This window comes from Ramlibacter alkalitolerans (assembly GCF_016722765.1).
In the GTDB taxonomy this organism is placed as follows: Bacteria; Pseudomonadota; Gammaproteobacteria; order Burkholderiales; family Burkholderiaceae_C; genus Ramlibacter; species Ramlibacter alkalitolerans.
On the sequence record NZ_JAEQND010000017.1, the window covers coordinates 55,310 to 110,518 of the forward strand.

Consider the following 55,209-nt stretch of genomic DNA (forward strand, 5'->3'; position numbering starts at 1 on the left):
ACCTGGGCAAGGAGTACGACTGGTTCTCCTCGCCGACCATCGTGGCGCTGGCCGTGATCACGGTGGTGGGCTTCGCCTTCTTCCTGGCCTGGGAGCTCACCGACGAACACCCGGTGGTGGACCTGCGCCTGTTCGCGCGCCGCAACTTCTGGGCCGGCACGCTGGCGGTGTCGGTCGGCTACGGGCTGTTCTTCGGCAACGTGGTGCTGCTGCCCCTGTGGCTGCAGCAGTTCATGGGCTACACGGCGACCGACGCCGGGATGATCATGGCGCCGGTGGGCCTGCTGGCGCTGGTGCTCTCGCCCGTGGTCGGCAAGACGATCGGCAAGGTCGATCCGCGCCGCTACGCCAGCATCGCCTTCGCGGTGTTCGCGCTGGTGCTGTGGATGCGCTCGCGCTTCAACACGCAGGCGGATTTCGGCACGATCATGGTGCCGACCATCATCCAGGGCGTGGCGATGGCCTTCTTCTTCATCCCGCTGATCACGATCACGCTCTCGGGCCTGACGCCGGACCGGATCCCGGCCGCCTCGGGCCTGACCAACTTCGTGCGGATCACGGCCGGCGCGATCGGCACCTCGGTCTCGACCACGCTGTGGGAAAGCCGCGCGGCCCTGCACCACGCGCACCTGACCGAGCTGGTCGGGCCCGGCAGCAACGTGGCGCAGACGGCGCTGTCGGGGCTGGCGTCGGCGGGTCTCACGCAGGAGCAGGCGCTGGCGCAGGTGAACCGGCTGGTCGACCAGCAGGCCTTCATGCTGGCGGCCAACGACATCTTCTGGGGTTCGGCCGTGCTGTTCCTGATCATGGTGCCGCTGGTCTGGCTGACGCACCCGCAGCCGGCGCCGGGCGGCGGCGACGCGGCGGCCGGCGCGCATTGACCAGCTTCGCCCAGGCCCCCTTTCGGGCCTGCGGCGAGGCATCGGCTGACACGGCCTTGCCGCCGCTTCGACGACCAAGGCTGTGCTGGCGCTGACGCGGTGGTTCCGTGCGCGCCGGCCCCAAGACATCCGCGCGGCCCACAGTCCGGCCTGCGTGCATCGGTCATTCTGGAGTCCTAGCCCAGGGAGATTCCTCGAATGAAATACATGCACAAGGCCATCTGGCAATCCGACGGCAACCTCGTGATCCGCGGCAACACCCGCGCGCTGCTGTTCCGTGCGCTGGAAGACGTTCGTGCGGACCTGACCCGGCGCGGCGAGGATGCCGACCAGCTCAAGCGGACCCTGCAGGCGCTGCAGGACGTGCTGGGTGCCTACGACGGCAAGCTCCCGAGCGCGAACGATCTGCTGGGCGACCCGGCGAAGGAACGCGTTTCGCGGAATCTGCTCAAGGGTTGAGCGCTACGCCAGCAAGGCGACGTTGCCTCCCGCGGCCGTCGTGTTGACGGTCACCGTCTGCTCCGCGCAGAACCGCGGCAGGTAATTCGGGCCGCCGGCCTTGGGGCCGGTGCCCGACATCCCTTCGCCGCCGAAGGGCTGCACGCCCACCACGGCGCCGATCATGTTCCGGTTCACGTACACGTTGCCGATCCGCGCTTCGCGCGCCAGCGCTTCCGCGCGGCTGTCGATGCGGGTCTGGATGCCCAGCGTGAGGCCGTAGCCGATCCGGTTGATCGCGTGGATCACCTCCTGCGGGTCGCCGCGCCAGCGTGCGATGTGCAGAACCGGACCGAAGATCTCGTGCTTCACCTGCCCGATGTTCGCGACCTCGAAGGCCTGCGGCGCGATCAGCCGCGTGGCTGGGTCGAAGGGTGAAGGCGGCAGCAGCGGCTTTGCCTCGCGGTGCAGCCGCTCCACGTGCTGCTGCAGGTTGGCGAAGGCGTCGCCGTCGATCACCGGGCCGACATCGGTGCGCCACTCGGCCGGGTCGCCGGTGACCAGTTCGCGGGCGGCACCCTGGATCATGGCGATCACGCCGTCGGCGATCGCCTCGTGCACGCACAGCAGGCGCAGCGCCGAACAGCGCTGGCCGGCGGAGCGGAAGGCGCTCTGCATCACCGCGTCGGCCACCTGTTCCGGCAGCGCGGTCGAGTCCACCAGCATGGCGTTGATGCCGCCGGTCTCGGCGATCAGCGGCACGATGGGGCCGTCCTTGGCCGCCAGCGCGCGCTGGATGATCTTTGCAACCTGCGTCGAGCCGGTGAAGACGACGCCGGCGATGCGCGGCTCGGCGACCAGCGCCGCTCCCACGGTTTCGCCGAGGCCGTGCAGCAACTGCACGGCGTCGCGCGGCACGCCGGCGCCATGCAGCAGCCGGATCGCCTCGGCGGCGATGGCAGGCGTCTGTTCCGCCGGCTTGGCCAGCACCGTGTTGCCGGTGACCAGCGCCGCGGCCACCTGGCCGGTGAAGATCGCCAGCGGGAAGTTCCACGGGCTGATGCAGACCCAGGCACCGCGCGCGGTCAGGCGCAGCTCGTTGCTCTCGCCGGTGGGCCCGGGCAGCGTCACCGGCTGCAGGATGCGCTCGGCTTCCAGCGCGTAGTAGCGCAGGAAGTCCACCGCCTCGCGGACCTCTGCGATGCTGTCGCCCCAGCACTGGAAACCTTCCTTGACCAGCAGGGCGCACAGGCGCGGCAGGTCGGCCTCCATTGCGTCCGCCGCGCGACGCAGGATGGCGGCGCGCTGTGCCACCGGCGTGCGGGACCAGCCTTCGCCGGCCGCGAGCGAGCGCTCGACCGCCGCCGACACCTGGGCCGGATCGGCCATCGCGAGCGCCGGAACGGGCGTGGCGGCGAGCGCCTCCTGCAGTGGCGCGCGCATCGTGGGCACCGCCAGGTCGAGGCCGGCGCTGTTGCGGCGCTGCGGCCCATACAGCTCGGGCGGCAGCGGCAGCGAGGGCTCGGGCGTGAGGTGCAGCGGCGACTCCAGCAATTCGTCCATGCCCACCGACTCGTCGGCGAGCTGGTGCACGAAGGAGGAGTTGGCGCCGTTCTCCAGCAGCCGGCGCACCAGGTAGGCGAGCAGGTCGCGGTGCTGGCCGACCGGCGCGTAGACGCGGCAGGCGAGCTGCGGATCCTGCAGCACCTCGCGATAGATTCCCTCCCCCATGCCATGGAGGCGCTGCAGCTCGAAGGGCGCGCCGTTGCGCCGCGCCATCTGCAGGATCGCGGCGATGGTGCCGGCGTTGTGGGTCGCGAACTGCGGATAGATGACGTCCTTCGCATCGAGCATGGCCTTGGCGCAGGCGAGATACGAGACGTCCGTGTGGTGCTTGTGCGTGAACACGGGGTAGTGCGGCAGCCCGAGTTCCTGCGCGCGCTTGATCTCGGCGTCCCAGTACGCGCCCTTGACCAGGCGGCACATGAGGCGGATGCCGTGCCGGCGCGCGATGTCGGCCACGCTCGCGATCAGTTCCAGCGCGCGCGTCTGGTACGACTGCAACGCCAGGCCGAAGCCTTGCCATTGCGGGGTCTCCCGCGCCACGCGCCCGGCCAGCGCCTCGAAGACATCGAGCGACAGCTCCAGCCGGTCGACCTCCTCGGCGTCGATGGTGAGGTTGATGTTCGCCTCCGCGGCCATCTTGCACAGGCCCCACACGCGCGGCACCAGTTCCTCCATCACCCGTTCGCGCTGCAGCGCCTCGTAGCGCGGATGCAGGGCGCTCAGCTTGATCGAGATGCCGTCGTTGGCCTGCACCGGCTGCGTGCGGTCCACGCCGGCACCGATCGCGGCGATGCCCTGCTGGTAGTGCTCCAGGTAGCGCTCGGCGTCGGGCGCCGTGCGCGCGCCTTCGCCGAGCATGTCGTAGGAAAAACGCAGGTTGGGCTGGCGCCGGCGCGCCGCCGCGGCCTCGTTCATCGCCTCGCGGATGCTCTGCCCCAGCACGAACTGGCGCCCGAGCAACTGCACGGCGCGCAGGGTCGCCGCCACCACCGTGCGCGCGCCCAGCCGCGAGAAGACGTTGCCTTCGCCCTGCGCGCCGTCGCCGGGCAGGAAGCGCTTGGACAGGGAGATCGCGCTGGACGACAGGCGCGCCAGGGCGCTGTCGGCGCTGCCTTCGAAATCGGCGCGCGAGAGCTGGTCGGCCGTCAGGGCGATCGCGGTCTCGGCGTCGGGGACGCGCAGAAGCGCTTCGGCCAGGCGCATCAGCGCCAGCCCTTCGGCACTGGAGATCGGGTACTCCTTGAGCAGGCTCTCCATGGCCCAGAACGGCGGCGGATGGCGGCGCACGGCGCGCACCCAGGGGGCGGCCTGCTGCGCGGCGGCGGCCCAGTCGAGGGCGCCCTGCAAGGCTTGCAGGCGCCGGGTGAGGACCTCGGCTTCGGGCCGGTACGGGGAGGGCAGGCGTTGGGCGGTGGCGGGCGACATGGTGGCTGCAATGGTGAACGAAGCCGATGGTCGCTGGTTGTCAGGCGAATGTTTCGCTAAAATTGGTGCATCAAGTAGGCAGAAATTCGGCCCATGAGCGACGTCTTTCCCGATCTGGATCGCATCGACCTGAAGATCCTGCAGGTTCTGCAGGCGGACGGCCGCATCTCGAACCTCAAGCTGGCGGAGGCGGTGGCGCTGTCGCCGACGGCGGTGCTGGCGCGGGTGCAGCGGCTCACGCGCGAGGGCTACATCCTCGGCTACGAAGCGCGGCTCGATCCGGTCAAGCTCGGGGCGGGGATGCTGGTCTTCGTCGAGGTGCTGCTGGACCGGACCACGCCGAACGTGTTCGAGGCCTTCAAGGCGGCGGTGCAGGTGCAGCCGCAGATCCTGGAGTGCCACATGGTCGCGGGCGGCTTCGATTACCTGCTGAAGACGCGGGCCGCGGACATGCACGCCTACCGCGATTTCGCGGGCACGGTGCTGTGGCAGTTGCCGGGCGTGCGGGAGACGAGGACGTATGCGGTGATGGAGGAGGTGAAGAGCACGACGCGGCTGGCGCTGTAGCGTCCGTCGCCGCCCCGCGAACGTCATTCCCGCGAAGGCGGGAATCCAGGGCGTCCGCATTTCACGCGCTGCGCGCGTGCGCTGGGCCCCCGCCTGCGCGGGGGTGACGGCTTCGCCCGCCCAAGCCAGGGTGCGGCTTCGCCCAGCTACGCGGAGGTGACGGGCTTCGCCCGGCTGCCGAAGATCGCCGTCCCCACCCGGACCATCGTGCTGCCGGCATGGATCGCCGCTTCCAGATCGTCGGTCATCCCCATCGACAAGGTGTCCAGCGGCAGCCCTGCGGCGCGCAGGTCCTCGTACAGCTCCCGCGCGCGCTGGTGCAGCGTTCGCTGCGCCGCGAAGTCCTCCGTCGGCTCGGGGATCGACATCAGCCCGCGCAGTCGCAACTGCGGCAACGCGAGGATCGCCCGCCCCAGCGCAAGCGCCTCGCCCGGGGCTACGCCGGACTTGTTGGCGCCGCCGTCGATGTTGACCTGCAGGCATACGTTCAGCGGCGGCAGCTGCGGCGGGCGCTGCTCGGACAGGCGCTGCGCGATCTTCAGCCGGTCCACCGTCTGCGCCCAGGCGAAGTGCGTCGCCACCAGGCGGGTCTTGTTGCTCTGGATCGGGCCGATGCAATGCCATTCGAGCGGCAGGCCGGCCAGCAGCGCCTGCTTTTCCACCGCTTCCTGGATGTAGTTCTCGCCGAAGGAAAGCGCGCCCGCGGCATGGGCCTCGCGCACGGCGTCGGGTCCGAACGTCTTGGAGACGGCGAGCAGCGTGACTTCGTTCACGTCGCGTCCGGCGTCCGTACAGGCGTGCGCGATCCGCTCACGGACGGTCTTCAGGCGGGCTGCAATCGTGGTCATAATGGGTCGGCCCAACCGTGCGCAAGCCGCGCCGCGCCTGGGCCGTTCCAGAAGAGGAAGTTCGAGGGATCCGTGGATATTACCCAGCTGCTCGCGTTCAGCGTGAAGAACAAGGCATCGGACCTGCACCTGTCCGCCGGCCTGCCCCCCATGATCCGCGTGCACGGCGACGTGCGCCGCATCAACGTCGACCCGATGGACCACAAGCAGGTCCACGCCATGGTCTACGACATCATGAACGACTCGCAGCGCAAGCAGTACGAAGAGTTCCTGGAGTGCGACTTCTCGTTCGAGATCGAGGGCCTGGCGCGCTTCCGCGTCAACGCCTTCAACCAGAACCGCGGCGCCGGCGCCGTGTTCCGGACGATTCCCTCGAAGATCCTCACGCTGGAGCAGCTGAACGCGCCCAAGATCTTCCAGGATCTCTCGCTCAAGCCGCGCGGCATGGTGCTGGTGACGGGCCCCACGGGCTCGGGCAAGTCGACCACGCTGGCGGCCATGATCAACCACCTGAACGAAACCGAGTACGGCCACATCCTCACGGTGGAAGACCCGATCGAATTCGTCCACGAGTCCAAGAAGTGCCTGGTGAACCAGCGCGAAGTGGGCCCGATGACGCTGTCGTTCGCCAATGCGCTGCGCTCCGCCCTGCGGGAGGACCCGGACTGCATCCTGGTGGGCGAGATGCGCGACCTGGAAACGATCCGCCTGGCCATGACGGCCGCGGAAACCGGCCACCTGGTGTTCGGCACGCTGCACACCTCGAGCGCCGCCAAGACCATCGACCGGATCATCGACGTGTTCCCGGCGGAGGAAAAGGAGATGGTGCGCGCGATGCTGTCGGAATCGCTGCAGGCGGTGATCTCGCAGACCCTGTGCAAGACCAAGGACGGCTCGGGCCGCGTGGCCGCGCACGAGATCATGCTGGGCACCTCCGCCATCCGCAACCTGATCCGCGAGGCCAAGGTGGCGCAGATGTATTCCGCCATCCAGACCGGCAACAGCATGGGCATGCAGACGCTGGACCAGAACCTCACCGACCTGGTGAGGCGCAACATGATCACCCCGGCCGAGGCGCGCAGCAAGGCCAAGATCCCCGAGAACTTCCCGGGCTGATCGCCAGGGTCACCCGGCTTCCAGAGAACCAGGACTCGCCATGGAACGCGATCAGGCAAGCAAATTCATCAACGACCTGCTCAAGCTGATGGTGGGCCGCAATGGCAGCGACCTGTTCATCACCGCGGACTTCCCGCCCGCCATCAAGGTCGACGGCAAGGTCACCAAGGTCTCGCCGCAGCCGCTGTCCGCCGCGCACACGCTGGCGCTGGCGCGCTCGATCATGAACGACAAGCAGGCCGCGGAATTCGAGCGCACCAAGGAGTGCAACTTCGCGATCTCGCCGCCCAACGTCGGGCGCTTCCGCGTCAACGCCTTCGTGCAGCAAAGCAAGGTGGGCATGGTGCTGCGGGTGATCCCGCAGATCCTGCCGACCATCGACAAGCTGGGCGTGCCGCAGGTGCTCAAGGACGTGGTGATGTCCAAGCGCGGACTGTGCGTGCTGGTGGGCGCCACCGGCTCGGGCAAGTCGACCACGCTGGCGGCGATGATCGACTGGCGCAACGAGCAGAGCTACGGCCACATCATCACCATCGAGGATCCGGTCGAATTCGTGCACCCGCACAAGAACTGCGTGGTGACGCAGCGCGAAGTGGGCCTCGATACCGACAGCTGGGAAGCCGCGCTGAAGAACACGCTGCGGCAGGCACCGGACGTGATCCTGATGGGCGAGATCCGCGACCGCGAGACCATGGAGCACGCGATCGCCTTTGCCGAGACCGGCCACCTGTGCATGGCCACGCTGCACGCCAACAGCGCCAACCAGGCGCTGGACCGCGTGATCAACTTCTTCCCCGAGGAGCGCCGGCCGCAGCTGCTGATGGACCTGTCGCTGAACCTCAAGGCCTTCATCTCGCAGCGCCTGGTGCCCAAGCAGGACGGCAAGGGGCGGGCGGCGGCGGTGGAGATCCTGCTGAACTCGCCGCTGATTTCCGACCTGATCTTCAAGGGCGAGGTCTCCGAGATCAAGGAGATCATGAAGAAGAGCCGCAACCTGGGCATGCAGACCTTCGACCAGGCCCTCTTCGACATGTACGAGAACAACCTGATCACGTACGAGGATGCGCTGCGCAACGCCGACTCGGTGAACGACCTGCGGCTGCAGATCAAGCTCAATTCGCAGCGCGCGAAGTCGCAGGACCTGTCCGCCGGGACGGAGCACCTCGCCATCGTATGATGCTCACCGTGTGATGGCGGGGCAAAAGCCCGCCAGGCATGCAGGCCAGCCGGGATTCGTCCCGGCTCTTTTTTTTGGCGCAAGGATCCTCAACGCGGAAGCCGCAAAAGGAAAGCAGCCAAAGCCGCGGAAAACATCTCTTCAGATGTCCTTTTGCGGCTTTTGCGCAGCTTCTGCGGCTTCTGCGTTCGATTGCACGATGTGGCACCGCGCCGTCCTGCCCGCGGGCTCTCCTAGAATCGTCCTTCGATTTTCAAAAGAAGGAGACCCGGATGGCCAGCACCAATCCCAAGACGTATGAATCCGTGCCTGAGCGCAAGGTGGCCTTTCTCGGCCTCGGCGTGATGGGCTTTCCGATGGCGGGGCACCTGGCGCTGGCCGGCCACCGCGTCACCGTCTACAACCGCAGCGCCGAGAAGCGCCTGGCCTGGTGCAAGGAATTCACCGGCGCGGCTGCGCCGACGCCGCGCGAGGCCGTGGCGGACTGCGACCTGGTGTTCTGCTGCGTCGGCAACGACGACGACCTGCGGGCCGTCGCGCTCGGCGAGCAGGGCGCCTTCAGCGGCATGAAGAGCGGGGCCGTCTTCATCGACCACACGACGGCCTCGGCCGACGTCGCGCGTGAACTGTCCGCCGAGGCCGGCAAGCGCGGCCTGCAGTTCGTCGACGCCCCGGTGTCCGGCGGCCAGGCGGGCGCGCAGAACGGCATGCTCACGGTGATGTGCGGCGGCGAGCAGGCGGCCTTCGACGCAGCCAGGCCGGTGGCCATGGCCTATTCGCGCGCCTGCACCCTGCTGGGCGCGAGCGGCGCGGGGCAGCTCGCGAAGATGGTCAACCAGATTGCCATTGCCGGCCTGGTGCAGGGCCTCTCGGAGGCCATTTCCTTCGGCATGAGGGCCGGCCTGGACATGGAGCAGGTGCTCGAGGTGATCGGCAAGGGCGCCGCCCAGAGCTGGCAGATGGACAATCGCGGCAAGACCATGATCGCCGACAAGTTCGAGTTCGGCTTCGCGGTCGACTGGATGCGCAAGGACCTGGGCCTGTGCCTCGACGAGGCGAAACGCAACGGCGCGCGTTTGCCGGTGACGGCGCTGGTGGACCAGTTCTATGCCGACATTCAGGCGCTGGGCGGCAACCGCTGGGACACGTCGAGCCTGATCCGCCGGATCCGCTGAGAAGGCGGACAGCCGGAAGGAAAAAACCGGAAGCGAACGCAGAAGCCGCGAAAGTTACGCAAAAGCCGCAAAAGGAAAATCAGAAAGTTTTCCTGTCTCCCTTTTGCGGCTTTTGCGTGGTTTTTGCGGCTTCTGCGTTCCGGATGTTTGGTTGTTTGGCTGTTTGGCTGTTCGACCCCTTACCGCACCGGCGTCGACACGGCGGCGGGCGGGGCCGAGGGGGGCGGGCCCGCTTCGGCCGAAGGCGGGGTGGATGCGGGGGCCACCGTGGTCACCGGCGCCACCGTGGCCCGGGGTGCGGGCGCCGCCGGCAGCTCGATGCCGCTGGCGCGCAGTTCTTCCGGCGTGGCGACTTCGAAGATGCGCACGACGCGCTGCACGCCGCCGATCTGGCGCGCGATGCTGGTGGCGCGGTCGGCTTCGTGCTGGGTCACGCGGCCCATCAGGTAGACGTTGCCGCGTTCGGTGATCACCTTGAACGCGGTTGCCTGCAGGTCCGAGGCATCGACCAGCGAAGCGCGGATCTTGCCGGTGATCAGCACGTCGCCGGAACGCTGCGGCAGCGTGGTCGGCGCCATCACCGAGATCTCGTTGATGATGCCGCGCACGTTGTCGACCCGCGAGACGATCTGCTCGGCGCGCTGCTTCATGGCATCGGTGGGCGTCTCGCCGGTGAGCAGCACCTGGCGGTTGTAGCTGGTGACGTTGATGTGCACCTGGTCGCCGAGCTGCTCGCGCAGGCGCAGCGCCCCGCGCAGCTCGATCGCCTCGTCGTCGATCTGCGCGCCGGAGCTGCGGCGGTCCGTCACCATGAGGCCGGTGCCGACGGCGGCGGCCCCCACGATCAGGGGGGCGCAGCCGGCCAGCGAGCTCGCGAACAGGGCGGCTGCCAGCGCGTAGAGGGGAAGGGAGGGGAACTTGCGGATCATGCGGGGGTGTCCTGGTCGCCGAGAAGCTGCGCATCCACGCCGTCGCAGATGCAATGCAGCACGAGGATGTGCACTTCCTGGATGCGCGCGGTGCGCTCGTGCGGCACGCAGATGTGCACGTCGGTCTCGCGCAGCACGCTGCCCATCTTGCCGCCGCCGCGCCCGGTGAGCGCGATCACGCTCATCTCGCGCTCGTGCGCCGCCTCGATCGCGGCCAGCACGTTGGCGGAGTTGCCGCTGGTGGAGATCGCCAGCAGCACGTCGCCGGATTGGCCCAGCGCGCGCACCTGCTTGGCGAAGATGCGGTTGTAGTCGTAGTCGTTGGCGATCGCCGTCAGGATGGAGCTGTCGGTCGTGAGCGAGATCGCGGCCAGCTCGGGACGTTCGCGTTCGAAGCGGCCCACGAATTCGGCCGAGAAGTGCTGCGCATCGGCCGCCGAGCCGCCATTGCCGCAGGCGAGCACCTTGCCGCCGCTGGTCACGCATGCGAGCACCGCCTGCACGGCCTGCGCCACCGGTTTGCTGAGGCTTTCGGCGGACTGGTATTTCAGGTCCGCGCTGTCGATGAAATTCTGCTGAATGCGTTGCTCGAGCATCTGTCGATGATACCGCCGGGGTTGCGGTGCCCCGGTTGCGCCCGTGTATCGCGCGCATGAACCCTTTGTCCGGGTGTTCGCGGGGCGCGGCGCAGGTCGCCTCGCGCCAGCAAGCCAATCATCGAAGGCGTGGCCCGCTGATGCGGGCGCTGCGCGCTCACCCGGGCATGCCCGTACGGCCCCACCCCCGTACGCGCCACGGCCGCCGCGGGGACAATGCCCTCGTGGCGAGTGCAATGAGGGTTTCCAGCGGCGTGCCGCCGCTGGCTCTTTTTCCTCCGTCGCCGGCGCGCCACCCGGGCGGCACCGATCGCACCCACGCGACGCATCCACTTCTCCCCCGCAGAGCTTCGTAGCCGCCCATTCGGCCCTTGCTGTGCCACGTCCGCGCCACCGCGCGTGACAAAAGTCTCCCTTGGCAGCCCTCCATGCACGCAACGTTACGCTGGGCGAGGAATGTTTCCGTGCGGAGCTTCGCCTGTAGGTGCGGTCGGACGATGGCGGGACGGAATGGACGACGCACCGGCGGACATGACCCGACACGAGGTGCCGCGCAGAACTGACTTCGTGCGAGTTCCCGCTCACTACTCTAGGCACCTGCAGGCCAAACGAGCCCGCAGGTTCAACAAATCAAGCTCTAGGAGAAGTTGCAATGGCTGTTCTGAAAAAAATTGCCGGTCTCGTTGCCGGTGTTTCCGCTGTCGCCGTCGTCGGTCTCGCCGTCGCCCAAGGCATCCCCCCGAATCCGTTCGTGTCGAATCCCGCCCTGGGCGCCGGCCAGCAGAGCTCGCACCTGACCTCCATGGGCGAAACCGGCGTGCCGGGCCTGATCGACCAGGTCCAGACCGCCGAGGTCACCACCGTGCGCGAAGTCGCGCGTGTCGAAGAGCCCGCCCCGATCGTGGCGCAGGCTCCGGCCCCGGCTCCCGTGATCGTGCAGGAGCAGCAGCAGATGGGCGCCGCGCCGGCCCCGGTGGAAGAGCCCGCTCCCGCCCCGGTGATCCGCCGCAAGGCCGACCGCGGCTAAGCAGCACGCCTCATGCTGGGACGCGCCGTGCAGCGGCGGTCCTAGCCGGCATCGAAAGCGGCGCGCATCCACTGGAGCGCGCCGTTTTCCATGCTGATCACGTCGAAGCGGCACGGCGGCGGCTGCTGCAGCCGCAGCAGGTAGTGGCGCGCCGCGAACACCACACGCCGCTGCTTTTCCCAACCGATGCTCGCAGCCGCGCCGCCGAAGCCGCGGCCGGCGCGCTTGCGCACCTCCACGAACACCAGGGTGCCGTCGCGCTCGCGCATGATCAGGTCGATCTCGCCGCCGCCACGGCCGGGCGTCCGATAATTGCGCGCGACGAGCTTCAGGCCCTGCCGCAGCAGATGCGCCAGTGCGCGGTCTTCCGCCGCATCGCCCTCGTCCTTGGTGCTCACGCCGTGGGTGCCTTTCGAAGGAGTCTCATTGAGCGCATCGTTTGCCTCCGCGCTGGCCGCGGCCCGTGACGCGGCGGCGGCACAGCATTACCCGCAGGGTACGCTGTACGTGGTGGCCACGCCCATCGGCAATCTGGCGGACATCGGCCTGCGCGCCCTGCACGTCCTGCAACTGGTGGACGCGGTCGCCTGCGAGGACACGCGCCACACGCAGGCGCTGCTGCGCGCGTACGGCATCGAGGCCCGCGCGCTGCTGAGCGTGCACCGCCACAACGAGGCGGAGGGCGCGCAGGAGATCGTGCGCCGCCTGCAGCTGGGCCAGCGCGTCGCCTATGCGAGCGATGCCGGCACGCCCGGGGTGAGCGATCCGGGCGCGCGGGTCGTTGCCGCGGTGCAGGCGGCAGGCTTGCGCGTGATGCCGCTGCCGGGCGCGAGCAGTGTCACGACGGTGCTCAGCGCCACCGGCGTGGAAGGCGATGCGCCGGGTTTCGTGTTCTTCGGCTTCCTGCCGGCCAAGGCCGGGGAGCGCCAGCAGGCGATCGAATCGCTCGGGCAGGAGTCGCGGGCCGTGGTGCTGCTGGAGGCGCCGCACCGCATCGGCGTGCTGGCGGACAGCCTGGCGGCTTTGGGCGCGAGGCCGCTCACGATCGGGCGCGAGCTCACCAAGCAGTTCGAGCAGATCGCCACGGTGACCTGCGAGGCCTTCCCGGCCTGGCTGCAGGCCGACCCGTCGCGTTCACGCGGCGAGTTCGCGCTGGTGCTGCATCCGGTGCGGGTGCAGGGCGACGGCGGCGAGGCGCTGCGGGTGCTGCGGCTGCTGGTCGCGGAGCTGCCGGTGAAGACGGCCGTGCGGCTGGCCGCGGAGATCACGGGGGCGTCGCGCAATACGCTGTATCCGGCGGCGCTGGCGATGAAGGGCGAGGGGGATTCGTAGGCTGGCGGTGACGCGCGAAGCGCCGGAACCCCAGCGCTGGGGTTTCGCTTCGCTCCACCGCCAGCCTACGAAAACCGCAAGCCAGATCAGATCACCAGCGGATCCACATCGATCGCCCACCGGATCAAGCCCCTGACCCGCAAGCCCTGCAGCACCGGCTGCCACGCCGCCAGGAAGGCCTGCAGCGCCGGCCGCGAACCGCTTTCCAGCAGCAGCTGCGCGCGTTCCACGTTGGCCACCCGCTGCACCGTCATCGGCACCGGCGCATAGATCACCACGTGACCGCTGCCGTCCAGCCCGGGGCCGGCGTCGGCCGCGGACTGCAGGAAGGCCTGCGCGATCTCCTGCGTGCGGGCCTCGGCGCGCAACAGGGCCTGGAAGGCGAAGGGCGGCATCGCGGCCTGCCGCCGCTCCTGCAACTGCTGCTCCGCGAAGGCCGGGTAATCGTGCTTCTTCAGCGCCGCGAACATCGGATGTTCGGGGCTGAAGGTCTGCACCCACATCTCGCTGGCGGCCGAGCGCGCCGCATCCCGGCCGGCGCGGCCGGCGGCCTGCATCAGCAGGCTGAACAGGCGCTCCGGCGCGCGGAAGTCGCTGGAATACAGGGCGCCGTCCGGATTCACCGCCGCCACCAGCGTGATGCGCCGGAAGTCGTGCCCCTTGGTCACCATCTGCGTGCCGACCAGCACGTCCACCTCGCCGGCATGCACCTGCGCGAGCTGCTCCTCCAGCGCGCCCTTCAGCCGGGTGCTGTCGGCATCCATGCGGGCGACGCGGGCCGGCTCCCCGTCCGGACGGCGCGCTTGCGCCAGCAGCTCGACCAGCTGCTCCTCCAGCCGCTCGGTGCCGCGTCCGAGCGGCGCGACGTCGACGTTGCCGCACTGCGGGCAGGCCCGCGGCACCCGTTCGGTGAAGCCGCAGTGGTGGCAGCGCAGCGTGCGGTCGATCTTGTGGAAGACGCGGAAGGCGCTGCAGTGGCTGCATTCGCTCTTCCAGTCGCAGGCGTTGCAGGCCAGCACGGGGGCGTAGCCGCGCCGGTTGAGGAACACCAGCGACTGTTCGCCGCGGGCGATGCGCTGGCCGATCGCGGCCAGCAGCGGCGGCGAGAACAGCGTGCCGCGCGGCTGGTGGTTCATGTTCACCAGCCGCACGGTGGGCAGCGCACCGGCGCCGATGCGGGCCGGCATCTCCAGGCAGCGGTAGCGGCCGCGATCGCAGGCCTGCCAGCTCTCCAACGAAGGCGTGGCCGACCCGAGGACCACCTTCACGCCCTCCGCGTGGCCGCGGTAGACGGCCAGGTCGCGGGCCGAATAGCGGGCGCCTTCCTGCTGCTTGTAGCTGGGGTCGTGCTCCTCGTCGACCACGATCAGGCCCAGCGTCGGCAGCGAAGCGAACACGGCCATCCGGGTGCCCAGCACGATCCGGGCGCGGCCCAGGTGGGCGGCGATCCAGCCCTTGAGGCGCTGCGGGTTGGTCATGCCGCTGTGCAGCGCCACCACCGTGTCGGCGCCGAAGCGCTCCTCGAAGCGCGCCTGCAGCTGCGGCGTGAGGTTGATCTCCGGCACCAGCACGAGCGCCTGCGCCTGCGGATCGCGCGCGAGCAGCGCCTGGACGGCGCGCAGGTAGACCTCGGTCTTGCCGCTGCCGGTGGCGCCGAACAGCAGGAAGGGGCCCGGTTCGGCGGCAATGGCGGCGAGGGCCTGGGCCTGCTCGTCGCTCGGCGCCGGCGGGACGTGCCGGGGCGCTGCCGCAGCCGGCGCCGCCTTGCGCTGCAGGCGCCGGGCGAGCTGCACCGCGTCCAGCCCCCGCAACTGCGGCGGCAGCGCGGCCAGCGCGACTTCGCCCAGGCTGCGCTGGTAGTAGCCGGCCGCGAAGGCGACCAGCTGGCGCCAGCCTGCGGACAGGGGCGGCAGCCCGCCGAGCACGGCGCCGACGGGGCGCAACTGCGCGGCGTCGACCGGCGTCCCGTTGCCGGGCGGCGGATCCCAGACCACGCCGCAGACTTCCCGCCGGCCCAAGGGAACGCGCACCAGGGAGCCCGGCGCGAGGGGCGCCTCGCCCAGGTAGCTGAGGGGCTCGCCGACCGTGCTGTGGGCGGGCGTCGGCACCACCACGTGCAGCAATTCGCCCATGGACTAGGGCCGGTTACGGCGGCCACTCAGGCACGGCTGTGGGAAACCGGCATAAGTACTTGATTCCGCTGCGCTTTGCGAATGGGAGCCGTTTTTGTGGATAACTTTGTTGATACTGCACCGCCGCACGGCCCGCAGGCCCATGAAATCAAGGGCTTGCCTCGTCCGCACCGGAAAAGTGCATAAAGTGAAATGCAGCAAAATCAATGACTTAGCGGCGCTACTGTTTTTGCAGCGCATGAGGCAGGCGGCCAGGCTGGCATTCGTCCCGCAATACACGTTTTGTGCATAAGTCAAGCGCGCGCGCCAAGGAATTCAGCCGGCGGCGCGCAGGGAAGCCCCGAGGGGGGCGTTCAGGCGCTGCCGGCGCGCATTTTCGCAGAGTGGCCGTGGACGGCTTCGACCAGGGCGTGCACGTGCTCCGGCGGCGTGTGCTGGCTGATCCCGTGGCCCAGGTTGAAGACCTGGGTGGCGCCGGTGCCGCTGCCGGCATGCGGCGTGCCGAAGTCCTCGAGGATGCGGCGGGCCTCGGCGGCCACCGCTTCCGGCGGCGCGAACAGCGCGGCCGGATCCATGTTGCCTTGCAGAGCCTTGCTGGCGCCGACCTGCGCGCGGGCGCGGCCCAGGTTGACCGTCCAGTCCACCCCCAGCACGTCGCAGTCCAGGCGGCCCATTTCCTCCAGCCACTGGCCGCCGCCCTTGGTGAAGACGATGCGCGGGATGGTGGCGCCCTCGGCGTCGGTGCGCTTCAGCCTGGCCAGCACCTGCGCCGTGTACTGCAGGCTGAATTGCTGGAAGGCGCTGTCGGCCAGCGCGCCGCCCCAGCTGTCGAACACCATCACGGCCTGCGCACCGGCGTCGATCTGCGCATTGAGGTAGGCCGCGACGGCCTCGGCGTTGACCTGCAGGATGCGGTGCATCAGGTCCGGGCGGCTATAGAGCATGCTCTTGACGCCGCGCCAGTCGTCCCCCGAACCGCCGCCCTCCACCATGTAGCAGGCGAGCGTCCAGGGGCTGCCGGAAAAGCCGATCAGCGGCACGCGCCCGTTCAGCGCCTTGCGGATCGAGGTGACCGCATCGAACACGTAGCGAAGCTTGTCCAGGTCCGGTACCTGCAGGGCGCCGACGGTGGCTTCGTCGCGCAGCGGGCGCGCCAGCTTGGGGCCTTCGCCCTCGGCGAAGCTGAGGCCCAGGCCCATCGCGTCGGGCACCGTCAGGATGTCCGAGAAGAGGATGGCCGCGTCGAGCGCGAAGCGGTCCAGCGGCTGCAGCGTCACCTCGGTGGCGTACTGCACGTTGGTGGCCAGCCCCATGAAGCTGCCCGCGCGCGCGCGCGTCGCCTTGTATTCGGGCAGGTAGCGGCCGGCCTGTCGCATCAGCCACAGCGGCGTGTACGGTGTGGCCTGGCGCAGGCAAGCGCGCAGGAACGTGTCGTTGGCGAGGGGCTGGAAGCGCATCCCGCCATTGTCGCAGGGCCTATGATCCCGGTTCCGGATGGGCAGCATGGCAGTTGATTTCGAGCAGGCGCGGGCGTTTTTTCTGCGGGGCGTCGCCGCCTGCGAGGCCGGCCGCCTGCCCGAGGCGGAGCGCGATTTCGCCGCTGCCCTGTCGATGGCGCCCGGGCGGCCGTCGGTCCTGAGCAACCTCGGGGCGGTGCGGCTGAAGCTCGGTCGCGCGCAAGAGGCGCTGGAACTGCTGCGGGAGGCGCTGCAGCACGAACCGGAGAATCCCGAGACGCTGGGGCACTGCGGCACCGCGCTGGCCGAACTCGGTCGCACCGGCGAGGCCCTGGCCCATTTCGATCGCGCGCTGGCCGTGGATCCGCGCCCGCCAGCGCTGTGGACGCTGCGCGGGAATGCGCTGCGGGAACTGGGGCGCGGGCCGGAAGCGGCGCAGTCCTTCCGCGAGGCGCTGGCCCGCGGCGGCGACACCGAACTGCTTGGCTACTACCTGGCCGGCCTGGAGGCCGGCGCCCCACCGCCGCGGGCGCCCGCGCACTACGTGGAAGCGCTGTTCGACGGCTATGCGGCGCAGTTCGACGCGCATTTGGTGCAGACGCTGCACTACGACGCGCCGCAAGTGCTCATCGCGCGGCTGGCCGCGGCGGGCCGGCGCTGGCGCAACGCGCTGGACCTGGGCTGCGGCACCGGCCTGTGCGGGCCCTTGCTGCGCGCGCTGGCCGACCGCGTGACGGGCGTGGACCTGTCGGCGAACATGCTGGAGAAGGCCCGGGGCACCGGCGCGTACGACGCGCTGGTGCAGGCCGACGTGGTGGCCTTCCTCGCGCAGGCGAGCGAGTCCTTCGACCTGGTGGTCGCGGCCGACGTGTTCATCTACGTCGGTGCGCTCGACGAGGTGTTCGCGCTGCTCGCGCAGCGCATGCCGGCAGGCGCCGGCTTCTGCTTCACGGTGGAGGCGTCCTCCGGGCCCGAACTGGAGCTGCGCAGCAGCCTGCGCTATGCGCATTCCGAAGCGGGCCTGCGCCGGCTGGCGCAGCAGCACGGCTTTCGCATCGCCGCCCTCGAGCAGCGGCCCGTGCGCCAGGAGCAGCGCGTGCCGATCGCCGGCCTGTTCGCCTGGCTGGAGAAAAGCTGAGCCTGCCGTTCGGCGGGAAGATCGGCATTCGGGGGGAGGCGCGTGCAGACTCGCCGACGCACAGTGCCTGCACCGCGCAGCACGCGCAGACATCCCCCGGAGGAGCCCCATGATCCCCATCGACGGACAGACGATGCGCGAGGTGGCCCCGCGCTTCAGCGGCGAACTCGGCGAGCGGCAGGAAGCCATCATCAACGCGGTGGGCGCCGTGCTCGCCGCCACGCTCGACCGCTACGAGATCAACACCCGGCTGCGCATCGCGCACTTCCTGGGCCAGACCTGCCATGAGTCGGCGGGCTTCCGCACCACCGAGGAGTTCGCGAGCGGCCAAGCGTACGAAGGCCGCAAGGACCTCGGCAACACGCAGCCCGGCGACGGCGTGCGCTTCAAGGGCCGCGGCCTGCTGCAGCTGACGGGGCGTGCCAACTACCAGGAATACGGGCGCGCACTCGGGGTGGACCTGGTGGGCCAGCCGGAACTCGCGGCCGAGCCCGCGCTGTCGCTGCAGATCGCCTGCGAATTCTGGAAGCGCAAGCAGATCAACCGGGTGTGCGACGACGACGACGTGGTGGGGGTCACGCGCAAGGTGAACGGCGGCAAGAACGGCCTGGCCGAACGCAGCACCTTCACCGCCAAGGCCAAGGCGGCCATCGCGCGCATCGAGGCCTTCATGCTCGAAGGCTGTGCGGAGCCCGGCGACGACAACCGCCCGGTGCTGCGGCGTGGCTCCAAGGGCGAGCTGGTGGGCGAGCTGCAGCAGTTGCTGCGGCAGCAGGGTTTCGCACTGGCGCACGACGAGGACTTCGGCGCCGCCACCGAGCTGGCGGTCGTCGCGTTCCAGAGTGGGCGCAAGCTGGAGGCCGACGGCATCGTCGGCCCGCAGACGTGGGCGGCGCTCGCCGCGCAGCCGCGCGCCGTGCCGGCAGCCGCCAAGGCCGCTGCGCGCCCGGCGGCGCGCAAGCGCGCGTAGTTCCTAGCGCACCGCTTTCCGCAGCGCCTGGTCGATGTCCCAGAGGATGTCGTCGACATCCTCGATGCCCACCGAGAGGCGGATCATGTCCGGCCGCACGCCGGCGCGCGCCAGTTCTTCCTCGCTCAACTGGCGGTGCGTGGTGGAGGCGGGGTGGATCACCAGCGTCTTGGCATCACCGATGTTGGCCAGGTGCGAGAGGAACTCGCAGGCATCGATGAAGCGCTCGCCGGCTCGCGCCGCGTCATCCGCGCGGATGCCGAAGGTGAGGATGCCCGATGCGCCCGGCTGGCCGTCGATGGCGCGGAACTGCTTCTTCGCCAGCGCGTGGTGCGGCGAGCCCTCCAGCCCGGGATAGTTGACCCAGCCCACCAGCGGGTGGTCGCTGAGGAACTCGGCGACGCGGCGGGCGTTGCGGCAGTGCGCCTGCATGCGCAGGTGCAGCGTCTCGACGCCCTGCAGGATCAGCCAGGCGTTGAGCGGCGACAGCGCGCCGCCGAAGGTGCGGTTCACCTCCATGCGCGCCTTCATCGTGTAGCCGAAGTCGCCGAAGGTCTCGTAGAACTTGACGCCGTGGTAGGCGCGGCTCGGCTCTAGCATCTCGGGAAACTTCTCGCGCGCCAGGCCGCTGCCCCAGTCGAACTTGCCCGACTCCACCAGCACACCCGCCATGGTCGTGCCGTGGCCGCCCAGGTACTTGGTGGCGCTGTGCACGATGATGTCGGCGCCGAAGGCGAAGGGGTTGCACAGGTAGGGGCTGGCCACCGTGTTGTCGACGATCAGCGGCAGGCCGTGCTCGTGCGCGATGCGTGCCACGGCCTCGATGTCGAACACGTTGACGAGCGGGTTGCCCAGCGTCTCGCCGTAGACGGCGCGCGTGTTCGGCCGGATCGCGCGGCGGAAGTTGTCCGGATCCTCCGGGTCGACGAAGGTCGTTTCGATGCCGAGGCGGCCGAAGCCGATCCCCAGTTGGCCGACGGTGCCGCCATACAGCGTGGAGGCAGCGACGATGTGGTCGCCGGCCTTGAGGATGGCGAGGATCGCCGTCATCTGCGCCGCCATGCCGGTGGCGCAGGCCAGCGCCGCGCGCCCGCCTTCCAATGAGGCGACGCGTTCCTCCAGCACCGCGACGGTCGGATTGCTGATGCGGCTGTAGACGTTGCCGAAGGTCTGCAGGTTGAACAGGCTGGCGGCGTGCTCCGCCGAATCGAACACGAAGCTGGTGGTCTGGTGGATCGGCGTGGCGCGCGCGCCGGTCACCGGGTCGGGGATGGCGCCGGCGTGGATGGCGCGGGTGCCGAATCCGTAGTCGTGGTCCTGTTGGCTCATGTTGGTGGTCGTAGGCTGGTGGTGGAGCGGAGCGAAACCCCAGCGCTTCAGTAGAACAGCTGCTGCGGCCGCCGCGCCGAGATCACCTTGGTATCCACGCCGGCCCAGTTGAGCCCGCCGAACAGGCGCGCATGCTCGATCTTCACGCAGCGGTCCATCACCACGTCCAGGCCGGCGGCGCGCGCCTTGGCGGCCGAAGCCTCGTCGACCACGCCGATCTGCAGCCACAGGCACCTGGCGCCGATGGCCATGGCTTCCTCGGCGATCGGCGGGATGTCGGCGCTCTTGCGGAAGCAGTCGACCATGTCGATCTTCTCGCCGGCTTGCGCCGCCGCCGTCACGCTGGGGTAGCTGCGCTGTCCCAGGATCTCGGGCGCCGAAGGATTGATCGGCACGATGCGGTAGCCGTGCTCCTGCATGTACTTGGCCGCGAAGTAGCTCGGGCGATGCCATTGCGGCGACAGGCCCACCACGGCGAGCGTGCGGCAGGTGCGGAGGATGCGGCGCAGTTCGTGGATCGTGCTCATCGCGCCAGTGTACGCACCGGCGCGCCGGCCTACATCTGGCCGATGGCGTTGCGCACTTCGTCGGCGCCCAGCACCTCGGACAGCACCACGGGCGCGCGGCCCGGGCGGTACACCACGTACACGGGCACGCCGTTGCGCCCCAGTTGCGCAAGCGCCGCGGTGATGGCGGGATCGCGCCGCGTCCAGTCGGCGCGCAGCAGGGTGAAGTTGCCCTTGTCGAAATCGGCCAGCACGTCGCCGCGCGACAGCGTGGTCTTCTTGTTCAACTGGCAGGTGACGCACCAGGCGGCGGTGAAGTCCACGAACACCGGCTTGCCGGCCGCCACCAGTTGCTGCACGCGCTCCGGCGCCCAGGGCTGCCAGCGGCTGTCGGCGGAGGTGGCGATCGCGCCGGCCGTGGGCGTGCGCGTGATCGCGCCGCCGATGGACCAGGCCACGAACACCAGGCCGGCCACGGCCACCGAGCCCAGGATCACGCGGGTGCGGCCGTGCAGCGTCAGCGCCCAGACCACCATGCTCAGGGCCACCAGCAGCGCCAGCAGCGAGGCCGCGCCGTCGACGCCGCTCTGCTGGCCCAGCACCCAGGTGAGCCAGGCGACCGTCGCGAACATCGGGAAGGCCATCAGGCGGCGGAAGGTCTCCATCCAGGCGCCGGGCCGGGGCAGCCAGCCGGCAATGGCCGGGACCCAGGCCGCAGCCAGGTAAGGCAGGGCCATGCCGAAGCCGAGCGCAAGGAAGATCGCCATCGCTTCGCCGGCCGGCAGGGTGGCCGCGAAGCCGAGCGAGGCGCCCATGAAGGGCGCGGTGCAGGGCGAAGCTACGGCGACGGCCAGCACGCCGGTCAGGAAGGCGTTCGCCACCGGGTGCCTGGCTTCCAGCGTCGCCACCGAGCTGGGAAGGAAGGAGCGGAATTCGAACACGCCGGCCAGGTTCAGCGCGATCAGCGTGAACAGCGCGGCCAGCGCCGCGACCACGCCGGGCGACTGCAGCTGGAAGCCCCAGCCCAGTTGCTCGCCGGCCGCGCGCAGCGCCAGCATCAGCGCGCCGAGCGCGGCGAACGACACCACCACGCCGACGGTATAGGCCAGGCCGCTGATGCGGTGGCCGCGCCGGTCGTCCGCGTGCTGGGTGAAGCCCACGACCTTGATCGCGAGCACCGGGAACACGCAAGGCATGAGGTTGAGGATCAGCCCGCCGAGCAGGGCGCCGAACAGCGCGGCCAGCAAGGTGGTGCCGGCGGTCGATGGCGCGGCGGCGGTCGGGAGGGCGGCGCTCTGGCGCAGCGCCTCCTGCAGCGCGGGCGAGGCTGCGGCCACCGGCGCCGCCTTGGCCGGCCAGGTGCCGGTGACGGGCGCTTCGACGCGCCAGGCCTGGCCGCCGGCGGCGAGCACCACCGGGAGCACGTCCGGGCTGGCGCCGCGATGCGGTGACAAGGGCACGCTGGCCGTCCAGGTGTCGCCGTTCCAGGCCTGCGTCCAGGCGCCGGGGGGGTCGATCACTTCCCCGGTTTCGGGGAAGAACTCGAGGTTTTTTCCCCGCGCGGCGGCCGGCAGGCCAGGCACCGAGATCGCCAGCTTCTGGCCTTCGACCTTGACCCCGGCGGCCGATTTCAGCGGCTGCGGCACGGCCGCCAGTGCGGCCTGGAAGTCGCCGCCGTGCAGCGCCGTGGAGCCGCGCGCCGGCAGCCGGAGCGTGAAGCTGCCCTCTTCGGGGATGCATTCCTTCTGGCAGACCAGCCAGGACGCCTTGAGCTGGATCTCGGCGTCGCCGGTCAGCGAGGGCTTGAAGGCCTGGGTGACGGTGAGGGGCACCGGCAGCAGCACGGTGCCCTCGTAGCCGTAGTTCATCAGCGGGCCGACCGGCAGCTTGTGCGGCACCGGCCACGCGATCTCGCCCGCCTCCAGGCCGGCCGGCAGGCTGAAGGCGACCTGCGTCGGCAGGCCGGAGTCGCCCGGGTTCTTCCAGTAGGTGTGCCACTCGGGTTGGTGGGTGATCTTCAGGCCCAGCCAGACCGGCTTGCCGGCTTCCAGGCCGTCCGGCGCGTGCGCCAGCAGCTCGGCCCGGACGTGGTCGGTGGCGACCACGGACTTGTCCGCCTGGGCGAAGGAAGCGGCGGGCAGGACGGCGGCCGCCAGGGTGGCGGCGGCAAGCAGGCGGGCGAATCTCATGGCTGGTGGGTGGAGCTCTGCGTTGGGCGCGAAGTTCCGGGCGTTGGGGCGAAGCCCAGCACCACCCGTCGGGTGGTGGCGCTCTTCTTCTCGATCTTGGTGACGACCACCGCCCCGATTTCCGAGGTGTTGGCCACGTGGGTGCCCCCGCAGGGCTGGTAATCGATGGCGGCCGCGCCGCCGATGCGGATGGTGCGCACGCGCCCGCTGCCGCGCGGCGGCTGGACCGACATGCTCTTGACCAGGGCTGGATTGGCATCCAGCTCCTCGTCGGTGATGGCGCCGATTTCCACCGCGTGGGCCGCGCCGACCAGGCGGGCGATGCCTTCGGTGAGCGCTTCCTTCTCCAGCGGGTCCGTCATGTTGAAGTCCAGCCGGGCGTAGTCGGGCGTGATGGAGCAGCCGTTCACGAGCTGCGGCACCAGGTGGCACAGGAGGTGGGTGGTGGTGTGAAAGCGCATCAGCCGGTGCCGCCGCTCCCAGTCGATGCGGGCGACCACGCTGGTGCCCGGGCGCAGTTCGGCCAGCAGCGCCTCTTGCCCGGCCTGCGGCACGTGGGCGATCGCGCCCGTGGGCTGGCCCAGTTCGTCCTTCGCCTTGCGGGTGTCCGCCACCTGCAGCACCCGGCCGTCGGCCAGCACCAGGACGCCGGCGTCGCCGGCCTGACCGCCGCCGAGGGGATAGAACACCGTGCGGTCCAGCACCACGCCCTGTTCGCCGACGGCGACGACGGTGGCGGGCGTCTCCCGCAGGTAGGCATCCTCTCGAAACAGCTCTTGCGTCATTCCCCGATTGTCCCTTTTCCCGGGCGACCTCCCCACAGTGTGGGATCAACGATGCACACTTCGTGCCATGTCCCGAAGTGCCTGCATCCTCTTCGTGCTGCTCGCGGGCCTGGCCGGCTGCAGCGATACCGCCCGCCTGCCCGAAGCGGCCACGCAGGGGGCGCAGCCGCAACTGCCACCGCCCGTGAAGGCGCTGATTCCCACCGTGCACATCGCGCCGGCCGAGGGCTGGCCGCAGGGCGCCGGGGCCGCAGGCGCCGGCCGGCTTCCGGGTGACGGCGGTCGACCGGGGCCTGGAGCACCCGCGCTGGCTGTACGTGCTGCCGAACGGGGACATTCTCGTCGCCGAGAGCAATGCGCCCAAGCCGCCGCCGGAGGACGAGCCGAAGGGCCTCAAGAACTTCGTGATGAAGCAGGTGATGAAGCGGGCCGGCGCCGGCGTGCCCAGCCCGGACCGGATCATGCTGCTGCGCGACGCCAACGGCGACGGCCAGGCGGAGCACAGGAGCGTGTTCATCGAGCACCTGCATTCGCCCTTCGGCATGGCGCTGGTGGGCAACACGCTCTACGTGGCCAATGCGGATGCGGTGCTGCGCTTTCCCTACCAGGCGGGGCAGACGCAGATCAGCGCCGCGCCGGTGAAGGTGACCGACCTGCCGGCCGGGCGCAACCACCACTGGACCAAGGGCCTGGTGGCGAGCCCCGATGGCCGCAAGCTCTATGTGTCGGTGGGCTCGAACAGCAACGTCGCCGAAGCCGGCATGGAGATCGAGGAGGGCCGGGCCGCGATCTGGGAGATCGACCTGGCCAGCGGCAGCAAGCGCCTGTTCGCCGGCGGCCTGCGTAATCCGGTGGGGCTGGCCTTCGAGCCGCGCACCCGCGCGCTGTGGGCCGTGGTCAACGAACGCGACGAGCTCGGGAGCGACCTCGTGCCGGACTACCTCACCTCGGTGCGTGAGGGCGCGTTCTACGGGTGGCCCTGGAGCTACTGGGGCGCGCACGTGGACGAGCGCGTGAAGCCGCCGCGCCCGGACATGGTGGCGCGCGCGATCGCACCCGACTTCGGCCTGGGCAACCACGTGGCGCCGCTGGGGCTGGCGTTCTCGGAAGGAAGAATGACTGGGCCGTTTGCGGATGGGGCCTTCGTCGGCGAGCACGGCTCCTGGAACCGCCAGCCGCGCAGCGGCTACAAGGTGGTGTTCATCCCGTTCGCGAATGGGCGGCCGGCCGGTCCGCCGCAGGATTTCCTCACCGGCTTCCTGAGCCCCGAGGGCAAGGCCTGGGGCCGTCCCGTGGGCGTGGCGCTCGATCGGTCCGGCGCCCTTCTGGTGGCCGACGATGTCGGCAACACCGTCTGGCGCGTTGCGCCTGCGCGCTGACCCTGTTCCGCGCTCCCGCGCCTTGTAGGCTGGTGGTGAGCCGCGCCAGCGCGAACCCCAGCGATCCCGTGGCCTCAGCTCAACGCCGGCAGCGTCCCGTTCAGGTACGCCGTGATGATCATGGCGGTGAGCGACGGTCCCCGCGTGCACTGGTCCAGCGCCACGGCGATCGACAAGGCCAGCGAGGGCCACACGGCCCGGTTCCAGCTCTCGCGCCAGGCGGTTTCAGCGAATGTACGAAGAGTCCCCATGCAGCTATGTTCTTCGCCAGGCCGTGCCCTGTCGTTCGGCGGAAGCCGCGTGCAGGGCGTCGCGCGCAAGCAGCCCGTCCGTAAGACGCGTGACTACAGGCGCGTGCGCCTGCTTGCAAGCGTGTCGGTCAGGAACGCTGGGGTAGCGGCAGGGCCGTCTTGTAGCGGACCTGCTTGAGCGCGAAGCTGGAGCGGATCTTCTCGATCCCCGGGATCGGCGTGAGCTGTTCCAGGATGAAGCGCTCCAGCGCCGCGATGTCCGGCACGGCGACGCGGATCAGGTAGTCGCTGTCGCCCGTCATGAGGTAGCACTCCATCACCTCGTCGTGCTCCGCGATCCGGCGCTCGAACTCCGCCAGGGCTTCCTTGGACTGCGACTTCAGGCTGATGTTGATGAAGACGTTCAGCCCCAGGCCCAGCGCCTTGGCGTTCGCCAGCGCCACGTAGCGCTCGATCACGCCGGCGGCCTCGAGCGCCTTCACGCGCGCGAGACACGGCGAAGGCGAGAGGTGGACGCGCCGCGCCAGCTCCACGTTGGTGAGCGAGCCGTCTTCCTGGAGTTGGGCCAGGATGCGGAGGTCGATCGGGTCGAGTTGCATGGAATGCTGCGTACAACGGTGCGCGCGGCATTTTATGCTGCCGAGCCTCCCCCCGCTGTGCACTTCGGCGCCCCGTGCCGCGGCTTCCTGCCTAGAGTGGAGGCATGGCCGACGACAGCATCAACCGTTTCCTCGCCGACGGCACCGGCGACTCCGATCCCATCGAAACCACCGAATGGCGCGACGCCTTCCGCGCGCTGGTGGAGAAGGAGGGTGCGGCGCGGGCGCGCTTCATCCTGGACCAGCTCGCCGTCATGGGGCGCAGCCCCGCCGTCGGCTGGTCGCCGGAGCTGGTCACGCCCTACGTCAACACCGTGCCGGTGGAGCGCCAGCCGGTGTTCCCGGGCGACCTGGCCATCGAGGAGAAGCTCGCGTCGATCATGCGCTGGAACGCGCTGGCGATGGTGGTGCGGGCCAACACCGCCTACGGCGAGCTCGGTGGCCACATCGCCAGCTATGCCAGCGCGGCCGACCTGTTCGAGGTCGGCTTCAACCACTTCTTCCGCGCCCGCAACGGCAGGAGCGGCGGCGACCTGGTGTTCTTCCAGCCGCACAGCGCGCCGGGCGTCTATGCGCGCGCCTTCCTCGAAGGGCGCCTGGGCGAGCAGGACCTGGCGCACTACCGGCAGGAGATCGTGCCGCCCGGCGAGGATGCCCGCGGGCTTTCGAGCTACCCCCACCCGTGGCTGATGCCGGACTTCTGGCAGTTCCCGACCGGCTCGATGGGGATCGGTCCGATCAGCTCGATCTACCACGCGCGCTTCATGCGCTACCTCACGCATCGCGGGCTCGTGAATTGCGAAGGCCGGAAAGTGTGGGGCGTGTTCGGCGACGGCGAGATGGACGAGCCCGAGAGCATGAGCGCACTCACGCTCGCCTCGCGCGAGAAGCTGGACAACCTGGTCTGGGTGGTCAACTGCAACCTGCAGCGCCTGGACGGGCCGGTACGCGGCAACGGCCGCATCGTCGACGAACTCGAGAAGCTGTTCCGCGGCGCCGGCTGGAACGTGATCAAGCTGCTGTGGGGCAGCGACTGGGACGGCCTGTTCGCGCGCGACACGACGGCCGCCCTGGTGCGCGCCTTCGCGCACACGGTCGACGGCCAGATGCAGACCTTCGCCGCCAAGGACGGCCGCTTCAACCGCGACACCTTCTTCGGCCAGAACGAGGAGCTGGCGCGGCTGGCGCAGGGCATGACCGACGAACAGATCGACCGCCTCAAGCGCGGCGGCCACGACCTGGTGAAGATCCACGCCGCCTACGACGCCGCGGTGCGCCACCGCGGCCAGCCGACGGTGATCCTGGCCCACACCAAGAAGGGCTACGGCATGGGCAAGGCGGGCCAGGGCCGCATGACCACGCACAGCCACAAGAAGCTGGACGAGACGGAACTGCTGGAGTTCCGCAACCGCTTCAACCTGCCGCTGTCGGACGAACAGGCCAGGACGATGGCCTTCTACAAGCCGGCCGACGACAGCGCCGAGATGCGCTATCTGCACCAGCGCCGCAGCGCGCTCGGGGGCTACCTGCCGCAGCGGCAGACGAAGGCCGACCCAGTGCCGGTGCCGGCGGCGGAGAGCTACGCCCAGTTCGCGCTGCAGGCCGGCGGCAAGGAGATGTCCACCACCATGGCCTTCGTGCGCCTGCTGGCGGGCCTGCTGAAGGATGCGCAGCTCGGGCCGCGCATCGTGCCGATCGTGGCCGACGAGGCGCGCACCTTCGGCATGGCCAACCTGTTCAAGCAGGTGGGCATCTATTCCAGCGTGGGGCAGAAGTACGAGCCCGAGGACATCGGCTCGGTGCTGTCGTACCGCGAGGCGCTCGACGGCCAGATCCTGGAAGAGGGCATCAGCGAAGCCGGCGCCATCGCGAGCTGGACGGCCGCGGCCACCAGCTACAGCGTGCACGGCTTCGCCATGCTGCCCTTCTACATCTACTACTCGATGTTCGGCTTCCAGCGCGTCGGCGACGCGATCTGGGCGGCGGCCGACCAGCGTGCGCGCGGCTTCCTGCTCGGTGCGACCTCGGGCCGCACGACGCTCGCGGGCGAGGGCCTGCAGCACCAGGACGGCAGCAGCCACCTGGTGGCCGCCACGATCCCGAACTGCAAGGCCTACGACCCGGCCTTCGCGGGCGAGATGGCGGTGATCGTGGATGCCGGCATGCGCGAGATGCTGGTGCAGCAGCGCGACGTCTTCTACTACGTCACGCTGATGAACGAGAACTACGCCCAGCCGGACCTGCCGGCGGACGCGCGCGAAGGCGTAGTGCGAGGCTGCTATCGCTTCGGCGGGTATGGCGCGGCGGATGCGCCGCAGCGCGTGACGCTGCTGGGATCCGGCGCGATCCTCACCGAAGTCATCGCCGCGGCCGAACAGCTCGCGCAGCAGGGAATCGCCAGCGAGGTCTTCAGCGTCACGAGCTGGAGCGAGCTGGCGCGCGACGGCATGGCGTGCGAACGCGAGGCGATGGACGAGGGCGTGCAGCGCGCTCCGTACCTTGCGCAGCAGCTCGGTGCGAGCGGCGGCCCGGTGATCGCGGCCAGCGACTACGTGCGCGCGGTGCCGGAGAGCGTACGCGCCTTCGTGCCGCCGGCGCGCCGTTACCTCACCCTGGGCACCGACGGTTTCGGCCGCAGCGACACGCGGGCGGCGCTGCGCGCGTATTTCCGGGTCGACGCGGCGAGCATCGTGAAGGCGGCGCTGCACGCGCTGAAGGCGTAGTCCGAACGCGCATTGGCGGCGGCCCTCGTAGGCTGGCGGTGAGCCGCGAAGCGCGAACCCCAGCGCTTCGGCGCCCGACGCTTGACGCCCTCCCGTCATTCCCGCGCAGGCGGGAATCCAGGGCTCCCGACGGGTAGCGCGCCGCGCGCGCGCCCTGGATCCCCGCCTGCGCGGGGACGACGTGGGAGGATCGCTGGGGTTGCGCTGCGCTCCACCGCCAGCCTACCAAGATGGCCGCATGCGATCCAGGTCGCAGGCAACGTGAAGGCGGCGCTGCACGCACTCAAGGCGGAGTCCCGAGTCGCAGGTCGTACGCTGTCCCGTAGGCTGGCGGTGAGCCGCGAAGCGCGAACCCCAGCGCTTCGCGCTGCACGCTTGACGCCCCCCCGTCATTCCCGCGCAGGCGGGATTCCAGGGCTCCCGATGGGTAGCGCCGCGCGCGCGTCCTGGATCCCCGCCTGCGCGGCGACGACGTGGGAGGATCCCTGGGGCTCAGGGCGCGAGGGTGGCCAAAGGCAGCTGCGCCATCTCCTGCAGCAGCAGCGCGAGTTGCCGGCCGGCGGCTTCGAGCAGCACGCCGCCTTTCTCCGGATCGGCGCCCGCCGCATTGCCGGCCGCGCCTTGCGGGTTGTAGTCCTGCATGGCCCATCCCAGCTTGGCGCTGCGGCCGTTGCCGAGGATCGGATACTGGCCGGCGCGCTCGCGCGAGCTGGATGCAAAGTCCTGCGCCTGCGCCATGCGCACCGTGTGCGGTGCCAGCGCCAGCATCAGGGAGGTCTCGATCTGGCCCGCGTGCACGCCGAAGCGGTGTTCGTCGGCGCTGAAGAGGCCGTCGACCTCTTCACCGAGCGGCAGGTTCCACCAGCTGCAGCCGTAGACGATCAGGTTGCAGCGCACGCGCAGCTCGCGCGCGACGATGTCCAGCAGGCTCACCTGGCCGCCGTGGCTGTTGAACAGCAGCAGCTTGCGCACGCCGGCACGCGCCACGCCTTCGCCGAGCGCGATCCAGGTCGCGATCACCGTCTCGATCGGCAGCGTCAGGGTGCCGGCGAAGGAGGCGTGTTCCGGGCTGTAGCCGACCTGCTGCGTGGGCAGCACGAGGATGGAGGCGTGTGGCGGCAGTTGCGTCAGGGCCTGGGCCACGATGCCATCGACGAGGCACTGGTCGACCCGCAGGGGCAGGTGCGGCCCGTGCTGCTCGGTCGCGCCGACGGGGAGTACCGCCACCGTCTTTTCCGCGTCGAGCGAGGCGAAGTCCGTGGTGGCGAGGTCGGCCCAGTAGCGCGAGAGAGCTGGCATCCGGCGAGTGTAGGCTGGCGGTGGAGCGGGGCTTTCGCGCTACCCCTCGTTCACGGTAGCATCGCTCCTGAAACTGGTTTCAGAAAGTCATGCCCGCCAAGCCTCTCCCGCCTGTCTTTGCGCCCGCCGGCGGCCGGGCGACGATCGCCGACGTCGCCGAGAAGGCGGGGGTGTCCAAGGCCACGGTCTCGCGGTTCCTGAACCGGCGCGACGAGTTGCTGACGCCGGAAATCGCCACCCGCGTCGAAACCGCCATCGCCGCCCTGGGCTACTCGCCCAGCCCGATGGCGCAGGCCCTCAAGCGCGGGCGCTCGCGGCTGGTGGGCCTGGTGGTGGCGGACGTGACCAACCCCTTCTCGGTCGCCGTCCTGCGCGGCGCCGAGAAGGCCTGCCAGCAGGCCGGCTACCTCCTGATGCTGTTCAACCTGGGCGACGACAGCCAGCGCGAGCGCGATGCGATCCAGGCCCTGGCCTCCTACCACGTCGAGGGCCTGATCCTGAACACGCTGGGGCGCGACGAGGGCGCGGCGGCCGCCGTGGCGCGCCAGGGCCGGCCCGTGGTGCTGGTCGACCGGCGCCACGCCAACATGCAGGCCGACTTCGTGTCCCTGGACAACGCCGGCGCGATCCGGCTGGCGGCCGGCCACCTGCTGGACGCCGGCTGGGACGACCTGCTGTTCGTCACCGAGCCCGCCGTGGGGGTCAGCTCGCGGGAGGAGCGGGTGGCGGCCTTCCGCGCCTTTCTCGCAACCCACCCGCAGGCGACCGGCCGCATCGTCGAGGCGAGCCCCGGTGCGCCGCAGCCGCTGGAGGCGGCGCTGCGCGAGCAGCATGCGGCCGGGCGCCGGCCGGCCGTGCTCGCCAGCAATGCGGTGATCACCTTGCGGGTGGCCGACGCCGTGGCGCGGCTGGGCTGGACCTTCGGCCGCGACCTGGGCTTCGTCGGCATCGACGAGACCGAGTGGGCGCCGCTGGTCGGCCCGGGCCTGAGCACGATCGCGCAGCCGACCGACGCGCTCGGCCGCCTGGCCACGGCCTGCCTGCTGGAGCGGCTGCAGGGGCTGGACGTGCCGCCGCGCCAGATCCTGCTGCCGGGTGAACTGGTCGTGCGCGCCTCCTCGATCCGCGATCCGGGCGTAAACTAGATCTCCGGGTTTTCCCTGATGAGTCCTTGAAACCGGTTTCTATAATCGCGTCCAGAAACCGGTTTCAGTCCCACACCCGCCGTGAACTACGACTTCCAGTTCCAGGACGTCTTCGCCGCCTGGCCGTTGCTGCTCCAGGGCACCTGGACGACCATCCAGCTCTCGCTGACGGCGACGGTGCTCGGGCTGGCCGTCGCGATCGTCTGCGCCTGGCTCAAGACCTCCGGGCCGCGGCCGGCGCGCTGGGTCGTCAACGCCTACATCGAGCTGATCCGCAACACGCCGTTCCTGGTGCAGCTGTTCTTCTTCTTCTTCGCCCTGCCGTCCCTGGGGCTGCGCTGGTCGGCGCACTCGGCTGCGCTGGTCGCCATGGTCGTGAACCTCGGCGCCTACGCCACCGAGATCATCCGCGCCGGCATCGAGTCGATCCCGCGCGGGCAGGTGGAGGCCGGGCTCGCGCTCAACCTCAAGCGCCACCAGGTGTTCCGCCACATCATCCTGAAGCCGGCGCTCAAGGCGATCTATCCGGCCCTGACCAGCCAGTTCATCCTGCTGATGCTCAGTTCCGCCGTGGTGTCCGCGATCTCGGCCGACGACCTCACCTCGGTGGCCGCCAACCTGCAGTCGCAGACCTTCCGCAGCTTCGAGATCTACATCGTGGTCGCCGTCATCTACTTCCTGCTGGCGCTGGCCTTCTCGATCCTGTTCCGCTTCGTCTACCGGCTCGCGCTGGACTACCCGGACCGCCGCTGATGCGTACCTTCGGTTTTCCCGAGTTCCTCTTCATCCTCGAAGCCGCGAAGTGGACCATCGCGCTGTCGCTGATCGCCTTCGTCGGCGGCGCGATCGGTGGACTGATCGTGGCGCTGGCGCGCACCAGCGACAGCCCCGTGGCGCGCGGACTCGCCAGCGCCTTCGTGCAGGTGTTCCAGGGCACGCCGCTGCTGCTGCAGCTGTTCCTGGTGTTCTTCGGCGCCCCGGTGATCGGCATCGACGTCAATCCCTGGGTGGCCGCCGGCGCAGCCCTGATCCTCAACACCAGCGCCTTCCTGGGCGAGATCTGGCGCGGCTCGATCCAGGCCATCCCGCATGGCCAGACCGAAGCGGCCCACGCACTGGGGCTGCACTACGTGGCCCGCATGCGCGACGTGGTCCTGCCGCAGGCCTTCAAGATCGCCCTGCCGCCCACCGTGGGCTACATGGTGCAGGTGATCAAGGGCACCTCGCTGGCCGCCATCATCGGCTTCGCCGAAGTCACGCGCGCCGGCCAGATCATCAACAACGCCACCTTCCAGCCGCTGATCGTGTTCAGCCTGGTCGCCGCCATCTACTTCGCACTGTGCTGGCCGCTGTCGCTGCTGGCCCAGCACATGGAACGCCGCCAGGCCCGGGCCCTGGCGCGCTGATCCCACCCTTTTCATCCACTGGAGACTTCCACCATGCAAACCATCTCCCGCCGTGTCTTTGCCGCGCTGGGCCTCGCCGCGACCGTGTCGCTGCTCGCCACGCCGGCCGTCGCCCAGACCCTGGAGGACCTGAAGAAGAAGGGCGAGGTCAACGTCGGCCTGCTGGTGGACTTCCCGCCCTACGGCACCACCAACGCGCAGAACCAGCCTGACGGCTACGACGCCGACGTCGCCCGCCTGCTGGCCAAGGACTGGGGCGTCAAGGTGAACCTGGTGCCCGTGACCGGCCCGAACCGCATCCCCTTCCTGCTGACCAACAAGGTCGACCTGCTGGTCGCCTCGCTGGCCATCACGCCGGAGCGCGCCAAGCAGGTCCAGTTCTCCAAGCCCTACTCCGCCGCCACCATCGTGCTGCTGGGCGAGAAGAAGGCCAACATCAAGGGCCCGGCCGACATCAAGCCGCTGAAGGTGGGCGTCGCCCGCGCCAGCACGCAGGACGTGGCGCTGACGGCCATCGCGCCGCAGGGCACCGAGATCCGCCGCTTCGACGACGACGCCTCCGCCATGCAGGCCCTGATCTCCGGCCAGGTCGATGCGATCGGCTGCTCCACCACCGTCGCCGCGCAGATCAACAAGCGCCAGCCGGGCGCCTTCGAGCCCAAGTTCGTGCTGCGCCAGCAGGAAATGGCCGTCGCGATGCGTCCGGGCAACGAGCCGCTGCTCAAGTCCGTCAACGACTTCGTGGCCAGGAACACGGCGAACGGCGAGCTGAACAAGCTGTACCACAAGTGGCTGGGCGCCGACCTGCCGAAGATGCAGTAAGGCCGCAGCGGGGAAACAGCATGGACCAGAGGCCCGCCGCCGGCGCCGAACCCATCATCCGCATGCAGGGCGTGCAGAAGTGGTACGGCAAGTTCCAGGTGCTCACCGACATCGACCTGGCGGTCGCGCCCGGTGAGCGCATCGTGGTGTGCGGGCCTTCGGGCTCGGGCAAGTCCACCCTGATCCGCTGCATCAACGGGCTCGAGACCGTGCAGCAGGGCAGCATCGTGGTGGACGGCATCGACCTCACGGCCCACAGGCGCAACGTCGACAAGGTGCGCGCCGAAGTGGGCATGGTGTTCCAGCAGTTCAACCTGTTTCCCCACCTCACCATCCTGCAGAACTGCACGCTGGCGCCGATGCGCACGCGCGGCATCGGCAGGCAGGAGGCGGAGGCGACCGCGATGAAGTACCTGGAGCGGGTGCGCATCCCCGAGCAGGCGAACAAGTACCCGAGCCAGCTCTCGGGCGGGCAGCAGCAGCGCGTGGCCATCGCCCGCGCCCTGTGCATGACGCCGCGCATCATGCTGTTCGACGAGCCCACTTCGGCGCTGGACCCCGAGATGGTCAAGGAAGTGCTCGACACCATGATCGGGCTGGCGGAAGAAGGCATGACGATGCTGGTCGTGACGCACGAGATGGGCTTCGCCCGCAGCGTGGCCGACCGCGTGATCTTCATGGCCGAGGGCCGCATCGTCGAACAGGCGCCGCCGGAGCGCTTCTTCACCGCGCCGCAGCACGAGAAGACGCGCCAGTTCCTGGGCCAGATCCTCAGTTCGCACCACCATCCGCAGCAACCGGCGGTGGCGTGATGCAGCCGGTCCTGATCTCGCTGTCGTCCTTCGGGGCGGCGGAAGTCCGGCGCCACGGGCAGCTGTGGTTCACGCGCCTGGCGCAGCAGGCCGGCGCCGACGGCGTCGAGGTGCGCGGCGAACTCCTGAACCGCCCGGCCGACGAACTGCCGGACATCGCCCGCGCCGTGGCCATGAGCGGCTCGCACGTGGTGTATTCGAGTCCCGAGGGCCTGTGGGCGCACCACGGTGCGCTGGACGCAGGCGCGGTGGAGCGTGCCCTGGAGGCGGCGGAGCTGCTCGATGCGCCGCGGCTGAAGATGTCGATCGGCGGCTTCGGCTCCGAGTCGCACCGCGAGCTGCCGCGCCTGGCGGACCTGCTGCGCGGCCGGTCCACCGAGCTGGTGATCGAGAACGACCAGACCACGCCGGCCGGCACCGTCGATGCGTTGCAGGCCTTCTTCCGCCGCGCGGACGAAGCCGGCCTGCGCCTGGGGATGACCTTCGACATGGGCAACTGGCACTGGACCGGCGAATGCCCGCAGGAGGCGGCGCGCGCCTTCGCTGGCCGCGTGCGCTACGTGCACTGCAAGGGCGTGCAGCGGCAGCCGCGGCGCTGGGTCGCCGTGCCGCTGGCCGATTCGGCCGCGCCCTGGCGCGCGGTGCTGCGCGCCTTGCCGCGGGCGCTGCCCTGGGCGATCGAATACCCGCTGGCCGGCGACGACCTGCTGGCCGTGACGCGTGACGAGATCCGGCAGCTGCGCGCCGCCGCCTCCGCGCTCGGAGCGGCGGCATGAGCGAGTTCCGCTTCGACGTCGTCACCTTCGGCGAGATGATGCAGATGTTCGTCGCCGAGACGCCCGGGCCGCTGGAGAGCGTGGTGCGCTTTGCCAAGCGCACCGCCGGGGCCGAGACGAATTTCGCCATCGGCATGGCGCGGCTGGGGCTGCGCGTCGGCTGGGCGAGCCGCCTGGGCACCGACTCGATGGGCCGCTACCTGCTGTCGGAGATGCAGCGCGAAGGCGTGGACTGCTCCAGGGTGGTGTGCGATGGGGCGCAACGCACCGGCTTCCAGTTCAAGGGCCGCGTCACGGACGGCAGCGACCCGCCGGTGGAATACCACCGCAAGGGCTCCGCCGCCAGCCAGATGGGCCCGGCCGACGTAGACGAAGCGTGGCTGCGTTCGGCCCGCCACCTGCATGCGACCGGCGTGTTCCCGGCCATTTCCGCCAGCGCCCGCGCGGCAGCGCAGAAATCGCTCGCGGTCATGCGCGCCGCCGGCGGGACCATTTCCTTCGATCCCAACCTGCGTCCTTCGCTGTGGGCTTCGGCCGACGAGATGCGGCGCGAGATCAACGCGCTCGCGGCCCAGGCCGACTGGGTGCTGCCCGGGCTGGAGGAGGGGCGCTTCCTCACCGGCGAGGCGACGCCCGAAGGCATTGCCCGCTACTACCGCGAGCGCGGCGCCCGGCTGGTGACCGTGAAGCTGGGGCCGGAAGGCGCGTACTACGACGGCGTCGAAGGCAGCGGCCACGTCGCGGGGTTTCCGGTGCGCGAAGTGGTCGACACGGTCGGCGCCGGCGACGGCTTCGCGGTGGGCGTGGTCAGCGCGCTGCTCGAAGGCCGCACCGTCCCCGAGGCCGTGCGCCGCGGCGCCTGGATCGGCGCCCGCGCCGTGCAGGTCCTCGGCGACACCGAGGGCCTGCCGACGCGGGCCGAACTCGAAGCGGCGGGCCTGTGAGCACGCCTCGCAAGTCGGTGCTGGTGTTCCGGGAACTGCCGCCGGACCAGCTCGCGCGCATCACCGCGCTGCACGACGTGGTGGTCGCCAATCCCCGCAAGCCGGAGCAGCTCGCCGCCTTCGAAGCGGCACTGCCGCAGGCGCAGGGCCTGATCGGCTCCAGCTACGCGATCACGCCGGCGTTGCTGGCACGCGCGCCGCGGCTGGAAGTGATCTCCTCGATCTCGGTCGGCATCGACAACTATCCCGTGGCGGCGCTCGCGCAGCGCGGCATCCTGTTGTGCCACACGCCGGGCGTGCTGACCGAAACCACGGCCGACACCGTGTTCGCGATGGTCATGGCGGCCAGTCGCCGCATCGTCGAACTCTCCAACCACGTGCGCGAAGGACGCTGGGACCGCAACATCGGCGAAGACCTGTTCGGCTGGGACGTGCACGGCAAGACGCTGGGCATCCTCGGCTTCGGCCGCATCGGCCAGGCGGTGGCCCGCCGCGCGGCGCTCGGCTTCGGCATGCCCGTCCTGTACCACAACCCGGTGGCGGTCGACGTGCCGGAGCTGGCCGGACGCGCGACGCACGTGGGCCTCGACGAATTGCTGCGACGCGCGGACATCGTCGCCGCCACCCTGCCGCTCACCGATGCCACCCGCGGTTTGATGGGGCCGCGTGAATTCGCCCTGATGCAGCCGGGGGCGATCTTCGTCAACGGCGGCCGCGGCGCCACCGTGCAGGAGCCGGCGCTGCTGCAGGCGCTGGACTCCGGCCACTTGCGGGCCGCGGCGCTGGACGTGTTCGCGGTCGAGCCCTTGCCGCAGGATTCGCCCCTGCGCCGCCATCCGCGCGTGACGCCGCTGCCGCACATCGGCTCCGCCACGCACGAGACGCGCTACGCCATGGCCCGCCTGGCCACCAGCAACCTGCTGCAGGCCCTGGCCGGCGAGCGCCCGGCCGCCGTGTACGCGCCGGCTGCCTGAACCGCGGCGTCCTACGCGAGCTTGCGAGCGGGCCGATAGCGCGCGCGGACCGCATCGCTAGATTGGGCACAGGGCGCGGCTGTCGCCGCGCCTGCTCACTTGCGAAGGAGAACTCGATGACGACGGTGGCAGATGTCATGACGCGCGACGTGCGCACGATGACGCCGAACGACTCGGTGGTCGAAGCGGCCCGGTGCATGGACGAATTGAACGTGGGTGTGATCCCGGTGTGCGACGGCGAGAAGCTGGTCGGCATGGTGACCGACCGCGACATCGTGGTGCGCGGCGTGGCGGCGCAGCAGGGCGAACTGAAGTCCATGAAGCTGGCCGACGTCATGAGCGCGCACGTGCGCTGCGCCCGCGAGGGCGACGACGTGGACCAGGTGCTCAGCGAGATGGCCGATGCCCAGATCCGCCGCATGCCGGTGGTCGACGGCGAGCAGCGGCTGGTCGGCATCGTCACGCTCGGCGACATTGCCGCCAAGAATCCGGACGATGAAGTGGACGTGGCGATGTCGCTCGGCGACATTTCTTCGCCGGCGGAACCCGATCGCTCGGAGACCGGCACGCAATCGCTATCGCAGTCGCAGTCCGGAGGCGGCACGCAGCATTGAGTGGAGACGGACGCGATCGCGCGCATCGCGTCCATCGTCTCGATGGAGGAGCAGTTGCCGCACCGCCACGCGGGTGTGGGGAAAGAGAAACTCCGGGTAAAAACCCGGCACCGACCGTCACGGTTCCCTGCCAAACTGCTCGGCAGGTGAACCTCATGCGTTTTTCTTCCGTCTTCCAACTCCCCGCCGTGCCGCAGCAAGATGCCGCGCCGCTGCGCGCCGATGCGGCTGCGAAGGAGGAAAGCGCCGCCGCCCAGCCCCCGCCCGCCGCGACCGGGCCTGAACTGCCGGACGACCTCGACGCGCGCGTTCGCCTGATCGGCGAATGGCAGCTCGGCGAAGGCTACTGAAGCCTGGATCGCAAAAACAAGGCCGCTGCCGCGGCCTTGTCACTGAGCACCGGCCGCTGCCCGGCCTTCCGGAACCGATCAGCGCTCGCTGCTGCCGCCGCTGCCGTGCGAGCCGCTGCTGCCCTGCGAGCCGCCGTGGCTGCCGCCGCTGCTGTTGCTGCCGCTGGCGTGCGAGCTGCTGGCGCTGCTGCTGCCCTGGCTGTTCATCGCGTTGCGCCGGTTGGCGCTGCGGGCCATGCCGCCCTTGCGGCCAGCTTCGCGGGCTTCTTCCGAAGTGAACTCGTGCGCGGTCCCCTTCTCGTGCGCGGCGCGTCCGCCTTCGCTCGCGATCTCGCGCTGGCGCTGCGGGTCCATGGAGGCGAAGCCACGGTTCGATTTTCCGCCGCCCTGGTTGCCCTGATTGTTGGAAGCCATGGTGAGGATCTCCTTGCAAAACTTGAAATGTTGGAACTGCATGACCGGTCTGCGCCAGCCATGGAGTGATTGAGCTTGCAAGCGCGTACTACGCTCGTCAGGCAGCAATGCTGCCGGGTGTAGGAGCGGCCCTACCTCGTCAGACGAGGGCCTGGGGCAGGACCTGGGCGTGCAGGCGCTGGAACAGCGCGTTGGCTTCGGCGCCGACGCCGGGGGACGGGCGGGGCTGGGCCTGCAGGGTGGCCAGCAGGCGGGTGAACTGCGTACCCGACGGCGGGATCGGCCCCAGGAACAGCACCTCGCTGCCGCGGGCGATCATCAGCGTGGGGAAGGTCTCGATGTCGACGTCGCCCATGGCTTCGTCCTCGTCCTCGACGTCCACCCAGGCGAAGCGCAGGTGGGGATGGGCGCGCGCCTGGGCCGAGAACGTGGGCTGCCACTCGCGGCACACGCCGCACCAGGCGGCACACAGGCATACCACCCACCAGGAGGCTTGCTCGGAGGCGCCGCTGCTGTCCATGGGCCCAGTGTACAAGTCAGGCTGCGGCGCAGCCCGCGTACACGTCGAGGTCGCGCCGGTAGGCGGAAGTGTCCACGTGCATCAGGCCGAGCACCGAGTGGAACAGGTTGTCGTGCGAGATGCGGGTGTCCGCGCGGGCGCGCAGGCAGGGCATCGTCACGCCGCTGCCTTGCTCGAAACCGGCCGACAGCCAGGTCACCCAGGGCACGTGCTTCTGCACGTCGGGCGCGATCGCGTACGGCAGCCCGTGCAGGTACAGGTTGTTTTCACCCAGCGACTCGCCGTGGTCGGCCACGTACAGCAGCGCACCTTCGTAATCGCTGCGCGTGCGCAGCCAGGCGATGGTGGCGCCGAGCACGTGGTCGGTGTAGGCGATGGTGTTGTCGTAGGCATTGAGCAACTGCGCGGAACTGCAGTCCGGCAGGTGGCTGCTGGTGCACTCCGGCATGAACTTCTTGAAGGCCGGCGGCGTGCGCTGCGAATACGCGGGGCCGTGGCTTCCCATCTGGTGCATCACCAGCACCACGCCTTTCGCGCGCCGGTCCGGCGGCAGTTGCGCGAGCCGCTCGTCGAGCCCCTGCACCAGGATTTCATCCAGGCACTCGCCGTGGGGGCACAGCTTCGGGTCCTTCAGGCCCGAGGTGTTCACGCTCGGGACGCGGTCGCACACCCCTTTGCAGCCGCCGGCCTGGTTGTCGATCCACAGCACCGCGAGGCCGGAGTGCTGCAGTACGTCGAGCAGGGTCTCGGAGTCCTGCTTGCGGGCCAGGAAACCTTCGCGCCCGAGGTGCGAGAACATGCAGGGCACCGAGGCCGCGGTGCTGGTGCCGCAGGCCCAGGCGTTGCGGAAGCTCACCGCCTGGGCACGCGCGAGTTCCGGCGTGGTGTCGCGTTCGTAGCCGTTGAGGCCGAAGTTGCCGCTGCGGCCCGTTTCGCCCAGCACCAGGACCAGCAGCCGCGGCTTGGCGCCCGGCGCGGCCGCCGCCAGCCGGGCGTCACGGCCGAGCGGCAGCAGCGGGCCCTTGATCTTGCGGCTGCCGAAGGCGGACTGGCCCACGGCCCACAGCTGGTTCAGCGGATTCATCAGGTAGCGCAGCTGCGTGTGGTTGCGCATGGTGGAGGCCAGCGGCTGGAAGCTGAGCAGGATCAGGCCAGCGACCACCGCCAGGCCGGCGGCGAAACCGGCCAGGTTGCGCAGCGCCTGCTGCTTCCAGGGCCGGTGCGCAACGCCCAGGCGCCAGACCAGCCACGACGGCAGCACCGCGCCGACCAGGACAACGGCGCCCAGCCGCGCGGTGAGCAGCGCCCGCGCCTCGTGCCAATCGGTCTGCAGGGTGTTGGCGGCCATCGCGCTGTCGATGATGATGCGGTAGGTCCACATGAAGTGGGCGCCGACGGCCGTGGCCACCAGCAGCAGCGCGATGGCGGGCTTGAGCACCCGCTTCCAGGCCAGCAGGCTCAGCAGTGCGTACAGCGCCGCGGCCAGCATGCCGCACAGGGTGACGGTGAGCAGCCAGCCGCCCTGGGCCTGGGCGATGCCCAGGCTGCGCAGCTCGCGCCACAGGGCGGCATTGCCCACGGTGGCCATCCAGGCGCTGGCGCCGGCAATCAGAAAAGCGGCGGGAATCCGTCGCGGCTGTCGTTCATCCAATTTGTTCAAGATCCTCTCGCGGCGCCGCTAGCGCATCCGCGCGTCCGGGACGCCAAGTATCCCCCCACTTCAATGCCCCCTCGATGCATGCCAATGCTCGGGCTGCAAGCGATTGCAGGCCGAAGGCGCACAATTCCCGCATGCGCGTGCTGGTGGTGGAAGACGACGAGGGGATCGCCCGCGGGCTCGCCACCCACCTGGCGCGCTCCGGCCATGCGGTGGACTGCACGCCCAGCGTGGAGGGCGCCTGGCGCGCCCTGGCCTCGGAGCCCTGCGACGTGGTGCTGCTGGACCTGGGACTGGCCGACGGCGAGGGCACCGAGCTGCTGCGGCGCCTGCGCGACGCCCCGGCCGGACGGCTGCCCGATCCCTCGACGCCGGTGCTGATCATGAGCGCCCGGGACCAGGTCGCCTCGCGCATCGCCGGCCTCGACCTGGGCGCCGACGACTACCTGACCAAGCCCTTCGACCCGGACGAACTGGCCGCGCGCATGCGGGCGCTGCGCCGGCGCCTGGCCGGCCGGGCGCAGCCGACCATCGTCCAGGGCGAGATCGAGATCGACCCGGCGGCGCGTACGGTGCGGCGAGCCGGCGCGCCGGTGGAACTCTCCACGCGCGAATTCTCGGTGCTCATGGCGCTGATGGAGGCCAAGCCGCACGTGCTGTCGCGGCCGCAGCTGGAGGCCAAGCTCTACAACTTCGACAGCGTCCTGGAGAGCAACGCGATCGAGGTTCACGTACACCGGTTGCGGCGCAAGCTGGGCGAGCGGCTGATCCGGACCGTGCGCGGCGTCGGCTACTACGTGCCGGCGGAGCCTGCGGCATGAAGTGGGCCGGCGGCCCGAGCCTCACGCGCCACCTGCTCGCATGGGCGCTCGGCGCGCTGACCCTGGTCTGGGCCACCTTCATCGGCTTCGGCTACAAGACCGGTGAGCACGAGGCCGACGAACTCACGGACGGCCACCTGGCCAGCGTCAGCTCGCTGCTGCTGCCGCTGGCGCCGGGCGGGATGGGGCGCGGCGTCGTGCCCCGCGATCCGGCCGTGGCGGCGCAGAACCTGAAGGCGCACGACTACCAGCGCTCCCTCAGCGTGGTGGTGTGGGATGCGGGCGGCACCGTCGTCTCGCGCACCGGCGACGCACCGCTGCCGCCCTTCGCCAGCCCCGACGGCTTCGCCAGCCTGCAACTGGGCGACCCCCCGCAGCTCTGGCGGGCGTTCTCGCGCTGGGACGAGCAGCATCGCTACCGCCTGATGGTGCTGCTGTCGCAGCGCGAGCGCGACGCGCTGGCGGCCGACATCGCGGGCCAGGTGATCGAGCCCGGCCTCTGGCTGCTGCCGGTGGTGGCGCTGGTGCTGGGGCTGGCTATCCATCGCGGGCTGCGCCCCCTGCGCCGGCTGGCCGAGCAGGTGCATGCGCTCGACCCGAACGACACGCGCAAGGTGGAGGATCCGGTGCGTTTCCAGGAGCTGGCGGCCGCGGTGGACGCCATCAACCGGCTGGTGGACCGCTACCACGCCGTGCTCACGCGCGAGCGCGCGCTGGCCAGCGAGTTCGCCCACGAGCTGCGTACGCCGCTGGCTTCGCTGGCGCTGCAGGCGCGCGGTGCGCGCGAGGCGCCGCCGGGGGCCCTGCAGCAGGAGGCGCTGGGCCGGCTGGAGGAGGACGCCTTGCGCGCCGGCGACGTGCTGGCGCACCTGCTCGCCTTGGCGCGCGCCAGCCGGGCCGAACTCCACGAGTCGGCCCAGCCGGTCGACCTGGACACGGTGGCGCGCCGCGTGGTCGCCGAATTCGCTCCTCACGCCCATGCCGGCGGCCGCGAGCTGGGCCTGTCCAGCCCGGGGCCGTTCCCGCTCTCCGGCCACCCGGTGCTGCTGGAGCTGGCCTTGCGCAACCTGGTTCAGAACGCGCTGGCGCACACCCCGCGCGGCACCCAGGTCGAGGTGGAACTGGACCCGGCGACGCGCGCGCTGCAGGTGGCCGACGACGGCCAGCAGCATGGCGGCCCACCCGGCGAGGCGGCGCCGCCGCTGCAGCCCTTGCGCCTCGGACTCGGCCATCGCGTGGTGGAGAAGGTGGCGGCCCTGCACGGCGCGACCTTCGAGCCGGAGGTGGCACTGCCCGACGCCCGCCGCGCCTGGCGCATCCGCTTCAGTCCACCGGCTGGCGCGGGCCCGTAGGCTGGCGGCGAGCCGCGCCAGCGCGAACCCCAGCGCTTCAGGCGTACGTCACCCACTCCCGGAACCCCGCCGCATCCAGGTGCGGCACCGCATTGAACGTCAGCAGCGAATGGCGCTTGGGCGTGAACGCGAACTCGGTGATGGCCGTGTTGCGGATGCGCATGTTCAAGTCGATCGTGGCCTGCGGCGCGGTGCCGAGCACCGCACCCACCGCCGTCGAAATCGGTCCGCCGCTGGTGACCACCAGCACGTTCTGCCCGTAGTGGTTGGCGCGCACGTGGTCCAGCGCGCTGGTCACGCCGGCCACGAAGTCGGCGTAGCTGGGCATGCCGGCCGGGCGCGTCTCGCCGGCCATCCAGCGGCCCATCGCGTCGCGCAGCAGGCGGAAGTGGTGGCGATACAGCTCCGGCGAATCCGGCCTGGGCAGTTCGCCGGGGTGGACGGTTGCGATCAGCGCCTGGCTGTCGTACTCGTTGAGGCCCTCCCAGGCGAGATGCTCGCCGGCCCGGTTCATGCCTTCGAGGATGCCGGCCAGGGTCTGCTTGTGGCGCCGCAGCGTGCCGGCGATCAGGCCGTCGAAGTGGATGCCGCGCTCGCCGAAGTACTCCCCGAGGCGCCGGCTCTGGCGCACCCCGAGCTCGCTGAGCTGGTCGTAGTCGGCGGCGCCGAAGGAAGCCTGGCCGTGGCGGACGAGATAGAGCGTACCCATGCGGCCATTCTGGCAAAGGCGCGCGGACGGTCAGGACGCCAGGGTGACGCGCCCGCGCGGCGTGTCGAACACGGCGCGCAGTTGCGGCGGCCCTTCGTCGAGGCGCACGGCAGCCAGCCCGATCGCCTCGTAGGCGGCCCGCAGCCTGGGCGCTTGCGGATGCGAAGCCACGAGTGCGTGCAGCGTGACGCCGGACTCCGGCAGGCCCGGCGCCGGATGCGTCTCGCCCCACTGGATCAGCGTCGGCAGCACGCCGTCGAACAGCCGCTGGCCGTCGGGGCGCACGGTGATCTGCCATTGCAGCAGCCCGCGGGGCGTGTCGCGCGACGCCGCCACCACCTCGCCGCGGTCCAGGCCCAGCGCGTGCCAGGCCTGCACGGCGCGCTGCACGTCGGGGACGCTGGCCACGAAGTGCAGCAGCCGCGGGCCTTCGCGGCGCAGCCGGTCGCGCAGCGCTTCGTCGTCCAGGTCGAACCAGCGGCGCGCGCGCTGCGGCGTGCGGCCGGGCTGCACCGCGATGATCTCGAAATAGGTGCGAGGGAAATCGACGGTGGCGATGCGCAGCAGGCGGTTGTGCGTTCCCATCAGCGGATGCTCGCCGCCCGGCCCCGGCGTCACGCCCAGCGTGGCTTCGCACCAGGCCACGCCTTGTTCCAGGCTGTCGGCGCCCACCACGAGGTGATCGATGTGCGAACGCATGTCAGAGCCTCACCTGGCCGTCGACGCAGGTCACCGTGGCACCGCCGATCCAGGTCTCGCCGGCCGCATCGCGCTCCACGTGCACGCGGCCGGCGCGACCGAGCGCCGTGCCCTGGCTCGCGACGTAGCGGGGCGGCGCGATGCCGGCGCCGATCAGCCATTGCGCCAGCGCGGCGTTGAGGCTGCCGGTGACCGGATCCTCCGTCATGCCGTTGTTGCCCGGGAAGAAGGCGCGCACTTCGAACAGGCATTCGTCGCCGGTGCCGCGCGTGCCCACCACGCCGACCTTGCCGCGCGTGCCCACCACGCCGACATCGAGCCCGGCGAGGATCGCGCCATCCGGCTGCAGCGCGAGCACCTGCTCGGCGGACTGCAGCAGCACGCCGCGCCAGTTCGGGCCGTTGTCGCACCAGGCGTGGTCGACGATGTCGCCGCGTGCCACGCCGAGGCCGCGGGCGATCAGTGCCACGTCTTCTTCCGGCAGCGGACCGCTCTTGCGCAGCGGCGGGGCCGCGAAGGCCAGCCGTTCGCCGCTGCGTCGCAGCTTCACCAGGCCGACGCCGCACTCCTGCACGATGTGCTCGCCGCGCGGGCGACCGCCGGCCTCCAGCCACGCGTGGCAGCTGCCCAGCGTCGGGTGGCCGGCAAAGAGCAGTTCGCGGCCCGGCGAGAAAATGCGCACGCGGTAGTCGGCGCCCGGCTGCGTGGGCGGCAGCAGGAAGGTCGCTTCCGACAGGTTGGTCCAGTTGCAGAAGTGCTGCATCTGTTCCGGCGAGAGGCCTTCGCCGTCCAGCACCACCGCGAGCGGGTTGCCGCGGTAGGGCACGGCCGTGAAGACGTCGACTTGCTTGAACGGGCGCAGGGTCATGGCTGCGGATTCTCCCGGAGGGTGGCGGCGAGCGCGGCTATCCCGGTGGCGATCTGCTCGCGGGTGGCGGTCACGAACGACAGTCGCAGCGTACGCGGGTCGGCCGCGTCGGCGTAGAAGGCAGCGCCCGGCACGAAGGCGACGCCGCGCTCCACCGCCCGGGGCAGCAGCGCCGCGGCGTCCGTGCCGGCCGGAAGGCGCGCCCACAGGAACATGCCGCCGGCCGGGGCGTTCCATTGCAGGTCCAGGCCCCGCATCTCGCGCTCCAGGGCCTCGAGCATCGCATCGCGCTGCGACTTGTAGAGGGCGCGGATCGTGGGCACGTGGCGATCGAGGAAGCCGTCGCGCAGCACCTCGGCCACCAGCCGCTGGTTGAACGAGGGGCTGTGCAGGTCCGCGGCCTGCTTGGCCTGCAGCAGCTTGGGCGCGATGGCGGGCGGTGCCACCAGGTAGCCCAGGCGCAGGCCCGGTGCGAGCACCTTGGAGAAGGAGCCGAGGTAGATCGATCCTTCGGGGTGACGGGCGGCGAGCGGCGCCGGCGGTGGCGTGTCGAACCACAGGTCGCCGTACGGGTTGTCTTCCACCAGGGGCAGCGCGAGTTCGCGCGCCGTCTGCACCAGCGCCTGGCGGCGCGCTTCGCTCATCGTGCGGCCGGTGGGGTTCTGGAAGTTGGGCAGCACGTAGAGGAAGCGCGCCTCGCCGCGCCGGCGTGCCAGGTCGGCGAGGTCCAGGCCCTCGTCGTCGCTGGCGACGCCCACGACCTGCGGCTCCATCGGTGCAAAGGCCTGCAGCGCGCCCAGGTAGGTGGGCGTTTCCACCAGCACCCGGCTGCCCTGGTCGACCAGCACCTTGGCGACGAGGTCCAGGCCCTGCTGCGAGCCGGTGGTGATGAGGACCTGGGCCGGATCGACCTTCCAGGGCAGCAGTGCGGCGACCGCTTCGCGCAAGGGCCCGTAGCCTTCGCTCGCCGCGTACTGCAGTGCGCCGCGGCCGTCCTCGCGCAGGACCTTGTCGCACGCGGCCTGGAAGGCCTGCACCGGAAAGGTGAGCGGCGACGGCAGGCCGCCGGCGAAGCTGATGATGCCGGGGCGCTCGGTGACCTTCAGGATCTCGCGGATCACGGAGGGGTTCATGCGCTCGGCGCGGCGCGCCAGGGTCCAGCCCGGCGCGGGCTGCAGGTCGTTGGGTTTCATCGGGACTCCACGGCGGGGGCAAGGACAGGGGGAGCGCTCGCGCGGCCGACCGGCATGCGGCGGCCGACGAAGACGGTGGCGATCACGGCGAGCGCGAAGCCCACGCTCATCGCGTCGAGGCGTTCGTGCAGCAGCGGCACGGCGAACATCATGCTCAGGAAGGGTTGCACCAGCTGCACCTGGCTGACGCGCACGGTGCCGCCGAGCGCCAGGCCGCGGTACCAGGCGAAGAAGCCGATCCACATCGAGAACACGCAGACATAGGCGAAGCCGAGCCACGCACCCGTGGGGAGAGGCACCTGCGGGCGGGTCCAGAAAGCGAGCGGCACGCTGACGGGCAGCGCGAGCACCAGGGCCCAGCAGATCACGTGCTCGGCCCGCATCCGCTGCGACAGGCGCCCGCCCCAGGCATAGCCGACCGCCGCGAAGAGGATCGCGGCCAGCAGCAGCGCGTCCGCCGCCTGCGCGCGCAAGGCGCTGCCCGAACGCAGCACGGCGAAGGCCGCCACCAGCACGCTGCCGACGGCGGCGCAGGCCCAGAACGCGCGCGAGGGGCGCTGCCGGTGCAGCAGGGCGCCGACCAGCGCGGTCGCGAGCGGCAGCACGCCGATGATCACGCTGGCATGCACCGCCTCCACATGGCGCATGGCGATCGAGGTGCAGACGGGAAAGCCGAACACCACGCCGCCGGAGGTGATCGCCAGCGCGCGCCATTCGCTGCGGCGCGGCAGCGGCGCACGGTCCACGAGCAGGAACAGGACCGAGAGCGCTCCGGCGACGGCGGCGCGGCCGAGCGCCACGAACATGCCGGACATCAGCGGGGCCTCGGGCGTGCCGACCGCCAGCCGCGTCATCGGCAGCGTGAGCGCGAAGATCGCCACGCCGGCGACGCCGAACCAGAGGCCGTGCCGTTCCGCGGGGGTCATGGCCGCGTTCCCGGCGAGGAGGGGATCAGTGGATGCATGGAGCCAATGTACGGGCCGTCAGCAGTACACTGGCAGTACAGTTTTCCAGATCACACGACGCGCTGTATCGGTCCGCCGGGCAGTACAGCGAAAGGCATCGCCATGCTGCTCAAGGCTTCCTCGCAGTCCCTCACCGACCAGCTCGCCGAGCGCTTCGGCGAACGCATCCGCAACCGGCTGCTGGCGCCGGGCGCGCGCCTGCCTTCGGTGCGGCAGTGCGCCGGGCAGCAGGGCGTGAGCCCGTCCACGGTGGTTGCTGCGTACGACCAGCTGCTGGCGCAGGGGCTGGTGGAGGCCCGCAAGAACCGCGGCTTCTTCGTGCGCGAAGCGGCGCCGCAGGAGGGCGCGGCCGAGCCGCCGCGCGCCCCCGCCGTGCGCCGCCCGGGGCCGGTGAACGCGACCTCGCTGATCCGCGGCATGTTCCACCGCGCCAGCAACAAGCCGCAGCCCGGCATGGGCGTGCTGCCGACGGAGTGGCTCGAATCCACCTTCCTGCCGGCGGCCGTGCGCAAGGTGACGGGCACCACTATGCTGCACGCGTTCTCGCTGCAATACGGCGAGCCGCTGGGCGACGGCGGCCTGCGCCGTGCGCTTTCCAACAAGCTGGCCGGGCTGCACGTGCCGGCGCCGCCCGAGCACATCATCACGACGGTCGGCGCCACCCACGCGCTGGACATCGTGAGCCGCACCCTGCTGCGGCCGGGCGACCCGGTGATGGTGGAGGAGCCGGGGTGGGCGGTGGAATTCGCGCGGCTCTCGGCCCTGGGCATGCGCCTGCTGCCGGTGCCGCGGCGGGCCGACGGCCCGGACCTGCAGGTGATGGCCCGGTACTGCGAGGTGCACAAGCCCAAGCTGTACGTCAGCGTGAGCGTGTTGCACAACCCGACCAGCTACTGCCTCTCGCCGGGCAGCGCGCATCGCGTGCTGCAACTGGCCAACCAGCACGGATTCCACATCGTCGAGGACGACACCTACAGCCACATCGCGCCAGCGCATGCCACCCGGCTGGCGGCGCTGGACGGCTTGCAGCGCACCATCTACGTCGGCGGCTTCGCCAAGATCCTGGCGCCCAACTGGCGCATCGGCTTCATCGCCGCGCCGCAGGCGCTGGTCGAACCCTTGCTTGACACCAAGCTGCTCACCACCCTGACGACGCCCGCGCTGCTGGAAAAGGCGCTGGCGGTGTGCATCGAACAGGGCCAGCTGCGCCGCCACAGCGAGCGCATCCGCACCCGCCTGGACCTGGCGCGCAGCCGCAGCGTGAAGCTGGCGCTGCATGCGGGCTGCCGCTTCGTGGCCGAGCCGGCCGGCCTGTTCGGATGGGTGGACACCGGCGTGGACACCGACGCGCTCTCGCAGCGCATGCTGGACGAGGGCTACCTGCTGGCGCCCGGGGCGCTGTTCCACGCGGAGCGCAAGCCGGGCACGCTGATGCGCATCAACTTCGCGACCACGCAGGACGCGGCGTTCTGGAAGAAGTACGGCGAGCTGGCGAAGAAGATCTAGGGCCTGCGCCGTCTAGAGCATCTGGTCGGGCGCGAACGGACCCAGCATGCGCACCAGCAGCCTCAGCTTGGTGCTCGCGCCCGGCTCGCTGTCCTCGTCGCCGAAGGCGGCGCCGGGTGGCGCGCGCCAATGGAAGCCGTGGTCCTTGCGCTCGAGCCGGTAGGCCGCGGTCGCCATCGTCTGCTCCACCTGCTGCGTCGCCTCCTGCGCCAGGGCGCCGCTGCGGATCACCAGCCCCACTTCGCTGTTCTTCAGTTGCGAGCGCAGGTCGAGGTTCATGGAGCCGATCACGGACAGCCGGCCGTCGATGATCACGGCCTTGGAGTGCAGGCTGGCGCGGGAGCTGCCACCCTTGGAGCCGCCCGGGCCGCCCGTGAACAGGTCGCGCGCCCTTCGCTCCGGCGCATGGCCGCCCTGGAGTCCCGGTGCGGTCTCGGGGTCGGACCGCATCTCGTAGACCTCGACGCCCATGGCCAGCAGGTCCTCGCGGTAGCGGGCATAACCCGCGTGCGCGGCCGGCGCGTCGTTGGAGGCCAGCGAATTCGTCAGTACGCGGATGCGCACGCCGCGTTTGCGCAGCTGCCCGTAGATGGCCATCATGCGTTCGCCCGGCACGAAGTAGGGCGAGATGATCAGCACGTCGCGCTGCGCCTGCTGCATGAGGTTCAACAGACCGTCGATCACGGTCTCGCCGGCATTGACTTCGTCGTCGCCGGGGCCGACCTTGCCGGGTGCGTCCACCAGCAGCGTCGCCGGCGCCCAGACGAGGGGCACGGTGCGCAGGTCCATCGGCGGCCGCTCGGCCTGCACCACGGCCGTCGGCGTGACGGAGGGCAGCACGGTGGGCGACACCGTCACCGGCAGCACCGGCTTCGGCGCCTCGGCCGCGCGCGCCGCGGAGGCCGGCTGCCACTTGCGCAGCTCGTCGAGGTCTTCGGGGTCGAGCAGAGTCTGCACCGGATAGGCCAGTTCGTCGTTCCAGAAACGGTCGAAGCTCACGGCCATGTCCCGCACGATGCGCCCCGCCGCCAGGACGTCGAGGTCGACGAAGTTCTGCTTGTCGCCGGTGCCGAAGTACTGGTCGCCCAGGTTGCGGCCGCCCGTGATGCCCCAGGCGCTGTCGGCCAGGAACAGCTTGTTGTGCATGCGCTTCTGCATGCGGCCGACGTCGTGCAGCGAGGTGATGATCCGCCCGATCATGTTGCTGCGGTTCCCGGGCAGGGGATTGAACAGCCGGATCTGCACGTTGGGCTCGAAGGCGAGGCGCAGCACCTGCGCATCCGCGCCGACCGAATTGAAGTCGTCGAGCAGGATGCGCACGCGCACGCCGCGCCGTGCGGCATCGCGCAGCCTTTGCAGCAGCACCTCGGTGCTCGCATCGGCGTGGATCGCGTAGTACTGCAGGTCCAGGGTGCGCTGGGCGCCGTCGATCAGCGCGAGCCGGCTGGTCAGGGCCGTCTCGACGTCGTCCAGCAGGTGGAAGGCCGAGTCGCTGCGCGTCGTCGCTTGGGCGCGGCGGGCCTGCACCAGCTGCCCGAGCGGCGTGATCTCGGGTTGCGCGAAGAAGGTCGAAGGCGTGCGGCCCTCGTTGGCCGGCAGGCTGGCGCAGCCCCCTGCGCCTCCGAGCAGCAGCGCGATCGTGCACCAGCGCACGAGCAGCAGCCAGAAGAACTGCGGGGGGCGCTTGGCGATCGTGGGACTGCTCGTCGTCATGGGTCCACGCAATGTAGCCGTGCCCCAGGCGCAGCGGGTCCATGGAGAGGTCAGCAGGTGCCGCCAGACGGTGACGGCGGGCGCCTACAGCTGACCCAAGGCCTCCCAGCGCTCCAGTGCCTCCATCAGTTCTTCCTCGATCCGCTCGCTGCGTTGCGCGAGTGCGGCGGCGCGCGCGGCGTCTTCGCGGTAGACCGCGCCGGCGGAGAGCTCCGCCTGGATCGCCTTCTGCTCCTGCTCCAGGGCCTCGATGCGCGCCGGCAGCGCCTCGAGCTCGCGCTGCTCCTTGTAGCCGAGCTTGCGCTTGGGCGCCGTGGCTGGCGCCGCTGCAGGTGCGGCGGGCTTCTCGCGCTCGAGCGCCGGTGCAGGCGGACTGGCGGCATCCGCCAGTTCGCGGGCGCGTCTCGATTGCGTCAGCCAGTCCTCGACGCCGCCTTCGTATTCGCGCCAGCGGCCGTCGCCCTCGAAGGCGATCGTGCTCGTGACCACGTTGTCCAGGAAAGCGCGGTCGTGGCTCACGAGGAACACGGTGCCCTCGTAGTCCTGCAGCAGTTCCTCCAGCAATTCCAGCGTGTCGATGTCGAGGTCGTTGGTGGGCTCGTCCAGCACCAGCACGTTCGCCGGACGCGCGAACAGGCGCGCGAGCAGCAGGCGGTTGCGCTCGCCGCCGGACAGCGAGCGCACCGGCGATGCCGAGCGTGCCGGCGAGAACAGGAAGTCGCCGAGGTAGCTCTTGACATGCTTGCGCTGGCGGCCGATCTCGATCCATTCGCTGCCGGGACTGATGAAATCCTCCAGCGAGGCTTCCGGATCGAGCGCGGTGCGCATCTGGTCGAAGTAGGCGACCTGCAGGTTGGCGCCGCGCCGCACGCCACCGCTGTCCGGCTCCAGTTCGCCGAGGATCAGTTTCAGCAGGGTCGTCTTGCCGGCGCCGTTCGGGCCGACCAGGCCCACCTTGTCGCCGCGCAGGATGGTGCTGGTGAAGTCGCGCACCACGACCTTGTCGCCGTAGGCCTTGGAGACGCGCGTGAGTTCGGCCACGATCTTGCCGCTCGCCTGGCCGGTGGCGACGTCCATGCTGACGCGCCCCACCGCGTCGCGTCGCGCGGCCCGCGTCGCCCGCAGGTGCTCGAGCCGCGTGATGCGCCCCTGCGCGCGCGTGCGGCGCGCCTCCACGCCCTTGCGCACCCAGACTTCCTCCTGCGCGAGCAGCTTGTCGGCCTTGGCGTTGATCACGGCTTCCTGCGCGAGTTGCTCCTGCTTCAAGGCCTGGTACTGCGTGAAGTTGCCGGGGTACGAGAGCAGCCGGCCGCGATCGAGTTCCACGATGCGCGTCGCGACGCGGTCGAGGAAGGTGCGATCGTGCGTGATCAGCACCACGCTGCCGCGGAACTCGCGCAGCAGGTTCTCCAGCCACTCGATGGAGTCGAGGTCGAGGTGGTTGGTGGGTTCGTCGAGCAGCAGGACGTCAGGCCGGCGCACCAGCGCCTGCGCCAGGGCGACGCGCTTGCGGTTGCCGCCAGACAGCGATCCGATCAGCGCCTGCGGTTCCAGGTGCAGGCGCTGCAGGGTCTCGTCGACGCGCTGGCGCCAGTTCCAGCCGTCCTGGGCCTCGATGCGCGCCTGCAGCGCGTGCAGCGCATCGAGGTCGCCGTTGCCGTGGTGCGTGAACTGGTCGACCAGGCCGATGACGTCCGCCAGGCCCATGCGCACGGCGTCGAAGACGGTGGCATCTTCGGCCAGCAGCGGTTCCTGCGCCACGAAGGCAGCGTGCAGGCCTTGCTGGCGCTGGATCTCGCCGTCGTCCGGCAGTTCGAGGCCGGCCAGGATGCGCAGCAGCGAGGACTTGCCGGCGCCGTTGCGGCCGATGAGGCCGACGCGCTCGCCGGCTTCGAGCGCGAAGTCGGCGTGGTCCAGCAGCGCCACGTGGCCGAAGGCGAGCTGGGCGTTCGCGAGGGTGATGAGGGCCATGATCCCGGGGAAAAGCTGCCGAGCGTAGCACCGCCGCCGAGCGGCCAGCGCCGGACGACCGGCGGAAGGCCTGCTGGCTATAGTGGGACCTGCTGTCACAGGGAGGGGTTCCGTGGACCTGAACATCAACGGTGCGCGCATGCAGGTGCAGGCCGACCCCGCCATGCCCTTGCTGTGGGTCCTGCGCGACCTGCTGCAGATGACGGGCACCAAATTCGGCTGCGGCGTCGCCGCCTGTGGCGCATGCACGGTGCGCGTCGACGGCCAGGCGATGCGCTCGTGTGTCACTCCGGTGGGCAGCGTCGCCGGACGCGCGATCCAGACCATCGAAGGCCTCGGCACGACGGCCAAGCCCCATCCCCTGCAGGTCGCATGGATCGCCGAACAGGTCCCGCAGTGCGGCTACTGCCAGAGCGGCATGTTGATGGCCGCGGCGGCGCTGCTGGAGAAGAAGCCCAAGCCGAGCGACGCCGACATCGACGAGGCCATGACCAACATCTGCCGCTGCGGCACCTACCAGCGGGTGCGCGCCGCCATCAAGCGCGCGGCGGGGATCCGCGCGTGAAGCGCCGTACCTGGCTGCTCGGGACGACGGCGGGGGCCGGGGCGCTGCTGGTGGGCTGGTCGGCGCTGCCGCAGCGTTCGCGCATCGGCCTGGCCAGCATGATGACGCCCGGCGAAGGGGACTTCGCGCTCAACGGCTGGATCAAGATCCTGCCGGAGGGCGGCGTGGTGCTGGCGATGCCGCGCAGCGAGATGGGCCAGGGCGTGCACACGGCGCTGCCGCAACTCGCGGCGGAGGAGCTCGATGTGCCCTTGTCCGCCGTGCACATCGAGCAGGCCGGGTGGGACGCGATCTACGGCAACGTCGCGATGCTGTATGGCTACCTGCCCTTCCATCCGCGCGAGGAGGAGCGCGAGGACGGCTTCGGCCGCGTGAAGGCGGGCCGATGGATGGTCGGCAAGGTCGGCCGCGAGCTGGGCATCAATGCGACCGGCGGTTCCTCGAGCGTCGCGGATGCCTGGGAAGTCATCCGGCTGGCGGCCGCCACCGCGCGCGCTTCGCTGCTGGGCGCGGCTTCGCTGCGCTGGAAATTGCCGGCCGAGGACCTGGAGGTGGTCGACGGCGTGGTGTCGCATCCGTCCGGGCGCCGTGCCGGTTATGGCGAACTGGCCCGGGTGGCGGCGGCGACACCGCCGGGCGCGGTCGAATTGAAGGATCGCCGGAAGTGGCGCGTGATCGGTCGCCCGGCGCCCCGGCTGGACCTGCCGCCGAAGGTGAACGGGCAGGCGCGCTTCGGGATCGACGTGCGGCTGCCCGGCATGCGCTATGCGGCGCTGCGGCTCGCCCCGACGCTCGGCGGCTCGCCGGGGCGCATCGATGCCGCTGCGGCGCTGGCGATGCCGGGCGTGGAGCGGGTGGTGGTGTTGCCGGCTTACGCAGGAACGAGCGCCGGCTTCGCCGTGGTGGCGGCGAGCTACTGGCAGGCGCAGCAGGCGGCCCAGGCGGTGCAGGTCGAGTGGCGCGCCGGCCCGCAGTCGGGACTGAGTTCCGCGGGCATTGCACGCACACTGGAAGATGCCGTGCGATCGCGCGAAGGCTTCACCTTCTACACTGAAGGCGATGTCGACCGGGTGCCTGAGGGCTCGCGTACCCTGCAAGCCTGGTACCACGCGCCGTATCTGGCGCACGCGACGCTCGAGCCCATGAATGCGACGGCGCGGGTCGATGGCGACCGGGTCGAAGTCTGGGCGCCGACGCAGGTCCCGCAGCCCTGCCGGGAGGCGGCGGCACGCGTGGCCGGCGTGCCGGTCGGGCGGGTGGAACTGCACGTCACCTTCCTCGGCGGCGGCTTCGGTCGCCGGCTGGAGGTCGACTATGTGGCGCAGGCAGTGCGCGTGGCGATGGACCTGCCCGGGGTGGCCGTGCAGCTGATCTGGCCGCGCGAGGAGGACACGACGCACGACTTCTACCGGCCCATGCACGTCGCGCGACTGCGCGCTACGTTGGATGCGAAGGGGCATCCGGTCGCGCTGCAGGTCCGGTCCGCGGGGGATGCGATCGCGCCGCGGTGGATGGAGCGCGCGCTGCCGGCGTTCGCCGGGCCGGTCGATCTTCCCGACAAGACGGGATCCGAAGGCCTGTTCGACCAGCCGTATGCGTTTGCCAACCAGAGGATCCAGCATGTGTTCACGCGCAGCGGGGTGCCGGTGGGCTTCTGGCGCTCGGTCGGGCACTCGCACAACTGCTTCTTCATCGAGTCGTTCATCGACGAGATCGCCGCAGAGCTGAAACAGGATCCGCTCGCGCTGCGGCGGAGCCTGTTGCGGGACTCGCCACGTCACCTGGCGGTGCTGGATCTGGCGGCGGAGCGCTCGGGCTGGGGGAGCAGGCCTCTGCCCGCGGGGCGCGCCCGCGGCATCGCGCTGCACGAGTCCTTCGGCTCCGTGGTGGCGCAGGTCGTGGAAGTCTCCCTGCAGGGCCCGGCACCTCGGGTGCACCGGGTGGTCTGCGCGATCGATTGCGGCACCGTCGTCAATCCGCAGATCGTCGCGCAGCAGATGGAGGGTGCAGTCGTCTTCGGCCTCACGGCTGCGCTGTACGGGCGCATCGACATCCGCCAGGGTGCCGTGCAGCAACGGAACTTCCCCGATTACCCGATGCTCCGAATGGGCTCGGCGCCGCATGTGGAGACGTACATCGTGCCGAGCGAGCGTTCGCCTGGCGGAGTCGGCGAGCCCGGCGTTCCCCCCGTGGCGCCAGCGCTGGCGGGTGCGCTGTTCGCACTGACGGGGCAGCGCCACCGCGCGCTCCCGCTGTCGGACTTGTCCTAGGGTTTTCCCTGTGCTATAGTCCGTGGCTCTGTTGACGACGGCACCGCGAATGCGGCGGCCGCAGCGGCAGAGGGCTCTGGAAGATGACCGAGGAAAATCGGTATAGAATCGAGAGCTTCGCTGGTGACGAATGCGGGCGGGGATGGCGGGAAACTGCAGTCCTGGATCGCGAAAGCAGCAGCGAAAAGAGTTTGACAGGTCTCTACAAAATCAGTCATAATCGAGGGCTTCGCTGATCGCAGCGGGGTTGGTTGAGCAGGTAGGCGCAAGGCCGAGGGCTCTGGCGGGATCGTTAACAACATACAGCCG

Annotated in this window: 50 protein-coding genes and 1 pseudogene (1 of these 51 running past the window's edge); 27 read left to right on the forward strand and 24 right to left on the reverse strand. The window is 70.4% G+C overall.

Features of this window, described 5'->3' with window-relative positions:
• Nucleotides 1–881: the 3' portion of a DHA2 family efflux MFS transporter permease subunit gene (locus JI746_RS24740; protein ID WP_201692968.1), read on the forward strand. It extends 679 nt beyond the left edge of the window; the window shows 881 of its 1,560 coding nt (coding positions 680–1,560); its start codon lies beyond the left edge, outside the window; its stop codon occupies nucleotides 879–881.
• Between the two features lie 207 nt (nucleotides 882–1,088).
• Nucleotides 1,089–1,340 (forward strand): hypothetical protein, encoded by a 252-nt coding sequence (locus JI746_RS24745; protein WP_201692969.1) that lies wholly within the window; start codon nucleotides 1,089–1,091, stop codon nucleotides 1,338–1,340.
• A 3-nt stretch (nucleotides 1,341–1,343) separates the two neighbouring features.
• Here JI746_RS24745 and JI746_RS24750 read toward each other — a convergent pair whose 3' ends face one another.
• Complete coding sequence (locus tag JI746_RS24750) at nucleotides 1,344–4,310, reverse strand: L-glutamate gamma-semialdehyde dehydrogenase (RefSeq protein ID WP_201692970.1); 2,967 nt, start codon at nucleotides 4,308–4,310, stop codon at nucleotides 1,344–1,346.
• 93 nt (nucleotides 4,311–4,403) lie between these two features.
• Between JI746_RS24750 and JI746_RS24755 the strand changes: the two genes are divergently transcribed.
• Nucleotides 4,404–4,877: an Lrp/AsnC ligand binding domain-containing protein gene (locus JI746_RS24755; protein WP_201692971.1), complete on the forward strand. Its 474-nt coding sequence runs from the start codon at nucleotides 4,404–4,406 to the stop codon at nucleotides 4,875–4,877.
• A gap of 146 nt (nucleotides 4,878–5,023) precedes the next feature.
• Here JI746_RS24755 and JI746_RS24760 read toward each other — a convergent pair whose 3' ends face one another.
• Entirely contained in the window at nucleotides 5,024–5,725 is a 702-nt protein-coding gene (locus JI746_RS24760; protein ID WP_201692972.1) for a YggS family pyridoxal phosphate-dependent enzyme, read from the reverse strand.
• 72 nt (nucleotides 5,726–5,797) lie between these two features.
• Between JI746_RS24760 and JI746_RS24765 the strand changes: the two genes are divergently transcribed.
• The 3 genes from JI746_RS24765 to JI746_RS24775 all read left to right on the forward strand — a co-directional run bounded on the left by JI746_RS24765 (nucleotide 5,798) and on the right by JI746_RS24775 (nucleotide 9,193).
• A complete protein-coding gene (locus JI746_RS24765) occupies nucleotides 5,798–6,841 on the forward strand; it encodes a type IV pilus twitching motility protein PilT (protein ID WP_201692973.1) in 1,044 nt (347 codons plus the stop codon).
• Nucleotides 6,842–6,881: 40 nt separating this feature from the next.
• Nucleotides 6,882–8,018: a PilT/PilU family type 4a pilus ATPase gene (locus JI746_RS24770; protein ID WP_201692974.1), complete on the forward strand. Its 1,137-nt coding sequence runs from the start codon at nucleotides 6,882–6,884 to the stop codon at nucleotides 8,016–8,018.
• 272 nt (nucleotides 8,019–8,290) lie between these two features.
• A complete protein-coding gene (locus JI746_RS24775; protein ID WP_201692975.1) occupies nucleotides 8,291–9,193 on the forward strand; it encodes an NAD(P)-dependent oxidoreductase in 903 nt (300 codons plus the stop codon).
• A gap of 179 nt (nucleotides 9,194–9,372) precedes the next feature.
• On the opposite strand, the gene JI746_RS24780 is transcribed toward JI746_RS24775, so the two are convergent.
• Both JI746_RS24780 and JI746_RS24785 read right to left on the reverse strand, forming a co-directional pair.
• A complete protein-coding gene (locus JI746_RS24780; protein ID WP_201692976.1) occupies nucleotides 9,373–10,122 on the reverse strand; it encodes a BON domain-containing protein in 750 nt (249 codons plus the stop codon).
• Nucleotides 10,119–10,718 carry a phosphoheptose isomerase gene (locus JI746_RS24785; RefSeq protein ID WP_201692977.1) on the reverse strand — a complete coding sequence of 200 codons (600 nt, stop codon included), beginning with the start codon at nucleotides 10,716–10,718 and terminating at the stop codon, nucleotides 10,119–10,121. The genes JI746_RS24780 and JI746_RS24785 overlap by 4 nt, the downstream gene beginning before the upstream one ends.
• 751 nt (nucleotides 10,719–11,469) lie before the next feature.
• Between JI746_RS24785 and JI746_RS24790 the strand changes: the two genes are divergently transcribed.
• The gene (locus tag JI746_RS24790; protein WP_201692978.1) at nucleotides 11,470–11,745 is read left to right on the forward strand and encodes a CBS domain-containing protein; all 276 of its coding nucleotides are present in this window, start codon (nucleotides 11,470–11,472) and stop codon (nucleotides 11,743–11,745) included.
• Between the two features lie 41 nt (nucleotides 11,746–11,786).
• Here JI746_RS24790 and JI746_RS24795 read toward each other — a convergent pair whose 3' ends face one another.
• Nucleotides 11,787–12,143, reverse strand: coding sequence for a YraN family protein (locus JI746_RS24795; protein WP_201692979.1), 357 nt, complete (start codon nucleotides 12,141–12,143; stop codon nucleotides 11,787–11,789).
• A gap of 28 nt (nucleotides 12,144–12,171) precedes the next feature.
• Here JI746_RS24795 and rsmI point away from each other — a divergent pair, with 28 nt between their 5' ends.
• Nucleotides 12,172–13,077: a 16S rRNA (cytidine(1402)-2'-O)-methyltransferase gene (gene rsmI, locus JI746_RS24800; RefSeq protein ID WP_201692980.1), complete on the forward strand. Its 906-nt coding sequence runs from the start codon at nucleotides 12,172–12,174 to the stop codon at nucleotides 13,075–13,077.
• 86 nt (nucleotides 13,078–13,163) lie between these two features.
• Here rsmI and JI746_RS24805 read toward each other — a convergent pair whose 3' ends face one another.
• Nucleotides 13,164–15,209 carry a primosomal protein N' gene (locus JI746_RS24805; RefSeq protein ID WP_201692981.1) on the reverse strand — a complete coding sequence of 682 codons (2,046 nt, stop codon included), beginning with the start codon at nucleotides 15,207–15,209 and terminating at the stop codon, nucleotides 13,164–13,166.
• 353 nt (nucleotides 15,210–15,562) lie between these two features.
• Nucleotides 15,563–16,666: a uroporphyrinogen decarboxylase gene (hemE, locus tag JI746_RS24810; RefSeq protein ID WP_201692982.1), complete on the reverse strand. Its 1,104-nt coding sequence runs from the start codon at nucleotides 16,664–16,666 to the stop codon at nucleotides 15,563–15,565.
• Nucleotides 16,667–16,712: 46 nt separating this feature from the next.
• On the opposite strand from hemE, the gene JI746_RS24815 reads away from it, so the two are divergent.
• Complete coding sequence (locus JI746_RS24815; protein WP_201692983.1) at nucleotides 16,713–17,804, forward strand: tetratricopeptide repeat protein; 1,092 nt, start codon at nucleotides 16,713–16,715, stop codon at nucleotides 17,802–17,804.
• A gap of 109 nt (nucleotides 17,805–17,913) precedes the next feature.
• A complete protein-coding gene (locus tag JI746_RS24820) occupies nucleotides 17,914–18,774 on the forward strand; it encodes a peptidoglycan-binding protein (protein WP_201692984.1) in 861 nt (286 codons plus the stop codon).
• Nucleotides 18,775–18,777: 3 nt separating this feature from the next.
• Here the strand turns inward: JI746_RS24820 and JI746_RS24825 are convergent, their stop codons facing one another.
• The 4 genes from JI746_RS24825 to JI746_RS24840 are packed head-to-tail and all read right to left on the reverse strand — an operon-like array spanning nucleotide 18,778 to nucleotide 23,583.
• Nucleotides 18,778–20,103 carry an O-acetylhomoserine aminocarboxypropyltransferase/cysteine synthase family protein gene (locus tag JI746_RS24825; RefSeq protein WP_201692985.1) on the reverse strand — a complete coding sequence of 442 codons (1,326 nt, stop codon included), beginning with the start codon at nucleotides 20,101–20,103 and terminating at the stop codon, nucleotides 18,778–18,780.
• A gap of 47 nt (nucleotides 20,104–20,150) precedes the next feature.
• The gene (locus JI746_RS24830; protein ID WP_201692986.1) at nucleotides 20,151–20,630 is read right to left on the reverse strand and encodes a CoA-binding protein; all 480 of its coding nucleotides are present in this window, start codon (nucleotides 20,628–20,630) and stop codon (nucleotides 20,151–20,153) included.
• A gap of 29 nt (nucleotides 20,631–20,659) precedes the next feature.
• The gene (locus JI746_RS24835) at nucleotides 20,660–22,798 is read right to left on the reverse strand and encodes a protein-disulfide reductase DsbD family protein (protein WP_201692987.1); all 2,139 of its coding nucleotides are present in this window, start codon (nucleotides 22,796–22,798) and stop codon (nucleotides 20,660–20,662) included.
• Nucleotides 22,795–23,583 (reverse strand): alanyl-tRNA editing protein, encoded by a 789-nt coding sequence (locus tag JI746_RS24840; protein WP_201692988.1) that lies wholly within the window; start codon nucleotides 23,581–23,583, stop codon nucleotides 22,795–22,797. Before JI746_RS24840 ends, JI746_RS24835 begins: the two co-directional genes overlap by 4 nt.
• A 67-nt stretch (nucleotides 23,584–23,650) precedes the next feature.
• Here JI746_RS24840 and JI746_RS24845 point away from each other — a divergent pair.
• Nucleotides 23,651–24,962 (forward strand): annotated as a pseudogene (locus JI746_RS24845) (PQQ-dependent sugar dehydrogenase).
• Nucleotides 24,963–25,036: 74 nt separating this feature from the next.
• On the opposite strand, the gene JI746_RS24850 reads toward JI746_RS24845, so the two are convergent.
• Nucleotides 25,037–25,213 (reverse strand): hypothetical protein, encoded by a 177-nt coding sequence (locus tag JI746_RS24850; RefSeq protein ID WP_201692989.1) that lies wholly within the window; start codon nucleotides 25,211–25,213, stop codon nucleotides 25,037–25,039.
• A gap of 128 nt (nucleotides 25,214–25,341) precedes the next feature.
• Nucleotides 25,342–25,812 (reverse strand): Lrp/AsnC family transcriptional regulator, encoded by a 471-nt coding sequence (locus tag JI746_RS24855; protein WP_201692990.1) that lies wholly within the window; start codon nucleotides 25,810–25,812, stop codon nucleotides 25,342–25,344.
• 104 nt (nucleotides 25,813–25,916) lie between these two features.
• On the opposite strand from JI746_RS24855, the gene mdeB reads away from it, so the two are divergent.
• Entirely contained in the window at nucleotides 25,917–28,535 is a 2,619-nt protein-coding gene (mdeB, locus tag JI746_RS24860) for an alpha-ketoglutarate dehydrogenase (RefSeq protein ID WP_201692991.1), read from the forward strand.
• Nucleotides 28,536–29,027: 492 nt separating this feature from the next.
• Here the strand turns inward: mdeB and JI746_RS24865 are convergent, their stop codons facing one another.
• Nucleotides 29,028–29,834: a creatininase family protein gene (locus JI746_RS24865; RefSeq protein WP_201692992.1), complete on the reverse strand. Its 807-nt coding sequence runs from the start codon at nucleotides 29,832–29,834 to the stop codon at nucleotides 29,028–29,030.
• Nucleotides 29,835–29,923: 89 nt separating this feature from the next.
• Here JI746_RS24865 and JI746_RS24870 point away from each other — a divergent pair, with 89 nt between their 5' ends.
• From JI746_RS24870 to JI746_RS24915, 10 genes are all read left to right on the forward strand, one after another.
• A complete protein-coding gene (locus JI746_RS24870) occupies nucleotides 29,924–30,979 on the forward strand; it encodes a LacI family DNA-binding transcriptional regulator (RefSeq protein WP_201692993.1) in 1,056 nt (351 codons plus the stop codon).
• 81 nt (nucleotides 30,980–31,060) lie between these two features.
• On the forward strand, nucleotides 31,061–31,732 hold the full coding sequence (locus JI746_RS24875) for an amino acid ABC transporter permease (protein WP_201692994.1): 672 nt from the start codon (nucleotides 31,061–31,063) through the stop codon (nucleotides 31,730–31,732).
• Nucleotides 31,732–32,385, forward strand: a complete 654-nt coding sequence (locus JI746_RS24880) for an amino acid ABC transporter permease (protein ID WP_201692995.1) — start codon at nucleotides 31,732–31,734, stop codon at nucleotides 32,383–32,385. The genes JI746_RS24875 and JI746_RS24880 overlap by 1 nt, the downstream gene beginning before the upstream one ends.
• A 33-nt stretch (nucleotides 32,386–32,418) precedes the next feature.
• Nucleotides 32,419–33,207 carry a transporter substrate-binding domain-containing protein gene (locus JI746_RS24885; RefSeq protein WP_201692996.1) on the forward strand — a complete coding sequence of 263 codons (789 nt, stop codon included), beginning with the start codon at nucleotides 32,419–32,421 and terminating at the stop codon, nucleotides 33,205–33,207.
• Nucleotides 33,208–33,227: 20 nt separating this feature from the next.
• The gene (locus JI746_RS24890; protein ID WP_236600109.1) at nucleotides 33,228–34,019 is read left to right on the forward strand and encodes an amino acid ABC transporter ATP-binding protein; all 792 of its coding nucleotides are present in this window, start codon (nucleotides 33,228–33,230) and stop codon (nucleotides 34,017–34,019) included.
• On the forward strand, nucleotides 34,019–34,795 hold the full coding sequence (locus JI746_RS24895) for a sugar phosphate isomerase/epimerase family protein (RefSeq protein ID WP_201692997.1): 777 nt from the start codon (nucleotides 34,019–34,021) through the stop codon (nucleotides 34,793–34,795). Before JI746_RS24890 ends, JI746_RS24895 begins: the two co-directional genes overlap by 1 nt.
• Nucleotides 34,792–35,739 carry a sugar kinase gene (locus JI746_RS24900; RefSeq protein WP_201692998.1) on the forward strand — a complete coding sequence of 316 codons (948 nt, stop codon included), beginning with the start codon at nucleotides 34,792–34,794 and terminating at the stop codon, nucleotides 35,737–35,739. The genes JI746_RS24895 and JI746_RS24900 overlap by 4 nt, the downstream gene beginning before the upstream one ends.
• Nucleotides 35,736–36,713: a 2-hydroxyacid dehydrogenase gene (locus JI746_RS24905; RefSeq protein ID WP_201692999.1), complete on the forward strand. Its 978-nt coding sequence runs from the start codon at nucleotides 35,736–35,738 to the stop codon at nucleotides 36,711–36,713. Before JI746_RS24900 ends, JI746_RS24905 begins: the two co-directional genes overlap by 4 nt.
• A 116-nt stretch (nucleotides 36,714–36,829) precedes the next feature.
• Nucleotides 36,830–37,327, forward strand: coding sequence for a CBS domain-containing protein (locus JI746_RS24910; RefSeq protein ID WP_201693000.1), 498 nt, complete (start codon nucleotides 36,830–36,832; stop codon nucleotides 37,325–37,327).
• A 155-nt stretch (nucleotides 37,328–37,482) separates the two neighbouring features.
• Nucleotides 37,483–37,677 (forward strand): hypothetical protein, encoded by a 195-nt coding sequence (locus tag JI746_RS24915; protein ID WP_201693001.1) that lies wholly within the window; start codon nucleotides 37,483–37,485, stop codon nucleotides 37,675–37,677.
• Between the two features lie 78 nt (nucleotides 37,678–37,755).
• Here JI746_RS24915 and JI746_RS24920 read toward each other — a convergent pair whose 3' ends face one another.
• The 3 genes from JI746_RS24920 to JI746_RS24930 all read right to left on the reverse strand — a co-directional run bounded on the left by JI746_RS24920 (nucleotide 37,756) and on the right by JI746_RS24930 (nucleotide 40,271).
• Complete coding sequence (locus JI746_RS24920; protein ID WP_201693002.1) at nucleotides 37,756–38,091, reverse strand: KGG domain-containing protein; 336 nt, start codon at nucleotides 38,089–38,091, stop codon at nucleotides 37,756–37,758.
• Nucleotides 38,092–38,230: 139 nt separating this feature from the next.
• Nucleotides 38,231–38,611, reverse strand: coding sequence for a thioredoxin family protein (locus JI746_RS24925; RefSeq protein WP_201693003.1), 381 nt, complete (start codon nucleotides 38,609–38,611; stop codon nucleotides 38,231–38,233).
• 16 nt (nucleotides 38,612–38,627) lie between these two features.
• On the reverse strand, nucleotides 38,628–40,271 hold the full coding sequence (locus JI746_RS24930; protein WP_269129501.1) for a phosphoethanolamine transferase: 1,644 nt from the start codon (nucleotides 40,269–40,271) through the stop codon (nucleotides 38,628–38,630).
• Nucleotides 40,272–40,402: 131 nt separating this feature from the next.
• Here JI746_RS24930 and JI746_RS24935 point away from each other — a divergent pair, with 131 nt between their 5' ends.
• Nucleotides 40,403–41,089: a response regulator transcription factor gene (locus tag JI746_RS24935; protein WP_201693005.1), complete on the forward strand. Its 687-nt coding sequence runs from the start codon at nucleotides 40,403–40,405 to the stop codon at nucleotides 41,087–41,089.
• Nucleotides 41,086–42,441: a histidine kinase dimerization/phospho-acceptor domain-containing protein gene (locus JI746_RS24940; protein ID WP_201693006.1), complete on the forward strand. Its 1,356-nt coding sequence runs from the start codon at nucleotides 41,086–41,088 to the stop codon at nucleotides 42,439–42,441. Before JI746_RS24935 ends, JI746_RS24940 begins: the two co-directional genes overlap by 4 nt.
• 37 nt (nucleotides 42,442–42,478) lie before the next feature.
• Here JI746_RS24940 and JI746_RS24945 read toward each other — a convergent pair whose 3' ends face one another.
• The 5 genes from JI746_RS24945 to JI746_RS24965 are packed head-to-tail and all read right to left on the reverse strand — an operon-like array spanning nucleotide 42,479 to nucleotide 46,836.
• Entirely contained in the window at nucleotides 42,479–43,150 is a 672-nt protein-coding gene (locus JI746_RS24945) for a histidine phosphatase family protein (RefSeq protein WP_201693007.1), read from the reverse strand.
• 30 nt (nucleotides 43,151–43,180) lie between these two features.
• A complete protein-coding gene (locus JI746_RS24950) occupies nucleotides 43,181–43,849 on the reverse strand; it encodes a VOC family protein (protein ID WP_201693008.1) in 669 nt (222 codons plus the stop codon).
• Nucleotide 43,850: 1 nt separating this feature from the next.
• Nucleotides 43,851–44,717: a PhzF family phenazine biosynthesis protein gene (locus tag JI746_RS24955; RefSeq protein WP_201693009.1), complete on the reverse strand. Its 867-nt coding sequence runs from the start codon at nucleotides 44,715–44,717 to the stop codon at nucleotides 43,851–43,853.
• Entirely contained in the window at nucleotides 44,714–45,910 is a 1,197-nt protein-coding gene (locus JI746_RS24960; protein WP_201693010.1) for an aminotransferase-like domain-containing protein, read from the reverse strand. Before JI746_RS24960 ends, JI746_RS24955 begins: the two co-directional genes overlap by 4 nt.
• Nucleotides 45,907–46,836: a DMT family transporter gene (locus JI746_RS24965; protein ID WP_201693011.1), complete on the reverse strand. Its 930-nt coding sequence runs from the start codon at nucleotides 46,834–46,836 to the stop codon at nucleotides 45,907–45,909. Before JI746_RS24965 ends, JI746_RS24960 begins: the two co-directional genes overlap by 4 nt.
• Nucleotides 46,837–46,977: 141 nt before the next feature.
• Between JI746_RS24965 and JI746_RS24970 the strand changes: the two genes are divergently transcribed.
• On the forward strand, nucleotides 46,978–48,381 hold the full coding sequence (locus JI746_RS24970; protein ID WP_201693012.1) for an aminotransferase-like domain-containing protein: 1,404 nt from the start codon (nucleotides 46,978–46,980) through the stop codon (nucleotides 48,379–48,381).
• A gap of 12 nt (nucleotides 48,382–48,393) precedes the next feature.
• Here the strand turns inward: JI746_RS24970 and JI746_RS24975 are convergent, their stop codons facing one another.
• Complete coding sequence (locus JI746_RS24975; protein ID WP_201693013.1) at nucleotides 48,394–50,094, reverse strand: phospholipase D-like domain-containing protein; 1,701 nt, start codon at nucleotides 50,092–50,094, stop codon at nucleotides 48,394–48,396.
• Between the two features lie 84 nt (nucleotides 50,095–50,178).
• Entirely contained in the window at nucleotides 50,179–52,065 is a 1,887-nt protein-coding gene (locus JI746_RS24980) for an ATP-binding cassette domain-containing protein (protein ID WP_201693014.1), read from the reverse strand.
• A gap of 112 nt (nucleotides 52,066–52,177) precedes the next feature.
• On the opposite strand from JI746_RS24980, the gene JI746_RS24985 reads away from it, so the two are divergent.
• Together JI746_RS24985 and JI746_RS24990 are read left to right on the forward strand one after the other, a co-directional pair.
• Nucleotides 52,178–52,630, forward strand: a complete 453-nt coding sequence (locus tag JI746_RS24985) for a (2Fe-2S)-binding protein (RefSeq protein WP_201693015.1) — start codon at nucleotides 52,178–52,180, stop codon at nucleotides 52,628–52,630.
• Nucleotides 52,627–54,900: a xanthine dehydrogenase family protein molybdopterin-binding subunit gene (locus tag JI746_RS24990; RefSeq protein WP_201693016.1), complete on the forward strand. Its 2,274-nt coding sequence runs from the start codon at nucleotides 52,627–52,629 to the stop codon at nucleotides 54,898–54,900. Before JI746_RS24985 ends, JI746_RS24990 begins: the two co-directional genes overlap by 4 nt.
• Nucleotides 54,901–55,209: the final 309 nt, after the last annotated feature.

What these genes read in the sequence shown, in the direction of transcription:
- JI746_RS24820 (WP_201692984.1), top strand. Translation starts at nt 17,914, where the DNA reads ATGATCCCCATCGACGGACAGACGATGCGCGAGGTGGCCCCGCGCTTC.
- JI746_RS24895 (WP_201692997.1), top strand. Translation starts at nt 34,019, where the DNA reads ATGCAGCCGGTCCTGATCTCGCTGTCGTCCTTCGGGGCGGCGGAAGTC.
- JI746_RS24885 (WP_201692996.1), top strand. Translation starts at nt 32,419, where the DNA reads ATGCAAACCATCTCCCGCCGTGTCTTTGCCGCGCTGGGCCTCGCCGCG.
- JI746_RS24770 (WP_201692974.1), top strand. Translation starts at nt 6,882, where the DNA reads ATGGAACGCGATCAGGCAAGCAAATTCATCAACGACCTGCTCAAGCTG.
- JI746_RS24910 (WP_201693000.1), top strand. Translation starts at nt 36,830, where the DNA reads ATGACGACGGTGGCAGATGTCATGACGCGCGACGTGCGCACGATGACG.
- JI746_RS24785 (WP_201692977.1), bottom strand. Translation starts at nt 10,718, where the DNA reads ATGCTCGAGCAACGCATTCAGCAGAATTTCATCGACAGCGCGGACCTG.
- JI746_RS24780 (WP_201692976.1), bottom strand. Translation starts at nt 10,122, where the DNA reads ATGATCCGCAAGTTCCCCTCCCTTCCCCTCTACGCGCTGGCAGCCGCC.
- hemE (WP_201692982.1), bottom strand. Translation starts at nt 16,666, where the DNA reads ATGCGCTTCCAGCCCCTCGCCAACGACACGTTCCTGCGCGCTTGCCTG.
- JI746_RS24815 (WP_201692983.1), top strand. Translation starts at nt 16,713, where the DNA reads ATGGCAGTTGATTTCGAGCAGGCGCGGGCGTTTTTTCTGCGGGGCGTC.
- JI746_RS24805 (WP_201692981.1), bottom strand. Translation starts at nt 15,209, where the DNA reads ATGGGCGAATTGCTGCACGTGGTGGTGCCGACGCCCGCCCACAGCACG.
- JI746_RS24890 (WP_236600109.1), top strand. Translation starts at nt 33,228, where the DNA reads ATGGACCAGAGGCCCGCCGCCGGCGCCGAACCCATCATCCGCATGCAG.
- JI746_RS24920 (WP_201693002.1), bottom strand. Translation starts at nt 38,091, where the DNA reads ATGGCTTCCAACAATCAGGGCAACCAGGGCGGCGGAAAATCGAACCGT.
- JI746_RS24915 (WP_201693001.1), top strand. Translation starts at nt 37,483, where the DNA reads ATGCGTTTTTCTTCCGTCTTCCAACTCCCCGCCGTGCCGCAGCAAGAT.
- JI746_RS24925 (WP_201693003.1), bottom strand. Translation starts at nt 38,611, where the DNA reads ATGGACAGCAGCGGCGCCTCCGAGCAAGCCTCCTGGTGGGTGGTATGC.
- JI746_RS24935 (WP_201693005.1), top strand. Translation starts at nt 40,403, where the DNA reads ATGCGCGTGCTGGTGGTGGAAGACGACGAGGGGATCGCCCGCGGGCTC.
- JI746_RS24825 (WP_201692985.1), bottom strand. Translation starts at nt 20,103, where the DNA reads ATGAGCCAACAGGACCACGACTACGGATTCGGCACCCGCGCCATCCAC.
- JI746_RS24855 (WP_201692990.1), bottom strand. Translation starts at nt 25,812, where the DNA reads ATGCAACTCGACCCGATCGACCTCCGCATCCTGGCCCAACTCCAGGAA.
- JI746_RS24745 (WP_201692969.1), top strand. Translation starts at nt 1,089, where the DNA reads ATGCACAAGGCCATCTGGCAATCCGACGGCAACCTCGTGATCCGCGGC.
- JI746_RS24900 (WP_201692998.1), top strand. Translation starts at nt 34,792, where the DNA reads ATGAGCGAGTTCCGCTTCGACGTCGTCACCTTCGGCGAGATGATGCAG.
- JI746_RS24945 (WP_201693007.1), bottom strand. Translation starts at nt 43,150, where the DNA reads ATGGGTACGCTCTATCTCGTCCGCCACGGCCAGGCTTCCTTCGGCGCC.
- JI746_RS24850 (WP_201692989.1), bottom strand. Translation starts at nt 25,213, where the DNA reads ATGGGGACTCTTCGTACATTCGCTGAAACCGCCTGGCGCGAGAGCTGG.
- JI746_RS24975 (WP_201693013.1), bottom strand. Translation starts at nt 50,094, where the DNA reads ATGACGACGAGCAGTCCCACGATCGCCAAGCGCCCCCCGCAGTTCTTC.
- JI746_RS24880 (WP_201692995.1), top strand. Translation starts at nt 31,732, where the DNA reads ATGCGTACCTTCGGTTTTCCCGAGTTCCTCTTCATCCTCGAAGCCGCG.
- JI746_RS24955 (WP_201693009.1), bottom strand. Translation starts at nt 44,717, where the DNA reads ATGACCCTGCGCCCGTTCAAGCAAGTCGACGTCTTCACGGCCGTGCCC.
- JI746_RS24830 (WP_201692986.1), bottom strand. Translation starts at nt 20,630, where the DNA reads ATGAGCACGATCCACGAACTGCGCCGCATCCTCCGCACCTGCCGCACG.
- JI746_RS24980 (WP_201693014.1), bottom strand. Translation starts at nt 52,065, where the DNA reads ATGGCCCTCATCACCCTCGCGAACGCCCAGCTCGCCTTCGGCCACGTG.
- JI746_RS24835 (WP_201692987.1), bottom strand. Translation starts at nt 22,798, where the DNA reads ATGAGATTCGCCCGCCTGCTTGCCGCCGCCACCCTGGCGGCCGCCGTC.
- JI746_RS24865 (WP_201692992.1), bottom strand. Translation starts at nt 29,834, where the DNA reads ATGCCAGCTCTCTCGCGCTACTGGGCCGACCTCGCCACCACGGACTTC.
- JI746_RS24950 (WP_201693008.1), bottom strand. Translation starts at nt 43,849, where the DNA reads ATGCGTTCGCACATCGATCACCTCGTGGTGGGCGCCGACAGCCTGGAA.
- JI746_RS24960 (WP_201693010.1), bottom strand. Translation starts at nt 45,910, where the DNA reads ATGAAACCCAACGACCTGCAGCCCGCGCCGGGCTGGACCCTGGCGCGC.
- JI746_RS24970 (WP_201693012.1), top strand. Translation starts at nt 46,978, where the DNA reads ATGCTGCTCAAGGCTTCCTCGCAGTCCCTCACCGACCAGCTCGCCGAG.
- JI746_RS24870 (WP_201692993.1), top strand. Translation starts at nt 29,924, where the DNA reads ATGCCCGCCAAGCCTCTCCCGCCTGTCTTTGCGCCCGCCGGCGGCCGG.
- JI746_RS24965 (WP_201693011.1), bottom strand. Translation starts at nt 46,836, where the DNA reads ATGACCCCCGCGGAACGGCACGGCCTCTGGTTCGGCGTCGCCGGCGTG.
- JI746_RS24940 (WP_201693006.1), top strand. Translation starts at nt 41,086, where the DNA reads ATGAAGTGGGCCGGCGGCCCGAGCCTCACGCGCCACCTGCTCGCATGG.
- JI746_RS24760 (WP_201692972.1), bottom strand. Translation starts at nt 5,725, where the DNA reads ATGACCACGATTGCAGCCCGCCTGAAGACCGTCCGTGAGCGGATCGCG.
- JI746_RS24840 (WP_201692988.1), bottom strand. Translation starts at nt 23,583, where the DNA reads ATGACGCAAGAGCTGTTTCGAGAGGATGCCTACCTGCGGGAGACGCCC.
- JI746_RS24755 (WP_201692971.1), top strand. Translation starts at nt 4,404, where the DNA reads ATGAGCGACGTCTTTCCCGATCTGGATCGCATCGACCTGAAGATCCTG.
- mdeB (WP_201692991.1), top strand. Translation starts at nt 25,917, where the DNA reads ATGGCCGACGACAGCATCAACCGTTTCCTCGCCGACGGCACCGGCGAC.
- JI746_RS24750 (WP_201692970.1), bottom strand. Translation starts at nt 4,310, where the DNA reads ATGTCGCCCGCCACCGCCCAACGCCTGCCCTCCCCGTACCGGCCCGAA.
- JI746_RS24775 (WP_201692975.1), top strand. Translation starts at nt 8,291, where the DNA reads ATGGCCAGCACCAATCCCAAGACGTATGAATCCGTGCCTGAGCGCAAG.